The following is a 57,671-nucleotide window of genomic DNA, read 5'->3' as shown; positions in this document are numbered from 1 at the left end:
ACATTTTTATCAGCCAAGACCTATGGCCCGATTGAATTCTTTTTGTCAGCAATGGTGATGGATATGGTGGCTCCACAGTATGGAACTCATAAGCTGGAAGATTATTTTTTAGCCAAAGCTAAAGTGGAATGAGCATAACGCTATCTTTTTAAAATAATAAATTAAACGTGCGCAAAATGAATAACTGGTTTGGTCAAATAACTTTGGATGGAGAAAAAGTATCCCTTTCTCCTCTAAACACAACGCATAGGGAGGCGCTGATGGAAGCTGCTGCCGATGGTAAACTTTGGGAGTTGTGGTTTACTTCAGTGCCATCGGAGGAAGGAGTCGATAACTATATATTGAGTGCACTGAAGGCATGGGAGAATAATAAGGCTCACCCTTTTGTGGTGAAGGACAAGCAATCGGGAAAAGTGATTGGTTCAACAAGATACTGTAATGCAGACCCTGATAATAGAAGGTTGGAGATCGGATTTACTTGGTATGCCCAAAGCTATCAACGAACTGGAGTAAATACAGAGTGCAAATATCTTTTGCTGAAATATGCTTTTGAAGCGTTGGACTGTATCGCTGTAGAATTCAAAACCAATTGGCATAATCATCGCTCAAAGACTGCCATCCAAAGATTGGGAGCCAAACAGGATGGTATTTTGCGTAATCATAGGATCAATGCTGATGGTAGTTTGAGAGATACTGTTATCTACTCCATAACAAGAGAGGAGTGGGTAAATGTCAAAAAGTCGTTGGAGTATGAAATGAAAAAGTATCACTAAGAATAAGGATATAAAAAGAGCGCTTATCATTGAATGTGATAAGCGCTCTTATGTTGGGATAAAGTTTATTGCTTTGAGCCTCCTTTTTTGAGAAGGTCAATCATGGTTTGGTTTTCTTCAAATACAGCATAGTCATGTGGACTTTTGCCACTGTTGTCAGCAAGGTGTGGATTAGCCCCCATATCAATAAGCGCTTCTGCAATGGTGGTGTTACCAAAGTTTACAGCAAATGTCAGGGCTGTAGCACCATCGTTATTTTGCTGATTGATATCGGCTCCAGCTTTAATAAGCTTATCCACCAGATAAACATACCCTCTTAAAGTGGCACCGATCAAGGCTGTATTACCTGAGTTAGCCTTGGTATTTACATCGACTTTTTTACTCAGAAGAAAATCCACAATTTCTGGTCGGTTATTATATACAGCCAAAATAAGTGGCGTATACCCTTTATAGCCGACACTGTTTAGTGTGTCAGGGTCTTTATTATACATGGCTTTCACCTCTGCCAGGTTACCGCTTCTGCATGCTTCAAAAATATCATCACCTTCTTGAGCCATTAAAGAAAAAGAAAAGAACGTAAGTACAATTGTTAGTATTTGTTTCATTCTGGTTTAGTTTATTTGTTACTGTATTAATTCATATAACGTGTATAGTAAACAAACATTTCAGTTGAGGGCTACCTTGAAATAATACAGTTTGTTAAATGCAGGTAGTCATCAAGTTTGTTATTTGGTTAGTCTAGCCTGAACTAGGCTGTTTTGAGAGTCATTGTAGGTAAACTGCTGTAAGGTGCTTTGTGTTTGGCAGAATAGATGTGAAAATTTCCTAAGCTGATGTTGACGCATCCAATTTTCTAGAATCAAGATTTCTGACTCAATAATTTCATGTACACTGGAAGTCGCATTAGTCCTTTCCAAAGAGGTCAGTTCTGATTGTGAATTGAGGTCATCCAAGTTAAAAACCGATACATTTTCCTGCTTGCCAATTAGAGGATTGATATTGGCAGGAAAAGCCAAATCTACCATTACTTTTGACTGCTTACTTTTCTGAACCGTTTTGATCAAGTCCTTACGGTTACTTACTGCTGAAATGACAGCATCAAACTCCGAAAAGTCATTCTTCTTTACGTTATCCCAAGCGTACATCTTAATGCCATATGTGTTTGCTAGCTTTTCTGCTTTTTCCAATGTTCGGTTACTGATGTAAACTTCTGAGAAAGGAAACTTAGGAAGGTATTGAAGCACTTCGGTTGAAATCTGTCCTGCACCAATAATCAAAAGCTTTTGGTTACTTAAATTACTTTTGCCAAGACCTTCTTCAATTAACTTGAGCGCCATATAGGCAGTGGATGTAGAACCGCTGTGAAAACTGGTTTCATTAACGATTCGTTTGTGACTTCTGAATGTTGCCTGCATGGCTCTTTCCAGTACAGAGCCCTGTGTTTTATGCTCCAGAGCAAACCAAAAAGCCTGTTTAACTTGAGAGATGATTTGATTGTCACCCAATACAGCAGATGACAACCCATTGGCTACATATAGCAAGTGTTGGGCAGCATTAATGGTTGAGTCATGTACCTCAAAAAGGTGACGCTGGTTTTCCTGATGGTGGTCAGGGTTAATAAATAAGATAAGGTAGTCGAGCAGTTCATTAGCTGATGTACTAGAAGACTCAAAGTATATCTCGGTTCTGTTGCAGGTTGAAATAATCATTAGACCTGAAACATCATCAAAAGAGCTGAGTATTTTATTATTGAGCGCCATTCTGGTAGAGTCACTCAGTAGATAGGACTCTCTTAGCTCAAGTGATGCGGTTTTGTGTGATATACTGATGCTCCGTAGTTGTTTCATCATTTATTTCAGTTTAAAGAAATGAAGGGAGAAGGTAAATGCTTCTCTCCCAATCAATAGTTTATCAGTGCCCAACTGAGCGCATCTCTGTATGCAAGATGAAAATGAGTCCCTTTATATTTCTTACCGTTAGAGCAAGCTATTGTAGAGTCACTGATAGGCTCTGATCCTATTTATATTTTAGTTATTTGTGGAGAATATATGGATTGCTGTAACAGCAAATATTACCTGCTTATCGCTTTTCCTGTACAAAGGTGACCAAGGAATGATTATATATCAAATCAATAATATTGAAACAGGTATTGATTGAAGTTATATGATGATTTTTTGATACTAATAATTGGCAATAGCGAACGAAAAAGTAGGAGAGTACCTTGTATGTCAATCTTTCAACAGAATAGTAACATTTGTGCATACTTATTGTAGAAGGCTATTTTTTTAATACATTTTCCTCAACCATAAATGCATGAAACGAATACTATTATACTTATCAGCTTGTCTAATCGTCCTGTCTTGTTCGGAAGAACCAGATAGTGGACTAATTGTCAATAATCCGTTGGAATCACCTGAAAATGGACCTGCAGCAGGTAATCCCGATGGCAAGGCTACTATACCTTCCGATGCTGGTTTGGAAGATGTTTCTGAACCTGATCAAATTGTAGGAGATGGAACACCTGAGAGTTGTACAGGGCAGGCATTTATTGATGCTGTGGCAGGAGGAGGAAAAATCGTGTTTGACTGTGGGAATGAACCGATCACTATCACCTTGGAAGAAACTGCCAAGATTTTCAATGATGCCAGCAAGGAAATAGTCATTGATGGAGGTGGATTGGTTACCCTGAGTGGTGGTGGAAAGGTACGAATTCTGTACATGAACACTTGCGATCAGGCTCAGCACTGGACAACGGCAACCTGCCAAAATCAGGATCATCCTAAGCTGACGGTTCAGAATATCACTTTTGCAGATGGAAACGCTTCAGCTGAAACGGAATTTACAGGCGGAGGTGCCATCTGGTCAAGAGGAGGCAGGTTGAAAGTGGTGAACTGCCGCTTTTTCAATAATGTTTGCGCTGTTGATGGACCAGATGTAGGAGGAGGAGCCATCCGTGTGTTTGACCAGTACGAAGACCTACCTGTATATGTGGTGAACAGTACGTTTGGAGGCGAAGAAGGATATGGCAATGTAGGTTCCAATGGTGGTGCGCTGAGTAGCATTGGGGTATCATGGACAATACTGAACAGTGTATTTTCCCATAATAAAGCCATTGGCAATGGTGGAAATCCTGCTACAGAAGGAACACCGGGAGGGGGTAGTGGAGGAGCAATCTACAATGATGGCAACCAGATGACCTTGACAGTCAAAGGCTCATTGATTGAGGAGAACGAAGTGAATGCATTTGGTTCTTCCATCTTTTTTGTTTCCAACAACCATACAGGAAATATCATCATTGATAATTGTGTCATCAGAAACAATATAGGAGGCTCATGGTATCCTGTTTATCCAAGCATCTCTATGCACAGCGATACAAAGATTGAAGTATCGGATTCCACAATTGAGTGATAAAGGCTAACATCAAGAAATTGAAATCCTGCATCTGACTGAAAGGTGCAGGATTTTTTATTGATACTTATTTTCGTTAGGCGTAAAAGAAAAACTTCAGGATACAATGGCGGGCTCAAGCTATATTTATCGAAACAGATTGATCTTTAGCAATTAAGGTATGCAGTTTAAAAAAGAAGGTTAAATTGCTACGAGATGAACTTTTTTAATTCAATAAACGAGCTTGAAATGAACGTCAAAAGAATTGTGCTTGGAGGTTTGTCTGCCTTGTGCTTCACCATGGGAAGTACCGTGGCACAGCAGACAAGATTACCCCATCCAGATCTGGAAAACCCAAATGTAGTACAGCATAACAAGGAGAAGGCAAGAGCTTCCTTTATGGTGTACAGTGACTTGGTCAAGGCAAAGTCCAATGATTACAAGTCCTCAGCCAACTATCTCTCATTGAATGGTATCTGGAAATTCAATATTGCACATAACCCAAAAGAACGTCCGGCTGATTTTTATAAGGACAACTATGATGTAAGTGGATGGGGGGATATCAAGGTACCCGCCAACTGGGAAATCGAAGGGTATGGAATTCCTGTTTATACGAATCACCACTTTGAGTTTGCAGACCCAAGATCCAATGGCTTTACGGAGATGCCAAAACCAAACCCACCATTTGTACCGCAAACGTACAATCCGGTAGGCTCCTACAAACGAACTTTTGAACTACCTGCAGACTGGGATGGAAGGGAAGTGTTCCTGCATATTGGGGCGATCAAGTCTGCTGCCTATATCTGGGTGAATGGAGAGAAGGTTGGTTATACTCAAGGTTCCAAGACACCTTCAGAGTTTGATCTTACACCTTGCCTTAAGAAAGGTCAGAACAGCATTGCTTTTGAGGTTTACCGCTGGTCTGATGCCTCTTACCTGGAAGCGCAGGATTTTTGGAGACTGAGTGGCATTGAACGGGATGTGTACCTGATTGCAGCACCAAAAGTGAGAATCAGGGATTTTGCAGCAATCACGAACCTGACCAACAACTATACTGATGGTACCTTTGATCTGACTGTTGATATCACCAATCACTTAGTCAAAGGGCAGAAAATTGAATTGCAGTACGAGCTGTATGAAGGAAAAGAGGTAACAGCTTCTTCAAGCCCAATCCATAGTGGGAGCAAGGTACTGGAGATAAATGGAGCACAGGAAAGCAGTGTACAATTTACGGCTGATGTAAAAGATGCTAAAGTCTGGTCAGCAGAAACACCAAACCTTTACACTGTTCTTCTGAAACTGAAGGACAAGAAAGGAAAGGAGCTGATGGTCACGTCAACTCGGGTAGGTTTCAGAAGTTCAGAAATCAAGGGCGGACAGTTACTGGTAAACGGCAAGCCAATTCTGATCAAAGGAGTCAACCTGCACGAACATAATCCTGAAACAGGACATGTGGTGACAGAAGAAATCATGCGAAAAGACATTGAACTGATGAAGCAGATGAATGTCAATGCAGTGAGGACTTCCCACTATCCGCAGCAGCGAAGATGGTATGAGCTATGTGATGAATATGGCTTGTATGTATTTGATGAAGCCAATATTGAGTCTCACGGGATGTATTATGGACTGCATAAGGGTGGTACGCTAGGGAATAATCCTGAATGGGAAAAAGCCCATATGGATAGGACTGTCAGCATGTTTGAACGGGATAAGAACCATGCCTGTGTTATTGGCTGGTCATTGGGAAATGAAGCTGGTAACGGTTACAATTTCTATATGACTTACAAGTGGCTGAAGTCGCAGGATAGCCGTCCTGTTTCCTCTGAAAGAGCCTTGAAGGAGTGGAATACGGATATCTATTTTCCGATGTATGAGTCTCCTGCCCAGATTGAGGCTTATGCCAAAAAATATACGGATCGTCCGTTGATTCTGTGTGAGTATGCACATTCAATGGGGAACTCCTCAGGTCACCTGAAAGAATACTGGAATTTGATTGAGCAATACCCGAATCTGCAAGGCGGTTTTATCTGGGACTGGGTGGATCAGGGTTTGCTCAAGAAAGACGAAAATGGCAATGAGTTCTTTGCCTATGGTGGTGACTATGGACCAGACAATGTGCCAACAGATGGTAACTTCCTTTGCAACGGGATTATTACACCTGACCGCAAGTACCACCCGACAGCCTTTGAGATCAAGAAAGCATATCAGAATATCAAGTTTGAGGAAAAAGACCTTTCAAATGGGGTGATCACTATCCGAAATCTGGATTTCTTCAGAGGTGCCGATGGATATATCCTGAAAGCGAGCATCAAAGCAGATGGCAAGATAGTGAAGCAGTTTTCAGATCAGCCATTGAAAATCGAGCCTCAAATGAACGAAGCGTTGCGCTTTGATTTGAAAGATTTGACCATTATGCCAAATACGGAATACTTTCTGGACCTATCAGTGGTAACTGCTGATGCGGCTCCGTTTATTCCCCAAGGTTTTGAAGTGGCAGCAGACCAATTCAGGTTACCAATTTTCAAAAGCGAAGCAGTCAAGCAAAGTGAACTGGCAGCACTGAATGTCTCAGAAAAAGGGAATATCCTGACCATTGGGAATGAGCAGGTAAAATGGGTATTCGATAAGCAGAAAGGAACATTTACTGCATATTCATTCAATGGCGTAGCGTATCTGAAAGAAGAACAGGGATTGAAGCCTCACTTCTGGAGAAGTATGAACGACAACGATTTCGGTAACCGAATGGATAAGGAGAAAATCCAGTGGAAGAAAGCGACCTTGGAACAAACCGTTCAATCCTTCTCTTATAAGGAGCTGGAGCAAGGTAAGGTCAAAGTAACCGTCGTGTTTGCCCTGACGGGAACAGAAACTTCTTTCACTTCAGAATATATTGCGTTTGGGAACGGAACCTTGCAGGTGACTGGTACGCTTCACGGTAAGGAGAACCAGTTGGATATACCGAGAGTGGGCATGAATATGGTCTTGGACAGACAGTTTGAAAACTTCCAGTATTTCGGTAGAGGTCCTTGGGAAAACTACAGTGACCGTAATGATGCTGCAAAGGTAGATCTCTATGCAAGCAAGGCAAGTGACCAGTATGTACCATATATCAGACCACAAGATAATGGGTACAAGACAGACATCCGCTGGATGGCACTGACCAATCAGGATGGAAAGGGCTTGCTAGCTGTTGCGAATAACAAAGCACTGTCAGGAAGTGCACTGCCTTACCTGTGGAGTGACTTTGATGCGGCTAAAGGTTATGAATATCCTGAAGTGAGGTTAGTTAACCAACATACAAATGATATTGTGAAACGCGATCTGGTGGAGTGGTTTATTGATTTCAAGCAAAGGGGAGTAGGAGGTATAGACAGCTGGTATTCCAAAACGTTAGCTGCTTATCAAATAAATGCGGAGCAGGATCTCAGTTACCAGTTTACATTGGTACCAATTCAGTCCAGTACTTCAGATGATATTCTTAAGAAGGTCAAGCAATTGACTTACAATGATATAAATCAATAGAGGAGGAGTTATAGCCCTAGATGACATACAAGATACTTTTTAGCAGTTATTGCCTTAATAAAAATGCTATTTCTTGTATGTCATTTACTATCAGTTAAATATATCGAAATTGTTAACAATGGATAATCGCCGTTTATCATCTGATAAATGTCGTTTAGCGATTAATTGTTGTCGCAGAGCGAATTGAAATGCAATTCCGAAGATTAGCGCCTACCTTATATAAAATAAACTATATTTTTTTAGAATAAAGTGCTACTAACTTTCTAATTATGAAGATGAAATTCCTTATGCTATGCAGCATATTGCTGCTCTCATTGCATGCTTTTGCCCAAGATCCAAATACCTATAAAGGGCAAGTAAATGATGCAACGACCAACGAGCCTTTACCTGGAGTAAATATTAAGGTACAAGGGACAAACACGGGAACAGTTACAGACTTTAATGGTAAGTTCAGCCTGAAAGCAAAAGAAGGTGATATTCTGGTTTTCTCTTATATTGGTTACCTTCAGCAGGAAGTAACGTTGGGAAACCAAACGGCACTTACCATTTCATTTGAGCCTAATGTTCAGGAAATGGAAGAAGTAGTGGTTACCGCTTTTGGTATGGAGAGAAAGACCAAGGCTTTGGGCTACTCTGTTACTGAGGTAAGTGGTGAAGACCTGACCACGATTAAGGAACCCAACATGATGAACTCACTTTCTGGTAAGATTGCCGGTGTGCAGATCAACAGGAGTTCAGGTGGGGCAGGTGGTTCATCTCGTGTGGTGATCAGGGGTAACAACTCACTTTCAGGTTCTAACCAACCATTGTTTATTGTAGATGGTGTGCCAATTGACAACACTTCCAACAGTGTAACAAGCTTGAAAAACGTAGCCATCGATTATGGTGATGGTATTGCTGACCTAAACTCAGATGATATTGAAACCATTTCGGTATTGAAAGGTCCAGCTGCTGCGGCACTTTATGGTACAAGAGCAGCAGGTGGTGTAATCCTGATCAATACCAAAACGGGTGTAAAACGAGAAGGAATTGGTGTGGAAATTAACAGCAACGTCACGTTTGATTTCCCAATGCTGCTTTGGAACCTTCAAAACAGTTATGGTGTAGGTAACGAAGGAAGTATCAATGATGGAACACCAACAACTGTGGTAGGTACTGACTGGAACGCAACATCGAGCTGGGGACCAAAATTTGGAAGTGGCGTTAACAGTTACATTGATTTTGATGGTGAGACAAAGTCTTATCAGGGGTATGAAAACAATGTAAAAGACTTCTTCCAAAACGGTTTGACACTGACAAATGGTGTCGCGCTATCAGGAGGTAATGAAATCTCAGATTTCAGAATTTCTTATACCAACTTACAAAACAATGGTATTACAAAGGGCAGTGAGTTTGACCGAAACATGTTGACTTTCAGAGGTCGTACGAAGTTAAACAAAAAGCTGTCAGCTGATGCAAAGTTAAGTTATATGAGGGTGGAAGGTTATAACCGTCCTGTCAGTGGAGAAAACTATGTAAACCCAATCTACTCTTTGGTGTCAATGCCAAGATCATTGAATGTAAATGACCTGAAGGATCACCAAGGAAATGTAAAATACAAGTTCAACCCTGATCCTTTGACCTTGAACCCTTACTATGCTTTGGATGAAATGCCAAACTTTGATGAGAAGGACCGTTTTCTGGGAATGGCTTCAGTAAAGTATGAGTTTACAGAGTGGTTGAGTGTACAAGGTAGAACAGGTTTGGACTTCTGGTCAGCAGACCGTACTTCTTTAAACTTTAGAGGAGAAGACCTGAATAATGAAATGATCAATGTAAGACAGCAGGTGAAAGAGATGAACTCAGATCTGATGCTGACAGCGGAAAGACAGCTGACAGATGATCTGAATGGTAAATTGATCTTGGGAGCAAACTTGCTGAAGCAGACTTCTACTTCAGACCTGATGAGTGGTGCAATGGCTTATGAAGGAGTTTATACAGTAAACAACCTTAATCAGCCTCAGCATACCCGAACTGAGTTGGAAAAGGAAGTGGTTTCATTTTTTGCGGCTGCCAATTTTGACTACATGAACGTGCTGTTCCTTGACTTGACAGCAAGACAGGATGCTTCTTCGGCACTTCCAGGCAGAACATTCTTTTACCCTTCAGTGACCGGTGCATTTGCATTTAGTGAACTGATGAATATGGACAGCAAGCTCTTCACGTTTGGTAAAGTCAGAGCTTCTTTTGCCAAGGTAGGTAACGATACTCAGCCATATGCTACATCACCAAACCTGATATTCAGCCGTCAGGACAATATTGTAACGGTATCTACACAATCGATCAGACCAAACCCTGATCTTGTTCCAGAAACAACTTCTTCATTTGAAATTGGTACTGACTTGCGCTTCTTCGATGATCGCCTAGGGTTGGATGTAACATATTATAAAGCTACTTCAGAAGATCAGATTTATGCAGCTCAAACTTCGGAAGGTTATAGATGGATCAACGGAGGTGTAATTGAGAATAAAGGTATTGAATTCCAATTGACAGCGACACCAGTTGAGACAACCAATTTCCGTTGGAGCATGACGCTGAATGCGGCTAAAAACACCAATAAAGTATTGGAAATGAAAGATGGCTTGACCAATACATTGGTTAATGATACAGCCACTCCTTTCCAGGTTTCTGTAATCGCAGAAGAAGGTCAGCCTTTCGGGCAGATCAAGGGGAATGGATTTACCTATGATGACGCAGGAAGAATTGTGGTAGATGCCAATGGCGTACCAATTGCGAAATCTGAACAGGTACTGGGTAATATTACACCTGACATGACTGGTGGTTTCACCAATACAATCAATTATAAGAACTTCACTTTGAATGCAGCACTTGGAGCACAGTTTGGTGGAGATGTTTTCTCTGGTACCAATATGACAATGCATAGAAATGGTAACCATGCTGACACAGAAGCTGGCAGAGAAAATGGCATTCAGCAGAATGCAGTAACGGAAGATGGAAATGCTTACACTGAAGCGGTAGATGCGCAGACCTATTGGGTAGGTGTAACTAACAACCGTATTGCGGAGCCATTCGTAACGGATGCATCATTTGTACAGCTAAGAGAAGTAAGCTTGGGGTATGCGCTTCCTGCCTCACTGATGAGTAAGACTCCTTTCCAGAACATTACAGTATCTGTAGTCGGACGAAACCTTGGTTACCTGTACAATGCAGCTGAAGGTGTTGATCCTCAGTCAATGGCAGCTAGAAATATTGTAGGGGTAGAGTACCTGTCCTTACCATCTAGCAGAAGCTTGGGCTTCAACATAAACATCAAACTGTAATCAATTGAAATTGAGTTAACGACAGTCTGTTTTTTAAAATTGAATTGTATTATGAAATTATCATATAAAATAAAAAAAGCGCTTATCGCTCCTGCTTTACTGGCTGCTGCATTGGTAGCCTGTACAGACGACCATGAGGAAATGAATATCAACCCAAATGGTATTGACATTTCAAATGGTCTGACTCCTGAAATGATTGGTGATTTAGTAGCACCACTGTTAAAGACTTCCATTACTTCCATGTCATCTTATGGACATACTTATGTAGGGAGTGGTTTGGTAACAGCAAACCTTGCTAACATTATTTATGGTGTACCTAAACACCAGACATCAGTATATGCAGAGGCAAGGTCAAACCGTCTGCAAACCATGTACTGGAGTAATGCGCTCAGTACTAAAATCAGGGTAATTCAAGAGGCTTCTGACCTGTTGGAAGAGTATGAAGGTGATGAGGCTGACAAAGCAATTTTTGAAGTGATGAAGCTGAACGAGATTCTTCGTTTGGTAGATACCTTTGGTGTAACACCTTTCTCGGAATTGGGACAGTCTCTGACACCTAAATTTGAGACACAGGCAGAAGTGTATCCAGTTCTGATAGAAGAATTGGGGCAGTTGGTGGATATTCTGAAATCAAAGGAAGGAACTAGTGTTTCTTTGGCTTCAGGGGACCTTTTGTATGAAGGGGATTATCAGAAATGGGCAAAGTTTGCGAACTCGCTAAGGTTAAGAGCTGCAGTTAGGTGGCATAAGGTGTCTGATCAGGCATCCGTAATTCAGGAAATCATGAACAATCCTTTGATTGAAGCGACACCAGAAGGTGCCTTTTTTGAGACGGTGGATGATGAAAGTTTGATCTGGACGGAGATTGGAGGTATGAATGCAGCCAATGCCCTTACAAGATGGGGAGATGAAGGAAAGCCAACAGCAGGTATTCTAAATATCATGACATTTGCGGATGAGGAAATGGCGAATGATGATCCACGCTTGAATACGCTTTTCCTGAAAACCACTGTAGTGGAAAATGCAGGTTCTGCTTACTTCAATAACTTTGTTTCTAGTGCAGCCAAAGCGGAAGCATTTTACAAGCAATGGACTGTAACAGAGTTGGAAGCATTTTACAGTGATCTTCTGGAAAATAATGCAGATGAAGCTGGTGCACAAAAGATAACCAACGCAGCATCTGATGCGGCAAAGTGGGCTGATTTCTCAGGACAGTGGAATGGTCCAAGACTGGGAGAGGAATTGTCTGATGCAGAGTATTATGATGATAGAGTGTATGCAAGGCTAAATGGTGTACCAAAGTATGGTGTATGGACAAATGCGACTAAGCAAGGTATCATGCTGGCTTCAGAAGTATGGTTCCTGAAAGCTGAGGTTTATGCCAATGGTATCGTAGCAGGTGATGCAAAGACGGCTTACCTGAACGGTATTCAGTCTAACTTGGATTATTATAGTGTTGCTTCAAATGCTGCATTTGAGGAAGCTGTTTCAGTAGCGTTTGATGATGCTACAGACAAAACACTTCCAATTGTACAGCAGAAGCTGGTGACACTGTTGGATAATGGGTATGAAGCATACGCAGAAGTAAGAAGAGTAGGGTTTACAAAACTGTTTGTTGCAGATCGTGATTACCTGAAAGTGCCGAAAAACTATGTAGACCTGCCTGGTTCAGAGTCAACAAATAACCCTGCTGGATATTCGTCAGCGCAAGATGCGTTGCAAAACCCGTCCAACTTTTTCTGGGACTGATCATTTTCATAGTTTGTTTTATCGAGTAATTGTGGCCCCTGCTATGGACTTTGTCCGTAAGCAGGGGTTTTTATATTGTATAATGTCAATTTGATCAAGAAATAAGGATATTACGATTGATAAGAATTATCTTTGAATGCCCTTTTTTAAATAGTAAATGGGCTAATTATACCAGACTGTGAGATATATCAGTAGCAGAAAGGCTGCTGATATCTTGAACTAAGCATGATATGAAAATGAAAAAAGTATGGTTATGTCTGCTTGGAGCTTTGCTGTTGGCAGACTGTTTTGCCAGTGGTATTGACGACTCAAACAAACTGAACAGAAGAGCAGAGCAGCTTCAGGAATCCAACCCTGACAGTGCCATATACTTGGCGCAACTGGCTCTGACCACTATAGAGCAAGATGACCATCTGGAAAAAGGAAATTCCTATTGGAACCTTGCGCAGGCATACCTTTACAAGCATGATTACCATTCCGCACTGATCTATGGATTAAGGGGCATCGAGCTGTTTCAAGAAACGGATACAACCGCTATTCATCAAGAACTCCTGACAACACTTGCATGGACTTTCTATGATATGGGCAACCCGACACGTGCTTATCCCTACCATAAAAAGGCATTGGTTGTGGCAGAAAAACGAAATGATATTTACAACCAGATCAGGTACACCAATGCATTGGGGCTTGATGCTACGAGTGAGAAGCAACACGAAAAGGCTTTGAAGTACTTTCAGGATGCCAAGACACTCATGCTTCAACATGGAAGTAGGTTTCCGCATCTGGAGGCAACAATCGAAGTCAATATGGGAATTGTGTATGTCGAACTTGGTAAATGGGAATTGGCAGAACAACATTTGTTGCGTGCACTGGAAGTCAGTGAAGGGCGAGTTTCCTTACTGATCGAGTGCTACACTTATATGTCCAAGGTAAAGCTTACTTCGGGCGATACAGAAGCAGCAAGAGACTACCTTTCCAAAGCTGAAACATTGACAAAACAGACCTCCTACAGCTTTGTGCTGCTAGAGTTTTTTAAAACAAAATACCAGTTTGAAGAGCAACAAGGAAACTACGAATTAGCGTTCAAGGCACTGGATGAGTATGAGAAACTTTATGCAAAAGTACACAACCGCAATATTCAGTCTGTAATGAATTACCTGCTTCAGGTACATGAGGAGAAGATCAAGGATAGTAAGCTAATTATTGAAAAAAATAAGGAGTTGAGAAACAAGAGTATCACAATAGGGGTGTTTATTCTAATGCTGTCACTGTTACTTGTTGGAATACTTATTTACAGGAATAAAGTAAAAAATGAGAAGGAGCTATTGAGACAACAGCTGCTGGAAGCGCAATTGGAACAGACCAAACAGGAAAAGGATGAGTTAACCTATGCCTTGGATTATAAAACCAAAAAACTGGAAGAGTTGGCACTAAGTATTTCTGAAAGAAATGAAATCGTGGAGGCTATGCGATCTCAGGTCAAGAATACACAATCTCACGAAATAAAGAAGGGTTGGAAACTATTGATTTCTCTTATTCAGCGATCTGAAGGGACTAAATCATTTTCTGAAGAATTGGTCAATGATTTTATGATCAGATTGAATAAAGCATTTCCAAACCTGACAGATAAAGATACTTCACTTATCATTGACATCAGAAACAACCTGACTTCTAAGGAAATTGCAGATAAGTATCATATTGAAGTAAAGTCTGTAGAGATGAGCCGCTATAGGTTAAGGAAGAAGCTAGGTTTGACCAAAAGCCAGCAACTGAAGGAGTTTATAATGGAAATCTAACCCAAAAACCTGTAGAGTTTCACCTCTACACACTCCAAAATTCAGTCTTTTTAGAAAGTGTTCACATGTTTTTAAGTTGCTGATATTCAATTTTTTATCTGTGTAGTGTTAGCGTGTATAGATCGTGTATAGGTGTGAAACTTTTAATTGTATTGATTACATTTTTTATTTGTGTCAACAAAAGCTAACAAACAACCGGCTAGGACATGAAAATCGTTTCACACATATCATTTATAATATTAAGCTGTCTGATGGTTTTGCAGTCATGTACTGTAGAGAAAGAAGTAAAGTCAGGGGTAGACAGGTACAGTTATAAGAATATATTAAACCTGAAATCGGAACCGGATTCAGCAAATGATTATAGTATTTCGTCATTTTCTGATTTGGGGGCTTGGCATTCATTTGCCTTGCCAAAGGATAAAAACCTGATGGGAGGTTTTGCAGGACCTTTTGTAATGCGTCAGCAGCAAAGTGTCTGGATAAGCCCAAGTCTGGTGCAGCTTAGGTTGATGGATATTTCAAAAAACAAACCTGTTGATTTGTCAGAAGGAGAGGTATTGGAGAATGATTTTTATCCTGGTATACTGAAGCAGACCATTAAGGTAGAGAATCTGATTGTCAAACTTTCACTGATATATGCTGATAACCGTTCAGCCTTGCTGAAAGCTACAATTGAAAATACAGGTGGAGAAAGAAAGTTCCAGTTTGGATGGAAAGGGAATGTATTTGAAGGCAATGGTTTTATGCTTGAAAGAGATGCCAATGGTATAGCCGTACATGTAGCAAAAGATGAATATGTACATGTTCATTTCTCAAACAAAGGAGAGCATATTGTCACAGACAATGATCATTACGAATATTATAGCAATACTAAGTCGCTTGATAAAGGACAGGTTTGGGAAAGTTCAGCGGTGATTAGTTTTACCTTGTCTGAGGATGAGAATGCTAAAATGGCTAAGCAGGCTGTCTCGCATATCCAAAAGACTGATAGCTTGTTTGCAGCAAATCAGGACCGTTGGGAGCATTACCTGACAGTATTGCATCAGGAAAATGGAAAGCAGGCACTGCTGGATATCAAACAGTATGATCACTTGGCAGTCAAATCACTCCTGACGTTGATGCATAACTGGAGAAGTGCAGCAGGAGGTATCTACCATCAGGGCATTGTCCCTTCTTATGCCTCAGTGTATTTTCAGGGGCTTTGGGCTTGGGATTCTTGGAAGCATGCTGTAGCCATTGCCCCATTCGAGGGAGAACTGGCAAAAGATCAGATTAGGGCAATGTATGATTATCAGAATGAGGAAGGCATGATTGCGGACTGTTTCTTCAGGGATTCAGAAATTGAAGGCATCAACTGGAGAAATACCAAAGCACCGCTTTCAGGATGGTCAATTTACAAGGTTTTTGAAGCTACACAGGATACAGAATTCTTAAAAGAAATGTACCCGAAACTGTTGAAATACCATGAATGGTGGTACCAAAACAGGGATCATAACAGCAATGGATTGTGTGAGTACGGCTCAACAGACGGAACACGCATTGCGGCAGCTTGGGAAAGTGGAATGGACAACGCAGTCCGTTTTGACTCGGCTGTGATCATGGAAAACACAGTTGGCGCTTATTCCATCAATCAGGAATCCATTGACTTGAATGCTTACCTGTACAGCGAGAAGCTGTATATCGCTGAGATTGCTAATGTGTTAGGTGAAAATGAGGTAGCCGAAAAGTTTAAGAAGGAAGCAGAAGCGCTAAAGCAGCTGATGCACCAGACGATGTATGATCAGGCGGATGGCTTCTATTATGATATTGTGCTAGAGAATCAGGCACAGGTAAAAGTTCAAGGACCTGAGGGCTGGGCACCGCTCTATAACAACGTAGCCACAGACGAGCAGGCAAAGGGAATTGTCAAGGTGATTTTGGATTCAAACAAGTTCAACACCCTGATGCCTTTTCCGACGCTGAGTGCGGCAGACCCGAAATTCAATCCAGAAAAAGGCTATTGGAGAGGACCTGTTTGGCTGGATCAGGCATACTTTGCCATGAAAGGAATGCAGCAATACGGCTTTGAAAGTGAGGCTCGAATGATGGCTGAAAAGCTGGTCAACTCCGCTGAAGGCTTGACAACGGATGAACCGATTAGAGAAAACTACCATCCGCTGACTGGCAAGGGACTTAACGCTTCACATTTCAGCTGGAGTGCAGCACATCTACTCATGATGTTCTAAATACAAGACAAAAATATTGAACACTTCTTCCGGTGCTATGCTCAAATAGCACCCTGGAAGAGAACTGTCTAAACTTAACCTACAATGATTACAAAAGGTATTCGCATAACAAGGCATATGTTATTGACGGCTTTGTTGATGGTACAGCTTTTCTCTGCAAAAGGGCAGCAGGTTCCCGACTGGGAAAATCCAAATGTGTTTTCCGTTAACATGGAAGCACCAAGGGCGATTTTCTATACTTTCGATTCAAAGGAAGAAGCTTTGAAGAAAGACTGGCAGGAATCTTCCAACTACAAGTCGTTGAATGGCATGTGGAAATTCCATTGGTCAGTAGCGCCTACCAAAAGACCTGTGGCGTTTTATCAGGAGGATTTTGATATCAGTAATTGGGACAGCATAGCGGTTCCATCCAATATTGAGCTTCAGGGTTATAGCGCTCCCATTTACACGGATGTGCCTTACCCGTTTGATCCGAATCCACCTTTTGTACCCGTTGACCATAATCCTGTCGGGTCGTACAGGCATTCGTTTACATTGCCTTCAGGTTGGAAAAATGATCCGATATTTATCCATTTCGGGGCTGTCAATTCAGCGATGTATTTGTGGATCAATGGAGAAAAAGTGGGTTATGGACAAGGCAGTAAAACCCCAATGGTCTTCAATATCTCAAAATACCTGAGAGAAGGAGAAAACAGCATTGCAGTAGAGCTGTACCGTTTTAGTGATGGCTCTTATCTGGAAGATCAGGATATGTGGAAAATGAGCGGCATTGAGCGAGATGTGTACCTTTACAGACGTCCTGCTACCCATATCCATGACTTCTTTGTCCATGCATCATTAGACGAAAACTATCAGAACGGAATACTGGATATTCAAGTAACCCAAAAACACCTTAATGCAAATCCAAATCCAAATCCTTATCAGTTGGAAGCGGAACTGATTGGAGAATCAGGCAATATTCTTTATAGGAAGAATCAAAAAGTAAAGCCGAAAGGAGCGGTTTCTAATGTCAAATTTCATTCAGTCCTGACAGGTGTAAAACCTTGGACTGCTGAAACACCCAACCTGTATGACTTGCGCCTGACCTTGAAAGACAAGACGGGTAAAGTGCTGGAATCAACAGTTCGCAGCATTGGTTTCCGCAAGGTGGAAATCAGGAACAGGCAGCTGCTCGTAAATGGTAACCCCGTTACGATCAGAGGTGTCAACCGTCATGAGCATTCTGCTTACAATGGCAATATCATCACGGAAGCGGAGATGGTCAGGGATATTGAGCTGATGCAGCAATTCAATATCAATGCGGTACGTGCAAGTCACTACCCGAACCATGCGAAATGGTATGAGCTATGTGACCGTTACGGTATGTATGTGGTGGATGAAGCCAATATTGAATCCCACGGAATGGGTTATGGAGAAAAGTCTTTGGCAAAAGATACCACTTGGCTGGCAGCCCATCTGAACCGTACGCAAAGGATGTTGGAGCGCACCAAAAACCATCCTTCCGTGATCATTTGGTCACTAGGAAATGAGGCTGGAGATGGGATCAACTTTGAGAAAACGTCTGAATGGATCAAAAGCAGGGATCAATCAAGACCTGTACAATATGAGCAGGCAAAGTCCCTTCCGCATACTGATATCACAGCACCAATGTATGCGACTATCGATTGGATGAAGGAATACATTTCTGGTGATTATACCAAACCTTATATCCTTTGCGAATATGCCCATGCAATGGGTAATAGTGTCGGAAACTTGCAAGGTTATTGGGATCTGATTGACAGCGAGCCGAGCCTGCAAGGTGGTTTTATCTGGGATTGGGCAGACCAAACCTTTGTACAGGAAAACTATCGAGGCGAAAAATTCTACGCCTATGGCGGAGATTTGGGTTATGTGGGCATCTCAAATGATTCCTCGTTCTGTGCGAATGGACTGGTGACGAGTGACCGAAAGGTGAACCCGCATACTTGGGAAGTGAAGAAAGTCTACCAGCCATTGAAAGTGTTGGCGGATGATCCTGCCAATGGAAAATTCAAGCTTTGGAACAGGTTCAATTTTGCAACATCAGCGCATTATACCCTTAGCTATTCAATTGAGAAAAACGGGAAAACAATCAGTGAGCAGGCTTTGGAAATGCCTTTGGTACAGCCACAGGACACTGTCAACATTACTGTAGAGCTGCCTTCATTACCGGAGACTTTCGGTACTGAGTATATGATCAGGTTCCATATCAAAACGGCAAAGAAAATAGGGCTTTTGCCTGAAGGTTTCGAGATCGGATGGGATCAGTTTGCACTTCAGCAGTTTGCCAAAGAAGTGGTGGAAGCGCCTCAAGGAAAGCTGGAACTGGAAGAACTGGATGAAACGATTGAGGTTAAAGGAGAAAATTTCTCTCTCTCATTTGATAGAAACAGTGGCAATCTCTCCTCATGGACAGTGGCAGGTAAGGAGTTGTTGGAAACTCCGCTTCGCCCTAATTTCTGGAGAGCGCCAACAGAAAACGATTTGGCTTGGGATATGAGAACTAAGCTGGGCATCTGGAAAAATATTGGAAAAGCGACGCAGGCAACGTCTATCGAGACTGTCAGAAAAGACAACAGCATTGAGCTGAATATCCGTCAGCAGCTGGAAGTCGACAGCTCATCAGTTACGACGGTTTACCATATCTATGCCAATGGAGACCTTGAACTGGATGTACATTTTGACCTTGCAAACCTTCCGATTGTACCGAGAGTAGGACTTTCCATGCAGCTGAAAGGAGAATACGATCAGATGCAGTGGTTGGGTAGAGGACCATTGGAAAGCTATGCGGACAGGAAAGATGGAATGGCAATCGGTCATTATACCTCAACCGTATGGGAGCAGTACTTCCCATATGTAAGACCGCAGGAGAATGGTCAGAAAACGGATGTCAGATGGATAAGCCTGCTCAATAAGCAGCAGCAAGGCATATTGATCGTGGCAGATCAGCCACTGTCAGTGACGGCACAGCATTTTGACCCAAAACAGTTGGAGCATGATGGTATGAGAACCATGTCGCATGGTACGGATGTCAAACCCGAGAACCTGATATATGTCAATATTGACCTGATGCAGATGGGACTGGGAGGAGATACAAGCTGGGGTTGGAGAGCGCAGGCACATCCTGAGTTCAGAATTCCTGCCGCAGCTTACCATTACAGTTTCAGGCTAAGCCCGATTACAGGAACGTTCAATCCTGAGCAACAGACGGTTTATTCATACACAACTTCAAAAGAAAAATAATGGAAACACTACTGTTTCTTGGCGCAGGAATCATCATCGGTCGATTGCTTATAGGGAAAGGCATTCAGCTCGGTAAAGTTGAAAAAGCCATTGGCTTTGTGATCTGGGGACTACTTTTTTTCCTCGGGATTGCAGTCGGCAACAATTCGGAAGTGGTTACCAACCTTCACCTGATTGGTGGAAAAGCATTGGTACTGACATTGGGCAGTGTGTTGGGCAGTATCCTGTTCTCCTATTTCGTTTACCTTAAATTTTTCAGATAGCATGAAAGGAACATTCATCACTTTGGGATGCTTTGTGGCAGGTTGCGGACTGACTCTATTAGGACTAATACCGGAATTCTTTCTGGAAAATGACCTCAGCACTTACGCCCTTTACCTGCTGATGGGACTGGTTGGCTTAAGCATTGGTTTGGATACGGAATCATCCAAAATCCTGAAGTCCGCTAACCTTGGGCTGGTACTGGTACCCGTTTCCATTGGGGTAGGGAGCATCATCGGGGCAGGTGTCGCTTACCTACTGATCGGGGAAAGTTTCAGGGAAGGCATGGCTGTCGGTGCAGGCTTTGGTTACTACAGCTTGTCGAGTATCTATATCTCCAATATTTACAGCAATACGTTAGGGGTGATCGCCCTGATGTCCAATATATCACGTGAGCTGCTGACTTTGTTGCTCGCACCTGTGATCGTGAAGATGGCAGGAGGAATGTCTCTCGTTGCTTCGGCAGGTGCTACCTCTATGGATACCACCTTGCCGGTTATTACACAGTACTCAGGAAAGCAATATGTGGTGGTATCGCTGTTCAGTGGTATTGCCCTTACCATAGCCGTACCTTTCCTGATCTCGCTGATTTTATAGAAGCGCTTTAAAGAGGCGACACATTTATTTATCAACACATGCATAATTTTTACTATTTATGAATCAACTGATGTTTTACTCCAGAAATATCGGCTTCGGTCGGTATGTTGCTACTTTCGTAGTGCTCCTGCTGTTCAGTGCCAATACTTGGGCACAGGAAGGCAAAGTCATTCGAGGATCGGTAAAAGATGAAAATGGAATGGGAATTCCTGGTGCGAGTATCCTCGTAAAGGGAACGACCAAAGGAACAGTTTCCGACTATGAAGGAAAATACTCATTGAACATCCCTTCATATAACACCGTATTGACTTTTTCATATATTGGTTACATTTCTCAGGATGTGACCGTTACTGCTAATCAAACTATTTACGATGTTCAGTTGCAGGTAGATGCACAAGAATTGGATGAGATCGTAGTGGTAGGTTATGGTGTACAGAAGAAAAGTGACCTGACAAGTGCTGTTTCGACCGTAAAGGCAGAAGAAGCGAACAAGATTGCAGCAGCGTCACCTGCTCAAATGCTTCAGGGACGTACTTCTGGTGTATCTGTGATCAATGCAGGTTCTCCAGGCTCAGCTCCTTACATCAAGATTCGTGGCTTAAGCTCTTTCGGAGATGTACAGCCTCTTTATGTGATTGACGGTATTCCGGGTGGTGATATTTCCATGATTGCCCCTAACGATATCGCTTCATTTGAAATCCTGAAAGACGGTGCGGCAGCGGCTATTTACGGTTCGTTAGCTGCAAATGGAGTAGTATTGGTAACCACTAAGTCAGGCAAGAAAAATCAGCCTACAAAAGTAGATTTCAGCATGTATGCGGGTGTGCAAAAGGCAGCATCCAAAATGCCGATGGCAAATGCAGAAGAGTGGTATGCGGTGATGAAGCAATCTTATGACAACTCGATTGCAGATGGTTCACTGACTACAGCTCAATTGCCACTTTACCTTCAGCAGGGATCAGGCTTTGACCTGAACAACTTTGCCAATACGGATTGGCAGGATGCAACCTTGCAGACGGGGACTATCCAAAACTATGCAGTAGGTCTGTCAGGTGGTGGTGAATTCGCCAACTATAACCTTTCAATGAACTACTTCAATCAGGAAGGGGTAGTGATGAACACAGGAACGGAGCGTTACAACTTCCGCTACAAGTCAACTATTGAGAAAGGCAAGCTGAAGGTATTGCCAAATATCTTCTACAACCATCAGGAAACGGATAACAATACCATCAATATGGGCAATATGCTTCGCTCAATGTCAATGGTGCCGATCTATGATGAGACAAAGGAATCAGGCTACGGCTACATCAACGAATTCGATATTAGAAGTGGTGCCAACCCGGTAGGACAGTCCAATATCATTGACAGCCAAAGCGAAAAGGATCAGCTTCAGGTAAATATGGGCTTGCACTATCAGGTATTTTCCGACCTGACACTGATCGGTAACATCGGTTATGCAAAGTCATTCTACCAAAGCAGGTACTCGTTCCCGCAATACACATTGGCATCTGATACAAGACGTCAGGATCCTTACTTGCAAGAGTACAGATCAGAATGGGTAGACTTGAACTACGACTTTACTGTCAACTATTCGAAGGAATTTGATAAACACTCAGTATCGGCAATGGCGGGTATCGTAGGTTACAAGTACGACTTCCAGAATGTGGACATGAATGTAACAGGCGGAGCCATGTTTCCTGATTTTGGTGGTCTTACTCCATCTTTTGGCGGTATGCAGGCAGGTGACTTTATTGGTAGCGGAGGCTTCGAGACCGTGACCAGATTTAGTGTGATGAGCCGAATCAACTATAGCTATGCAGACAAATACCTTTTGCAGGCGACAGTGAGAACAGATGGTTCTTCCAAGTTTGGACCTAACAACCGTTGGGGTACATTCCCTTCCGTTTCAGCAGCATGGAAAATCAGTAACGAGGAATTCTTCGGCGGTCTGACGGACATCTTTACAGAACTGAAACTGAGAGGTTCTTACGGCATCTTGGGTAGAGAGACAACATTGGGTGCTTATTCAAAGCAGGCATTGGTAGAAAGCGGTTACTGGTATGTATGGAACAATATGCCGATTGGTGGTATTGCCTCATTCGAGATGGCAAATGCTGACTTGGCTTGGGAAGAATCCAAAACAATGAACATCGGTTTGGATGCAGGTTTGTTTGACGACAGGTTATATGGTACGTTGAACTACTACAGAAATGATTCGGAGTCACTGTTAATGAGAGAGCCAAACACTCCTCCTTCTGCTGGTACAGAACCTCCGATTGTCAACCTTGGTACGATCTCCAACAGCGGTATTGAACTGGAACTAGGTTTCAGAGGTAGCGTAGGTGAATTGAAATATGACCTTTCAGGAAACCTGACTACAATCAAGAATGAAGTGGTTTCATTGGGTAGCAGCGAAGGAATGTTGCCTGGTGATGATATTGCCTATGCAGGTGCACAGACATTCTCGGCTGTAGCAGCACCAGTTTCTCAGTTCTACATGTACAAGACAAACGGTATCTTCCAGTCAGAGGAGCAGGTTAATGGCTACACTGGTCCTGAAGGAGGACTGATTCAGCCGGATGCCAAACCAGGAGATGTTATCTATGTGGATGTAAACGGTGACGGTATCATTGATTCCAACGATATCACAGATGTAGGCTCACCACTGCCAACATTTGAGTATGGTTTCAATGTAGGACTGAACTACAAAGGTTTCGACCTGTCTATGTTCTTCCAAGGAGTTTCAGGAAACAAGATTCTGAATGTGAATGCTTACGAAATGGAAGCACCTAACTCAGGTTTCAATGTTTCTTCAGACCTATTGAATGCATGGACACCAACCAATACAGGTACGGATATCCCAAGAAACGTACAGGTGGATAATAATAACAACTACATGATGTCTGACAGGTTCCTTGAAAACGGTGCTTACTTCAGAATGAAGAACATCCAGATCGGATACGAGCTTCCAAAAGCTACACTGAGCAAGATCAACTTCTCAAAAATGAGAATTTATCTGAATGCGGATAACCTGTTCACGATCACAGATTACAAAGGTTATGACCCTGAAATCGTTCCATCCAATGCCCTGACGCAAGGTATTGATTACGGAAGATACCCGATGTATCAGACATTCACTGCTGGTGTTCAAGTAACCTTCTAAAATTGACAAACCATGAAAAAGCTATATACATATATCGTATCGATGATGCTGGGCTTGACATTGCTAAGCTCATGCGACAACTACTTGGAGCAGGTTTCTCCTGATCAGCCGACTACTGACCAGACTTGGGTAAGCTACGAGGCTGCCGAAAAATATTTGGCAAGTGCTTATTCCTATATGCAGGCAAATGGCTGGAGGTACCATGAGTACTTCTATCTTCCGCAGAACTTCAGGGCAGACGATATCCAGCCGGAAAACGGAACTACTGCTTGGAACTATCTAGCACGTATTGTTGGCTTCAACAATACGGCTTCTGACGGTGTTCCTGCTGTAATGTGGGATTACTGGTACAAGGGACTCAAGCTAACCAATGATGTAATCGCCAATGCGCCTTCCATGGAGATGATCTCTCAGGAAGAAAGGGATGAACTGGTGGCAGAGGCAAAGTTCCTTCGTGCTTGGTACCATTTCAACTTGTTGAAGAACTTCCACAATGTGATTCTTGTAACGAATGTTGCCGAAACTCCTGAGGAATTGCAGTTGCCAGCTGTATCAAGAGCAGAAGTTTACCAGCAGATTGAGGAAGACCTGATGTTTGCAGCAGCAAACCTTCCACTGAAATGGGAGCAGGAATATTGGGGTAGGGCTACAGCCAATGCAGCCAATGCTTATTTGGGAAAAGTCCTGCTTTATCAAGGTAAGTGGCAGGCTTCACTGGATGCCCTGAACAAAGTGGAAGGACATGACTTGGTAAGTGCTTCAGCATTCAGGGGTATGTTTGACGGTACCAGTGAGGTAAATGAGGAAGTGATTTTCTCAAGAGGTTATACAAGTGAGCAACTGGATGCCCTTTCACTTTACCACCAGCTGGGTGTGGCAATGGCACCAGGAGAGTTGAACGGTGGCTGGTACATGGCGTCCATCTCTGAGTACTTTATGGGTGCGCTGGAAGCAGGGGATATCAGAACTGCTGCTACGGTATTGCAGAATGGTGAAACTTTCGATGGAGAAGTGATCAACTTCAACAACCCTGACTTTAAGATGATGATCAAGTATGTGGAATCACTGGATGCCATCACGACCAACAGAAGTACAGTGGACTTGATCTTTATGCGTTATGCAGATGTAATGCTGATGCAGGCAGAGGCAATGTATGAACTGGGTAATGACACAGAGGCACTGGCAAAAGTCAATAGCATCCGTGAAAGGGCAAACCTTGCAGCGCTGACAGGTGTAACAGGTACAGCCTTGCAGGATGAGATCAGAAAGCAAAGAATGATCGAGTTGGTAGGAGAAGGACAAAGATACTACGACTTAGTAAGATGGGGAATTGTAAAAGATCAGCTGAATGCAGCTGGTCAGAAGTATGCTGACAATTTTGAGGATAAGCACGAGTATTTCCCGATTCCATTAGAAGAGGTACAACGTAACCCAAATATAAACCCAACGCCTGGATTCTAGGGCAAGAGTCTAGTCTAATTCAGAGCAATAAGTTAGCTAGCAAGCAATTAGCCACCTCATGTTTGGGGTGGCTATTTTATTTGTGAATCGCTCAGCAGTTCAACACAAAAATGGCAAGAGTTTTTTTTATCCCTTTGGACACCCTACCTGAAAGGGCGGTATAATCCATATTTTAGGTTAGTTATAATTTAAAATTATGGTTTAATGTCTGAAAACAGATATTGTAATCCATAATAAGTGCCAGTCAGGAAAATGCTACCATGTGACTCATTTTCAAAGTTCTGGTATTTCCATTGAAGACCACTTGCCTTATTTTTTTCCAGAATTTCTGTAAAGTCTGCCTGTAGTGCCTTTGCATCCTCATGTGCTACTTTTCTTCTGGAGGCGTGCTTTCCTGCTCTGGCAAAATAGAGTTTTGTTCCTTGCAAACTTAGTTTTGAGATCAGCGTATCCGATTGGGATAAAAGCAATTGATCATCCCACCAGAAGCTTGGATCAAGTGCCAGATAATCTGTAAACAATGCAGGGTGATGCAGTAAGGTATGTACGGTAAGCAAACCACCAAATGAATGTCCGATCAGTACACGTTTCTCACTGGTACGGTAGCGGTTTTCAATCTCAGGAATCAGTTCCTGCTGAAGGAATGCGATAAAGTTTTCCCCACCTCCACTGTTTTCCTTGGTGGCATTGCCACGAACACTAACCGCTTTGGTAGGAGTTAAGTCTCTGGTTCTATTTGTATTGTTAATCCCTACAATGATTACCTCAGGAAAATGTGCTCTTGGACCTCTATCCAGAAAGGCATGGATTCCCACCGTTGTTTTAAAGTTCTGTTCCCCATCCAGCAAATAGATAACAGGGTATTGTTTACTTTCTTCTGAAGTGTAACCTGTAGGAAGGCTGACCCAATAGTCCCGATTCTCATTCAGTATTTTAGAATGCAGCTGTTGTTTTTTACCCAAGACGAGTACACTGTCTGTTGATTGCGCGAAACCAAGGTTAACCGCTCCTATCAATATTAAAGACAAAAAAAGTTTCTTCACGTTTATCAAGTTTACTATTGAATTAAGAAATCCCAAAGAAATAAAAAAAGCCCCGAACGAATCATTCAGGGTTTTCCAATTGAAGGAATTTTCATGAAAAAAGCTTTATTAAAAACTACCTATTACACTATGCACTTTTTTCATTCTGTTCCTGTATTGATATATCACCAAATTTTAGATAAAACACACTTACCTAATTTCGTTGGTAGCCATATTGACTACATACTTTTCAGTTTCTTCATAAAGTCCCGAAAGGCTGGAGCAAATGCTTCAAACAGCGGGTGATTACGGTTTTTAAGCATCACCTCACTAAACAGCTTAAGCCCAATGGTAAACTCTACAGACTGTTGTGGGTTATCAAACAGGTTCTTTTCCTTTGACCTTTCGATAAGCCCAAAAATTTCGTCATGGTTATCAAATTCCAGTTCAATTGCTTTTTCCAGTTCAGGTTTTTCACCATTGGCAAGTGAAACCAGATTCAAATTCATTTTGTACTTGTTTGCTCTTTTGTTCATAGCTTTTTCTGTTGGCTGATTTGAAATATGTTTATCACGGATAATTTTGAATGATGAGGCTTTTACTCTTTCTAATAACAATCTATCCGGATTTGTTGCTTCTTCTGATAGTAGCTTAAGTTATGTCCGTTGTGGTTGAATACAATTTTTTCAAGTGTTTGCATTACTTCCTGTTGCATGGCAATAGAACCGCAAACCATGATTACGCCATTTTCATCAAGTGTCTGGGCAATTAGCTGCTGATCTTTTTCGATCAAATGCTGAACATAATTACGTTCCTTTTCAACTCTGGAATAAGCTGGTGCAAATCGGGTTAAATGACGCTCTTTCAGGTTGTTTTCAATACTGTATCGGTAGAGTGCGTATGATGCTTCATTTCTTCCACCCCAATATAAATGAGTCTCAATCTGCTTGCTGTTTTGGGAAAGCATTCCAAGAAAAGGGGCAATGCCGGTTCCCGTACTGATCATCACCACTTTTGATGCTTTGGTGGGGAAGTGAAAGTCTTTATTGGTTACAATGCTGGCATTGAGCAGTTCGCCGCAACTAAGGTTGTTTAAATAGTTGGAGCAAATACCCTTTTCATGTCGTTTCACACTGAGCAAAATCGTTTGCTCTTTTGTAACTGCCATCGAATACAAGCGTTCGTGTTCATCTTCAGATGGATAAACCGCTAGGAGGTCACCGGAAGTCAAACGCAGTTTCTGCATGGGTTGAAGCTGGATCAGGAATGTATCATCAGGATTTTCAACAGCAGCAGTTTTTTGGATGACCTTGAAAGTGTACTGCTTCTTTTTGGTGGTTTCTATTGGGCTTTTTGCAGGAAAATCCAATGTCAAACCGATACATTTTTCCCATTCTCGCCCCCAATGTCGGTAAGCCTCCCAAGAGCGGTTGTTAATGGTTTGTACCTCCAGTAGTCGTGAACTTAGCGTATCCTTGTAAAGCATTTGGTCTACATCCAAGGCAAACTGGCAGAAGTCAGCGTATGCCAATGAGCCAAACCCAACTACAGAATACGTATAGGGTTGAGTAGGAGGGAACTTACTGAAAAGTGCTACAAACTTGTTGGCATTGGCTGGTGCTTCTCCTTGTCCATATGTGGAAGTGATCACAATCAGGTGTTCCATCTTCCTGAACTCTGAGAATCGGTTCATTTCTGTAATAAATGACTTTTCACCTATCTCCAGCAACTGGTTTTGTAACTGCATGGCGAATGGGAGTGTACTACCAGTTTCTGAACCTACCAGAATAATATATTTACAGTCATCCTTTTTGAAAGTGTTCTTCAGTTTGGTGCTTTTACGTTTGAGCGTAAGGGCAAATCCTGAGTAGATAAAGAACAGGATACCACATGCCGAAAGTCCCAAGATGATTGCCCATCCTACATTTCCTTGACCGGTATGGAGCGTCAGGCTCAGCTCGGAAAGTAACGTTACCAAAGGGTAGCTTTGTTCACTCAGGATCTCTCCTGTCAGTTGGTTTACCAGTAATTCTTTGTTCGTTAGCTGAAGAGTATAGTAATCTTCTACATCTTCTGAGAAAGGAAACTCTAATACTCTTAACGCAGACAGCTTTGTGGTTTTAAATATTGGGAATGCGCTATAGTCAATTTTGGGTGTTTCAGAAATATGCTCAAAATCAATGTTATGTGAAAGGGGGGCTTCTTCTGGAATTATGTCAAAACGCTGTAATGAGAGGTAGGTGCCGCTTAGCGTAATAATCAGGATTGGGATGAGGGATATCCTGCCCAAGTAAATATGGTAGTATTGGTAAAAGCTTTCTTTCTGGATTGTGGCAAAAAAATGCTTGATGCCCTGTTGTCTTTTAAGGATGAGGATAATGCCAGTAACTGTGATCAGTAAAAGCAAGAAAGCAGAAAGCCCGACAAAAAAGCGACCAAGTCCTTTCAGGAACAAAGACCTGTGAAGACTTGTGGCAAACTCAAATAGTGGTGCCTTTTCAACTACTTCGCCTAGCTTTTCACCAGTAAATGGATTGACATAAAAGTCTCCCATATTACCTGCCTGATCAATGGCAGACACTGCTACAAAACCATTGTGATCTACCTTGAGACTCAGTATTTCAGCATAGGTGGACTTGAGATGAATTAAGGTCTCTGCCAAACTCAAATCAGCTGCACCTGCGATACTGTAACCCATCATCTTGTAAGTGATAGGCTCAAAAGATAGGACTATCCCCGTCAGTGCGGCAATCAGTACAAAAAGGAAAGAGGATACAGCCAAAACCAGATGGCTGTATCTCCAGATTGAAATAATCATTTATTTGTCAGTTGGTATGCTATTAGTTCGGTATCATACGGATATAGCGTATATATCCCTTGCCATCAAACTTACCTTTGACGGTTTCAGCAGTGAGTGGAACTTCTACATCGTCCACAAAATACTTTTGATCTTCCACGGCTGTTTCGAACCTAAGTTTATAGCCAGCGTCAATTTTGTCACTGTCCAGTTCGATAACACAAACAGTTCTTTCACCTCCTGAGATGGTAGCCCCACTCATGCCGTCTATATCAGTTCTGTTGTTGTCAAAGAAATGCCACCAGTTAGTCAGGTCAGGATACCATTCCTCATCCTTACCCATCACATAAAGTGTTTTCTCATATTCCCCATCTTGGTCAATCAATGAAATGACCATGTAAGCACCTTCACCTTTGTAGTTGGTTAACTGAACCATACATTTGTAGGAAGTACTTGTGTTAGTCTTTATGGGCATCCAACTGAACAGGAAGATGCTCAACAGTACCCATACGAATTTTTCCTTTAGCATATTCCTTATTTTAAGAAAGTGATATTAACCCCTTTAGCCTGAAGCAACTCATTCTCGTTTGCCAAGTCGTAAACAGTCTCTTCAAAAGCCGTTTTTACCTTTGTATCAGCACCGATCTTGATCAGGTATTTAAGAATGACATCATCGGTAGCTTTCATGGCAGCGATTTGCAAAGGAGTCGTACCTTCGTCATTTGTTTGGTTGACATCCACTCCCAATGCTTGTACTGCTTTCAAAAGATTCAGGTCGTTTATCTCAGCAGCCAAATGGAAAAGGGTATTGCCTTTCGCCTGCTTTGCTTTAGGATCAAAGCCATTTTTTTGAAGGAGTTCGAGTTTTTCATTGAATGCCCCCTTGTTATTTGGGCGGTAAGACTGAATCAGGTAAAAACCTACATTGTTTCCTTCCTTGTCCTTATGGTTGACTTCAGCACCTTTACTGATCAGGTAGCTCACGACTTCTCCCTTGTTGCCTTTAACGGCATTGGTAAGCGCAGTCTCTCCATCCTTGTTGCTGGCATTGATGTCTTTGGACTTTTCCACAATAAAGCTGACAACCTTAAGGTTATTGCGTCCGGCAGCGTTGATCAAGGCTGTATTGCCATCCTTGTCTTGCTTGTTTACATCTACACCTTTGCCAATAAAGTAGCGGATTACATCTGTATCTTTGGCTTTGCCAGCCAACAGGTGCAGTGGTGTCTCGCCTTCTTTGGTTACCACATTGGCTTGAAGGCCTTTTTTCTCCAGATATTCAAATACTGAAAGTGGGTTGGAGCTTCTTCTGGTTCCTTTACTTGCCGCAATCATGGCATTGGAATTCGTGTATTTAACTCCTTTTTCGATCAGGATATCCATCATTTCAGTATTGCCTGTTTTGGCAGCATAATAAAATGCACCATTTCCGTCTTTGTCCTTACTGTCCAAGTCCAAACCTTTTGAAATGAAGTAATCCACCATAGCAAAGTCCTTCAGGTGAGGAATCAGCAACAAAAGGGAATTGGCACCGTCATGGTTGGTTTCAGTGATTTTGGAACCATGTGCCAATAGGTAGTCGTACATCTCAGGGTTTTGTTTGCCGGTAGTTGCTGCAAAATTCAAAACTGAGTAACCGTGGTCGTCTACAAGACCAGTGTTAATATTGTGGTCAACCAGATATTTTACCAGTTCCAGATTGTCTTTGTTGGCAGCCCAGTGTAGATAGTTTCTTCCATCATGGGTGATCGTGTTGATGTCATTTCCTTCCAGGGACAACAGAAATTCAATTGTCTCAGTTGGCATATTGTTCAGAATGGCATAGGTAGTCCCATTGAAGCTGCGGTTGTTAAGCTCTAAAGGATCATAGCCTTCTTCTATACTGTTTTTTACCTCTTCAATTGAGGGCGTTTCACTCCAGTAATTTCTATCCAGAAACACATTCTTGGATTGTGCCTGTAAGAAAAGAGGAGCACATATCAAGGCTGCACAGAAGCCGTATATTGCCTTTTTCATGATCAGATGATTAAATAGTTACTATTATTAAAAATGAGGAATTGGAATTGGGTGGCTCTAGTAAACAGTAGGAATAGTCAGTTGCTACGAATTAGCATAAATAGACAACGACTATTGACCTACTGTATCACCAAATCAATTATTCGAGATCCCTTATTCAGTTTCCATGATGCCAATTGCATTGACTGCAGTAGCTTCTACAGTAATGCCTTTCTCTGCTGTTGCAGTCGCTGGGTCAATTACGTAGATAGCAGGGTACTCACCATCTACAGTAATTGGGAAGTAAAGTTTGCCTTCGTAAGACATTGGTAAACCTGAGTCTGTAATGCTGTCCTTGGAAAGGAATCCTGAGAGCCAGTTGAAGGTCTTATCTTCCATCTTTACAATACCATATTGTGTGGCAGGCGTATTGGTTGTCACTTCCAACTCGTTGTAGAACTCCAACAGGAAGTAGTCTTCTGTGATGTGCCATACCTGTCTGAAGTGGTATCCGTCAGATAGTGCTTCAATATTGAAGTAGTAGCTATCATCAAAATCGGTTGCTCCACTATTGATTCTCAAGGCGCCACAAGGTTTGGTTGCAGTGGTCTCGAATGAGCCTGAAAATACATAAGCATTTCCCTTATCATCTTGATTGATTTGCGAATAGTACTGGGAACGGTAACGACCTGATGCATAGCTCAATTTGTCGGACCTGTAAACTCTCTTGATATTAAGGTCTGCATCAAGTGCAGCTACCCAACAGCTGTCAGGATACAGCACAGAGCCAGAACTTCCACCTCCTTCAGCAGTGGCTTTTGGTGTAGAAGCGACCACACCCGTCAGGAACTCACCATTGCCCATATCAACAATACCTGAGAACGTAACCTGCTGTCCATCTACGATTTTATCCAGCGTCTCAATGGATTTGCTCGACATGGAAAGTTGTCCATTTTCAAAGTTGATGATATTGAAAGTGGCGCCATCCGAACGCTCATTGCCATCGTTATCTAGCAAAGCATTTCCTTGATCGTCTGTCAGAGTCTGACCACCTACACTGGTAATGGCATTACTCTCAAAGAAGCCGTAAGAAGTGAATCGTGAGGTAATTTGGAATGAACCAATACTCTGCATATTGCCATATGCATCAAGCTGATAGCCTAACCCGATGCCTGGCTCTCCTTGTGCATAAACAAGTCCTATGGCTACAGATGGCTCATGGTTGAAAATCCATCTGTAGTTGGTTTGTTCAAGCTCAATCCCTTGTCCGGCTAGAGACAAGTCTCCTGAGTTGATGTCATCAGTAGTTAAAACATATTCTGCGGACTCTCCATTGGCAGAGATAAAAAAGGTTGGTTGTGATTCTGTGATCTCAGGTGTCGGTTCTGAAGTATCCTCTTTATCATCACTGTCACAGGCTACAAGTGAGAAAGCCATATAAGCGGATAGTCCGTAGGCGAATAGTCGTTTTATATCAGTCATTTTAAATGGTTGATTTTGAATTTGTTATTTATTTAATCGTTATGCTTAGTGAAGTAATATCTTAGCTTGGCAGAGAAACTACGCCCCGGCTTTTGCAAGCTGTAGTTATCGTATAGCAGTTCATCAGTAAGGTTCTGTACTTCCAGAGAGATATTGTAGCGACCGTTTTTCAGTATATAGGTAAGCGCTAGGTCGTGTGAGAGCTGTTCGGGAATTACCTTCTTATCCCTTGATCCCCCCTCGCTTTCCCATTGGCGGAAAAACTCATGTACATAATTCAGGAAGTAGCTTACAGTAAGTGAGTTCCCCTGTTTGCCAGTAAATTCATAACTGGTAAAAGCATTGCCGAACAAGTAGGGTAGGTTAGGCATCCTGTCTTTATAGTAGATCAGTTTTTGGCCACTTGGAGAGAACTCTTCCATATTGCGGATATTCTGGTAGCTCATATTACCACCCAAAGAGAATTGGTTATTGTAGTAGTATTTCGCTTCCAAGTCGATGCCTAGGTTAAGTACCTTGCCGTGGTTGGTGTAGTAGGCTCCTCCGTATTTTTGTTCAATCTGCCTTCTGATATAGTCTCTTGTGTCACGGTATATAAAACCGGCATCAAGGTTTATGCTATGTAGTTTTGATTTTCCGAAGGAAGGATTGTAGCTCACATTAAAGTTGACGTTGTTGCTGTTTTCAGCTTTGAGGGTGACAGTACCCACCTCCAAAACCTCGTCTCCAAACAATTCTGTTTCTGATGGCAGACGATAGGTCTTTTCAAAGGATGCTTTTAATAGCAGGTTTGGTGTCAGTTGGTAGTTGGTGACCAGTCCGTAACCTGTTGTATTGAAGCTTCTGGTTTGACGTTCATATTGGGCAGTAGTAGTTGAAGTGGTATCTACAGGGCCTGTTACAGAGACAAAGTAGTTTTTACCAAAAGCAGCAGTATTCCACTTTTTATTTACCTGATAACGATAAGAGATACCCAATACATTTTTGAGGTTCGATCGTTTGATGGAGTCGATGGCAGCACCGGTTTCAGCTGTTGCTTTTTCATCTGTGTTCTTTCTGGCATAGGTGCTGAATACATTATTGAGTGCAAAATGGTGTTTGTCATTTGGCGAGTACGTAAGGTTGGCGGTAGCGACGCCACTGTTGTTGCTATACTTGCCCAACGAATAGTCTCCTTCACCTTTGGATGATTTTATCCTGTATTCACCATTCCAGTTGTACTGTCTTGCTACCGTGTCAATATTCACATTGTTCACTTGGCTGTAATTCGCTGTAAGTGAAAACGTCAGGTCTTTGACAAAGAGGTTGTTTTTGAAATATTCCAGTGAAGGCATAATGGTAGTTGCCTCTCTCTTTCTGCCGCCATATACGATCTTCATGATGTTGGCATGCTGAATATCAGCTTCCATTTGGGAAAGCGTTAACCCCAGTAACAGTCGGTCAGCCCAAGGTTTTTTCTGTACACCTATTTTACCAACAACTGATTCGTTGTGGTAGGTATCATGAAAACGCCTGAACCAATATTCTTCAGTGGAGTAGACACCGTCATTAATACCATCTTCATTGACATCCAGCAACAGGGATTTTACCTTATAGTTATTGTCTGAATAGCTTTGGAAGGCATTGATGCTGAAAGTGAAACCAGACCTTGAAGTGCTACCAAAGTTTATACTGGACTTATGTGTATTGAATGACCCATATGAGTAGGAGGCATCCAAGTAGGTATTTGAAGTCTTTTTAGTGACAATATTGATGGCACCTCCCAAGGCATCTGAACCCAATTCGATAGGTACTACACCTTTATAGATCTCAATTCTGTCGGCTAGGTTGATGGGAATATTGTTGATATTGAAAGCAGGACCAAAGTTATTCATGGGGATACCGTCCATAAATACCTTTACATGTTTGCCCGAAAAACCATTCAGCATAATAGAAGTACGGGAGCCTTGTCCACCAGACCTTCTTATCCGGATGCCGGAAACTTTTTCCATCGCTTGTGACAAGTCCATCGAACTGTTTTTCAGCTTTCCTGCATCAATGGCTACTACGTTATATGCTGATTCGTTGACCTCTTCTACAATGGATTTGCCGGCAACCGTTACTTCATCCAGTATCATGTTCGGGTCAAATGCCAAGGTCAGGCTCAGATTGTTGGTTTGTCCTGTCTGAACGACTATGTCTCTTACCTGATTGATGTACCCAATACTTGTACAGATAACTTTGTAGTCTCCAGCTGGAGCTGCCAAATGGTAGAACCCTTCCTTGTCTGTTGTGGTGTGGTAATTTGTGTTTTTCAAAAAAACATAGGCATCAGCAAGTGGTTTTCCCTCTTCAGATAGCACAGTTCCACTGATCTGACCTTTGGACTGTTGGGCAAACAAGTCTGAGGTGAATACGCAAGCACAAAAAATCGTGCATATGACTAAAAAATTTTTCAGCTGGAATATCATTTTTATTTAAACTAATTCTAAATAACTTTGACAAAAGTATTAGGAGGAGAGGTAATCATAGCTTCGGTATTGGAAATAAAAGTTGCGGTAAAAGTAATATGGTTCTAAAATCAGAATTGGAAAATGAAGGGTTGTCCTTGTTTGAGTTGGACCTCAGGCAGGCTTCAAATGAGCAGGGGATACAGACAAAAAGCATCCAGGTTAATCAAGAGGGAATTAGGATGGAAAGCCAATTGAGTTATACATCTGACCTTTGTATTATTCAGTCAACCTTTTCCAATAAAAAAGACCTTACTGACCTGTTCAGCATAGAAGGGGAGTATATCAAGATTGTATATTCTGCAAGTGGTGGTACTACAATCAATGATACCGATACGAGTTATTCCACAAATCCGGGGCATTTTAAGTTGGGCTATGGCAAAGACACAAAACGAAGCATTTTGATGCCAAAAGGGAATGACACTTCATATACCATTATCCTGATTAAGTATGCATACTTCTTATCCTTGCTTGAAGGAGAAGAGTGGGCATGTAATAGTGCATTTATCAAAGAGATCAAAGCCAACAAGCTGCCATCAGGAGAAATCAATTTTCCTATCTCTTTTCCACTCCACCATATTATCCATGAAATAACAAACGCTAAGTGGAAAGTGAAGGAGCGTATTCATTATTTCAACTTGAAAATAAAGGAGTTACTCCTTTCCCTTTATTGCTTTGAGCAAGAAAGTAAAGAAACAATTGAAGGGGTAAATGCTGAAATGTTAAGGAAAATAGAAGAAGCCCATGATTATATCGAGGCTAATTTCAGAAAGACTCCTACTATCAAGGAACTCTCAAAGCGTGTGTTGCTGAATGAGCTTCAGTTGAAACAGGGCTTCAAAAAAGTATATGGAACCACTATCAGGTCTTATATCATAGATTTAAAAATGCGGGAAGCCATTTTGATGTTGAAAGATTATAAAATCAATGAAATAGCGGAAAGTCTGGGATACAATAGCCTGTCTCACTTTATCACCACCTTTAAAAAATACTACGGTAGTTCTCCCAAAAAATTCAATAAGTAGATTTGTATGTAAATAACACGTTGAATAGTAAAGCCTTATGGAAGGTGACCATAAGGCTTAAAACTAAAGCCAGTGAATAATTACAGGATTTCTAAACTGCAATTTATAACATAACTGTAGGCGTAAGTAATTTGTTTCTAAAGCTTTCACTTTTTAAAAGAAATACAGAAAGAAAGCATTCCAATTTTAATTTGAGATGATCAGTAAGCGCTATTGAAGTGTTTTTATACAAGCATTCAGTCACTATTACTTTGCCTTTAACCTCAATTATTTGACCATTCATCTCAATTTTTTGTTTCTACCTGCCTGATCCATTTTGTTTGTGATCAGAAGCTAATGGTTTCATAATTAAAAACTTGCTTCTTTCAAGGTAAATTAAAAATCGTGATAAACACTTTAAAATTGAATTTGCTAAACACGATAGTATCATAGGTGAAGATAAATAGTAATGCACTGTTTTTTAGCGCTTTGATACTAATGCGTGAGCAACTGCGTGTGTGTTTATTCAAAAACTTCAGGTCTTTCTGTTTATGTGAGTTTAGATAGTGTATCAGTATTTATAGTGTACGCTTGCCAAAGTAATATGACCTATCATGATGAAGCTTTTCCCATACGTTGTGTGGGGTGGTGAGTCCAAGGAATATGGTGGAAATTAAATAACTATACTAGCACTAAAAGCCATGCCTCGGATAAAATTTGGGTGTTGCGACTGCCTGACTTAGCGTAGAGCAGTAAGCAGGCAGGAGCTCATCCCAAAACCGAGTTGTATTGTTTTCCTGTCACTTTGAGTGTGTTTGGAATAAAAAATGTTTTTGCAACATTGTTGCATGTGTTTTATGTTTGTGTACTTTTGTAAATGAGACATAGTCGCAAATATAAAACGCCTAATACATGAAAAACCAAACACACTTTGAAGTAATCATAATAGGAGGAAGCTACTCAGGTCTTTCCGCAGCCATGACATTGGGTAGGGCACTAAGAAGTGTTCTGGTTGTTGATGGAGGAAAACCTTGCAACAGGCAGACGCCATATTCGCACAACTTCCTGACGCAGGATGGGGAAACACCTCAAGCAATTGCAGAAAAGGCAAAAGAACAGGTGCTGAAGTATGACACAGTTAAATTTCATCAGGGATTTGTAACAGGCTGTGAGAAGAAAGAAGACCGTTTTGAAATTGTCTTACAGTCAGGGGAAAGCTTTACATCAAGTAAAATTCTGTTGGCATCAGGCATCAAGGATGAGTTACCCGATATTGAGGGGTTTGCCGCTTGTTGGGGGATTTCAATTATTCATTGTCCTTATTGTCATGGATATGAGGTAAGGCAAAAGAAGACTGGAATATTAGCCAACGGGGAGATCGGGTTTGAAAAAGCAAAGATGATTACCAACTGGACAAGTGACCTGACCTTATATACGAATGGAAAGTCCACTTTGACAAAGGAGCAATCCGATAAGTTGGGAGAGAAAAATATAACTGTAGTAGAAGCAGAAGTAGATATGATCAGCCATGATAATGGTCAGCTTCAGCAAATCGTCTTTAAGGACGGGACAACTGAGTCTCTGGATGCCTTGTATGCTGTCATTGGTTTTTCACAGAGCTCCAATATACCAGAAATATTGGGCTGTAAGTTGACAGAGCAGGGGCATTTGGAAGTAGACAGCTGGCAGAAAACAACTGTAGAAGGGGTGTTTGCTTGCGGAGATAATATAACGCCAATGAGATCAGTCTCCAATGCGGTATATACAGGGTCTTTTGCTGGGGCTGTCATCAACAAAGAGTTGACTGAGGAAAGTTATTAGATTGCACCGTTATACTTTTTCAACTTGTATGTAATATTTGTGTTTAAAACGATGTTTAAAGAGGGGAATTTTTTTCCCCTTTTTTTCTTTTGAAATACCTGTAAGGTCGGTCTCAGTAGAGAAGGGAATTTCCTTTGGAGATGATTTGCTATATTTGATTTTCGCAAATAAGGCTTGAGGAAAGATGAATATAGAAAATAAGTCTCTGGAAGATTTCTACAAGGAAGCAGCAATTTTTACAGGCAAGGATATCGAGAAGTTATTGCCACCGGGTATCAACAAGGAGATCGGGCATTTCAATGTGTTTGACATCGCTGATACGATAAGGGAAGTCAAGCGAAAACAGGAAATGCCTTACAACCGGCGAGCATACTATAAGATCAGTCTAATCAGGGGGAAAAACATGGCTGAGTATGCAGATAAGGTGATTGATGTAAAGAAAAATGCATTGCTTTTTGCCACTCCCAAAGTACCTTATCATTGGGTGCCTCAAGATGATAATCAGTCAGGGTCATTTTGTGTATTTACAGGAGAGTACCTCATGAAGAATAAAAGTGGGGTTGTATTGGATGACCTGCCCATTTTTAAGTCTGGCGGTTACCCAGTCTTTGAGATAACCGATGAAGAGGCAGATGAGATTGCACTTATATTCCGGAAAATGAAAAAGGAAATCGCTTCTGACTATGAGTTCAAATATGACCTGATCCGTAATTATGTATTGGAACTGATCCACTATGGGCAAAAGCTACAACCTGCATCAGTATTGCACTCAAGCCAAAATGCAGCAGTCCGTATCATCACCCTTTTTATTGAGTTGCTGGAGCGTCAGTTTCCAATAGAGTCCCCTAATCAGAAACTGATTTTACGTTCCGCCAAAGATTACGCTGAAAGGCTTGCCGTCCATGTAAACCACCTCAATAAGGTACTGAAGGAAAATACAGGTAAGACAACGACTGAAGTAATTACCAGTCGCATACTTCAGGAAGCGAAGATCCTTCTGAAACAGACTGACTGGAATATCTCTGAAATCGCTTACAGTTTGGGGTTTGAGGAAGTGGCTCACTTTTCAAACTTTTTCAAGAAGCAGACGACAGTAACCCCTTTAGCATACCGTTCATAAATCCACAGGTTTGAATTTTGCAATCAATGATTTGATGTTTGCAAACCACTGCCCTACTTTTTGACTGACCTTTGTTTCAATAAGTTTTAGTAATTGAAAAAGGTTAAAAGATGGCAACGACAAAAAGTAAAATTGCATTGGTTACTGGCGGAAGCCGTGGTTTGGGAGAGAATATGGCTATCAGCCTGGCAAAAAAAGGCATTGATGTAGTACTGACCTATCACAGTAATCAGCAGAAAGCAGAAGCGGTGGTAAAAGAAATTCAGTCACTTGGACAGCAAGCTTATGCTTTTCAGTTGGACACCAGCAATGTAAGTCAGTTTGAGGGCTTTATACAGCAAATGTCTGATAAGCTAAAAGCAGAAACAGGCAGTTCAAATTTTGATTTTTTGATCAACAATGCTGGTACAGCCCTTTATGCTCCTTTTGCAGAAACTACAGAAGAGCAGTTTGACGAAATGGTGAATATACACCTGAAAGGGGTGTTTTTCCTGACACAAAAAGCTTTGCCATTTCTCAATGATGGTGGACGCATTATCAATATCTCATCTGGACTTGCCCGTTTTTCTTTTCCAGGTTCTTCGACATATGCCTCGATGAAAGGGGGAGTGGAAGTATTGACAAGGTATCTTGCCAAAGAGTTGGGTGGTCGTGGTATTGCTGCCAATGTGGTAGCACCTGGCGCTATTGAGACAGACTTTGGGGGAGGTAGAGTAAGAGATAATGAAGGAGTAAATAGTCAGATCGCAAGTGTTACAGCTTTAGGACGTGCGGGTTTGCCTGATGATATTGGTGGTGTAGTCGCTTTCCTGTGTTCGGAAGAGGCTCGTTGGGTGAATGGTCAGCGCATAGAAGTATCAGGAGGGATGATGCTGTAAGCAGGCTGGTATTTATTGAAACTCGGAAGCGATTTGGGTACAACCCAGATCGCTTTTTTTGGTCTATAGCAAGCCGTTTTCAAAGTAGGTCTTCTTCAGACAACTGAATTGAAGCATGTTCTTATCCGTAATTTGTTATCAACCTTCAGGAATTTGTGTTCATAAATAAAGGCACCGTCAAAGACCTTTGTATCAGATGAGATGACATAGTTTAAAAGACTTGAATTCTGAAAAATATATTTCGATAACGGAAGGTAATTGGTAGCTTATTGGACCAAATACCTCTGATAGTTTTAAAAAGGAAAATGAAAATAAACGCCATAGTAACGGGATCTACCGGAATGGTAGGGAAATCGGTTCTGATTGAATGTCTGGAAAGTGAACATGTAGCTTCTGTATTGATCATCAATAGGGAAAGTCTCAATATCCAACACCCCAAACTGAAGGAAATTATCCATAAGGATTTTTCAAATATTAGCTCGATAAGGGAGCAGCTAGAAGGCTATAACGCTTGCTTTTATTGTATGGGTGTATCTGCTCTTGGCATGTCAGAAGATGATTATTTCAGAATTACCTATTCCATGACAGAGGAGTTTGCCACGACATTGCATGAGTTAAATCCTGATATGGTGTTTAACTATGTGTCAGGGACAGGTACAGACAGTTCAGAAAGAGGAGGAACGATGTGGGCTAGGGTTAAAGGTAAAACCGAAAACATGGTTCTACAGCTTGGTTTCAAAGATGCTTACGCTTTCAGGCCTGGCGCGATACTTCCAGAGAAAGGCGTTAAGTCAAAAACAGGCTGGTATAACCTGATGTATACAGTTACAAAACCATTGTTCCCAGTCTTTAAGAAAATGGATTCGGTCATTCAAAGTCCCCAAATCGGTCAAGCGATGATCAACTCTGTTCTGTATCCTCAGCAATTAAAGATTTTGGAAAACAGGGACATTAGGAAATTGGCTAACCAGTCTTAGGCTCCACTTGTTTTATCATAAAAAAGACGGTCTCATCAGACCGTCTTTTTTGTTTAGTCAACTAAAGGTGCTTGCTGGTATTGTTTGGGTGAAACCCCTTTATGTTTCTTGAAACAGCGGCTAAAGTATTTAGCATCTGCAAAACCCACCCGAATCGAAACATCTGTCACTTGGGTTTGTTTGTCCTTCAAGTATTCACAAGCCCTATGAATTCGTATTTTGTTGACGAAATCAGTTGGTCTTTCTCCTGTCACAGCTTTGATCTTCTTGTAAAGCAAGCTTTTGGACATTCCGATCTCACGGGCAAAAAGCTCCTGATTGAACTCAGGGTTGTCGATGTGGTTATAGACAATTTCCTTGGCAGTATTCAGGAACGCTTTATCCAAGTCGTTTTCAGTGAGCTCTGATATCTCTTCAATGTCTTTGCCTTGCAGTACCTTACGCAAGCGTTCTCGCTGTGTCAGCAGGTTGGTAATTCTGGCTTTCAGCAAGTCAGGAACAAATGGTTTGGTTACAAATCCATCAGCCCCTTTTTCCAGTGCTTCCAAACGAGCTAAATCCGATGATTTGGCTGTCAGCAGTATGATTGGGATATGGCAGGTGTTGACATGGCTTTTCAGTTCTGCACAGAGTTCCATGCCATTGACATGAGGCATCATTACATCCGAAATGATGAGGTCTGGCATATTTTCCTGTGCCATGGTGATGCCTTCCTTACCGTCACTTGCCTGCAATATGGTATAGTTTGACTCCAAAATGCTATTGAGGTATTGTCTTACTTCGTGGTTGTCCTCAACAATCAGGAGGGTATGCTGACGCTCCTTGTCTTTTTCTTCAGGAGTATCCTTATCAGGTACAGCTTCTTTTTTATTGGTCACTTCCAGTTCAGGAACGCTTCTGATGTAGGTATTGGAAGGAATGTTCTCAGCGATTTCATCAGTACCCCTAGGAATATGGATGGTGAAAGTCGTTCCTTCCCCTTCTGTACTTTGAAGTGTGATATCCCCGTGATGCAGTTCAATAATCTTTTTGGAAAGGTTTAATCCAATGCCTGCCCCAAACCCATTTCCTGCAATGGAGACATATTTTTGGGAAAAGAATCGGTTAAATACTTTCTCGATATTTTCCTGACTGATGCCCATCCCGTCATCCGAGAATGCTACATAGATTGTATCGTCCTTGTCCTCAACCGTAAGGGTCACATTTGATTGCGCATAACGAATGGCATTGGACAGTAAATTGTAAATCACTTTTCCAAAATGATCCACGTCGATACTGGCAGCGCTGTTCTGAAGTGCTGAAAAGTCTGTAGCCAAAGTGATACTGTGTCCATTGGCATAATCACGGAATCCGTTTACCAAATCATCCAGATAGTCATTTAGTTTGACAGGTGAATAATTAAGGCTGAATTTCCCCTTCTCAAATTTTCTGAAATCAAGAATTTGGTTGGTCAGGTTCAGCAGGTAACGGCTGTTCTTGGACAGTACCGCCATCTGTTTTTGCAGATGAGGGTGTTGCTGTATTTGTTTCTCAATCTCATCAATAGGACCCATGATCAGCGTAAGTGGCGTTCTGAATTCATGGGCAATATCCATAAAGAACTCAATTTTCTCTTCATGGATTTCCTTCAGGTTGTTGTTCAGCTGGATCAGTTCATCCCTTTGCGATGATATTTGCTCCTTTTGTGTTTCGATAAATGCAGTTCTCTTGGCAATGATGGCTTCCAGTTTTTCATTTTCCAGTTTGGCAGCCCTGATACGCCATTCATAAAGTGCATATAATAGGACAACAGCAAAGCTGACGACAACGCCCCAAAACCAGAACATCTGATAGAAAGCAGGATGAATCGTGACACCTACTTTTTTAATCTGATTACCCCATTGTCCTTCTTGGTAGCCCGTCTTGACCCATAATTCATATTGTCCAGGCTTTACATGAGAGTAGGTGATGGTTTTATTGTCAGCACCCGTTTCATGCCAAGTCTGGTCAACCCCTTCCAGTTTATAGAGAAAACGGGTTTTGTGGGCATTGATAAAATTGAGCCCTGAAAGCTGAAATGTAAATGACTTTTCCTGTGGCCTGAGTTCTAGGTCGTGGGCATATTGAATGATTTCTTTTCCGTCAAAAGCCTTACTGTAAATTGAATCGTTGATAACGACTAAATCTGTTATGTATGTTGGAATAGGAGCGTGTTCTTTGTCAGCCTTGGAAGGGTCGAAATGGAATAACCCTTGTGTGGTTCCAAAAAACAAGGCACGGTTGTTTTGCTTGTAGGATGCATTCCAGTAAAACTGGTTGGAAGGCAAGCCATCTGACTTGTCGTAGTTCCTGTAGGAACTATCCTGAGGGGAATAGCAGGTAAGCCCTTTATTTGTTCCGATCCACAGTCGCTGTTTTTGGTCACTTAGGATTGAGTAAACAGAGTTGTTGTTCAATTCTCTTTTCTCATCCAGCAGAATCTTTGAGGAAAGTTTGCTAGAGACTGTACCTACCCCTTTGTCAATGGTACCAAAGTAAATCTGCTCTTTGAGAGGACTCTCGATTAAGGTTGTAATATATTCGTTGTTGATTTTGTGTACCTTATCCTTTTTGACGTCCCACATGTGCAAGCCTTTGGTTGTCCCGATCCATAGATTGTGCTGATGGTCTTCAAGCAAAATCCCAACATCTCTTATGTTGCTGATCTTACTGTTTTTATGGAATGCAAAGTTATGCCCATTGCTTTGCTTGGCGTTGGTTACATAAATGCCTTCAGGCGTAGATACATAGATGGAGTCTGAAGAGGCATGCAGGATGTAGGAAACATACAGGCCAACACCTGTTATGTTTTTGACTGGAACAAACTGTGGGTTAGGTTTGGAAAAATCCATCATAAAAACGCCTTGACCCCAAGTGCCGATCAGTAACTTGTTCTCATTCAGAGGTGTAAGTGCCGAAATAAAGTTGCCAATTGGGGAGTTACTCGCATCAAAGACCCTGTTAGCTTCTTTATTGTCTGGTGAAATCATGTTGAGTCCACCTCCGGAAGTGCCTATAAACCAGTGTTTATCCGTAACGTAGATGGCATTGACTAACTCAGAGGAGAGAGATGTCCTATCGCCGGGAATTGGTTTCAGGCTCTTAAAAATAGGAGGGGTTAGGTTCATGTAGCTGATACCTGCTTGGTCAGTACCAGACCACAATAACAAGTCTTTGTCTATGTACAGGCACTTTACATAATTGGAGCTGAGGCTGTTTTTGTTGGTAGCAGAATGTGTATATCTGGTAAAGGTCTGGTTTTCCAAAGAATACTTTGCAATTCCACCTAAGGTAGCTACCCAAATATTTTGCTGATGATCTTCCGTTACGTCATCGATGGTGCTGTGTGGCAGAGTCTTAGGGTTGCCATCTTCATGGAAGAAGATATGTTTCATATTGCCGACATGATTCAAGTGGTATAGCCCATAGAGGGTACCTATCCAGAAATCACCTCTAGTGTCTTCATGAATACTGGTGATGTGGGTTTCTGAAAACAGTTCTGTAACCCTGTCCAGTTTCGTAAGTTGTTGGCTGCTGTCGTTGAATTGGTATGCTCCTTCGGCAGTTCCTACCCATAGCATTCCATTTGTGTCCAGATGAATTGTGGTTATATTATTGGTTTTGAGAGAAGAATTTTCAGTATCCAGTATTTCAATACGCTTAACGATAAAGTCAGATGAAAAAGTAATTTTATAAAGTCCTTGGTTGGATGCCGCCCAAAGTACACGCTTATTTTTACCTATCTGAAAATCATTGATTTCTCCTTTTATCTTATCAGTGATGGTTTTGATTTGGTGTGTCTTCTTGTCTATGACGTTGATGCCTCCTGAGCGGGTGCCGAAGTAAATAAAGCCATTCACCTTGTCCTCTTTCATGCAGAGTACAACATCATCCTGTAGGCCTGAATTGAGTTTGTTGAACTTCTTTACCTCTCGGCTATCAAACCGACATACACCACTCCAGGTTCCGAACCACATAAAACCTTCTTTGTCTTTCAAAATACTGGTTACTGTATTGTGTGGTAAGCCCTGATCTATTGTGATATGCTGAAAGTTATCTTGACTGAATGCAGGTGTTGCCAAGAGCAACAGCAGACAAGACAGTATTTGAAATAATACCTTCATTTAGTGTGTATGTTAGTTTATTGAGGAACTGATATTCCTGATAATTGGTCAATGATTATTAATAAGCAGTGTAATTTACGGTTTATAATGATTCAATGCATCCAAACGGTTATGTTTTAGCAAATGGCGTGTATAGTGTGTTGTTAAAGTACTGCTTTACAGAAATGTATTTTTGTTAATAGTCGTCCTAGTCCCTCTAATAAATAGTGTGTTTTTTTATGAGATTCTCAATTCCTCTTCATGGATTGAAAGCATGTCTGAAAGTTTTTCCAAAGCACGGTAAATGGTGGTACGCACAGACTTAACCTTTTCAAAACCCATTGTTTCAGCAATTTCCTTGTAGCTCATTTCTTCAAAAAAGTAAAGGCTCAAAGCTTCTCTCTGTCTGACAGGAAGCTTATTGCAGGCACTCCTGATCAGCTTGTGTTGCTGATGTGAAAACAGGTTATTGATGGTCATCATTTCAGGTTTTAGGTCAAACATAAAACCTTGGCTGTCGCTAATCTGGTCAGTGAGTACCATGCGGCTGTTTTGCTGTATCTTTTTCAGGATCATTCTTCTGAAGCTTACATACAAATATCCACGAACAGATGCTACTTTGCTCAGGTTTTCACGACTATGGATAAGGGTAACGAACACATCCTGAATACAGTCCATTACCAAATCATGGCTTGATGTGAGCTGCTTACCGTAGTTGTAAAGCTTTTTGGCAAACAACTCGTAAAGTTGTGTAATGGCATTTTCATCTCCATTCAAAAAATCCAACCAGACTTTTGCTTCCTGCTGACGGGCAATTTCCTGTACATCAGTAGAGGTAGCCATGCTTTGAGTAGATGTAGAATTTGTTGATTGCATCTTTCCAAGTTTCATATTTATCAAGAGAGGGAATATGTGAAAGTCATTGGGTATTGGAGTGGTCCCTCAAGAATTTGGATGTTAGCACTTTTGGTGCTGATGTAGTCAAGTTTCCTCCCCATGCCAATGGGGAGGAAACATGGTTTTAGCTTTTACAGCTTTTGCTCTCCTTGCAATTGCACAAGCAAAACTGATTTGGATGGAACCGTGAATTTCACTTTTCCGTTTTTAGGCTTGCTCACCTTGAATGGTTTGGTTACTACTTCTGTCGATTTGTCAAAGTCATTGTAGTCAGTGATGTTCTTACTGGTCAGGAGCTGTCCTGAAGCCATTGTATATTCATCTCCTGTCACTTCGTATTCTACCTCGATATCTTTATCAGGATTCAGGTTACACAGTGTCATACTTAACACCCCGTCTTTTACAGAAGCGGAAGCATTTAGAGCATCCAGTGTTCTGCCGTTCATCTCATATTTCTCAGAGGCTAGGTGCATTGGTACCAGTTGAGCATCCTGGTGAACGCTGTACATCTTGAAAACGTGGTAAGTAGGAGTCAGTAACATTTGATCACCTTTGGTCAGGATTACCGCCTGCAATACATTCACCATCTGAGCGATGTTGGCCATTTTCACTCTTTCTGAGTGGTTGTTCAGGATATTCAGACCTACACCTGCAACCAGTGCATCTCTTAGTGTATTTTGCTGATGCAGGAAGCCTGGGTTTGTACCTTCCATAGATTTGAACCAAGTACCCCACTCATCGACGATTAGTCCTACACGCTTGTTAGGATCGTAAGTGTCCATGATATTGGAGTGTTTTGTAATCAGCTCATCCATGCGCAGTACTTCGTACATGGTGTCGTGCCAGTCCTGCTTGCCAAAATCGGTTGCTGAACGGCTTGGAGGCCATCCGCCAGGCATAGTGTAGTAGTGAAGAGATAAGCCGTTGATCAGGTGAGGAACGTTTTTGGTTTCTCTCATCAGTACATCAGTCCAGTGGTAGTCATCTACATTGGCACCACCTGCAATACGGTATTGAGCACCGTAGCAGTAAGTTGAGAAGCGGCGGAACAGGTTAGCGTAATATTCAGGTGTCATATTACCTCCACAACCCCAGTTTTCGTTACCAATACCAAAGTATTTAACATCCCAAGGCTCTTCACGACCATTTTGCTTTCTCAAGTCAGTCATAGGGCTTTGGTTGTTTGAAGTGATATACTCTACCCACTCAGCAGCCTCCTGTACCGTACCTGAACCTACATTCAGGTTGATGTAAGGCTCTGCACCGATTACCTGACAGAAGTCAAGGAACTCGTGTGTACCGAAACTGTTGTCTTCTGTTACGCCACCCCAGTGTACATTGACGATAGAGGGACGTTTTGACTTGTCTCCGATACCATCTTTCCAGTGGTAAGTATCACCGAAACAACCACCTGGCCAACGCAGTACAGGTACTTTCATATCCTTCAGTGCATCGACAATATCTTTTCTGAAACCTCTGATATTAGGAATCTCAGAACCTTCACCTACATAAAGCCCATCATAAATGCAACGACCCAAATGTTCAGCGAAATGACCATATATCTCACGGTTGATTTTAGTGTCAGCCTCGTCTGTATGAAGTGTGATTTTATTTTGTGCTTGTACCCCCAGCACCATTACCAGCAGAAAAGCGATTGTACAATTTAATGCCTTCATCATCAATTATATTTTTATGGTTTAGTTTAGTTATAGGTTCTACTATTGATCATTGTACTTGAGGAAGTAATCCGAATTCCAGTACAGTGAAAGAATGATAAGTTTCTCCAGCCTTCAGCAAAGTTGAAGGGAAGCTTTCGTTGTTTGGTGAGTCAGGGAAGTGCTGTGTCTCAAGGCAAAGTCCCGAATACTGCTCAAATTGACGTACTTCATTTGCCAAGCTACCATCCAAGAAGTTTCCTGAGTAGAATTGAATGCCTGGTTCTGTAGTGGAAATCTGCAACGTACGCCCGCTTTGCGCATCAGATAAAACAGCAGCCTCTTTTAATACATTGTTTTCACCATCAAGCACGAAGTTGTGGTCGTATCCTCCTTCAACCTGTCCAATTCTTTCGCCAATTGTATGAGGAGTTGCAAAGTCGAAAGGAGTGCCTGTAACATCGATAATTTCTCCTGTTGGAATCAGCTCACTGTCTACAGGTGTATAAGAAGATGCGGAAAGTTGTAATGTGTGATCCAGAATGGTACCCTTGCCAGCCAGATTGAAGTAAGCGTGGTTGGTTAGGTTCACATGTGTATCCTTGTCGGTAGTAGCTTCATAGGCAATCGAAAGTTTCTTGCCCTCAAGCGTAAAGGTAACCGCTACATTCAGGTTCCCAGGGTAACCTTCTTCCATATCAGGGCTCAGGTAAGTAAGTTTAAGAGAGGCTTTGTTTCCTTCCACATTAGAAGAGCCAGTCCAAAGCACCTTGTCAAACCCTTTTTTACCACCGTGTAGATGGTTATTCCCATCGTTAGTAGCCAATTGGTAAGTGTTTTCCCCAATAGAGAATTGTCCCTTGGCAATACGGTTTCCGTAACGCCCGATCGTAGCACCAAAATATGGGAGCGGTTGCAGATAACCCGAAAGGTTATCAAACCCAAGTGTGATATTCTCAAGTTTGTTGTGCTTGTCAGGAGTCTTGATAGCCGTTATAATGCCGCCAAGCTCTGAGATGGATACCTGAATTCCTTCAGTTGAAGTAAGGTGGTAAAGTCCCACGTTTTCACCGGAAGGTAATTTGCCCCAGTTTTCTTTCACTACTGTTGCCTCCAATTGCTCTTTCTCTGCCTTTTGTTGGCAGGCTGTAAAGAGGGAGGTCAGCGCCACTATATATAATAGGTGTGTAATGCTTTTTTTCATTTTCATACTCTAATTGATTTACTCGATTTGTCTCGTTTTCTCACAAGTGTTGCTTCCTCGAATACTGTTGTTTTGTCTTGTTGTATTGCAGTCACAAGGTCTTTAAAGTGTATGAAAGACAAGTTTAATATTTCGTATTTATGGTGGACTATTTCGGTTTTTGCAGGTGGATTATTTCACTTTTGATGGTTTTAGCATTTTTATGGAATTGGAGATAGATGTAGTTATCACTTTTTGGGTTTTTGGCTGTGATGGTTTGATTTTAATCTATGATTGGTTGGATATCAATTGTGTGAAAAGAGATGATTTTGTGGGGGAGAATTTAGTAAATGGCTTCAATCAGGTTTTTATCGTACGAATTTCCTCTAGGTTTTCGTTACGGCTACACTTTGCTAAAATCGTCAATCAGACACTGATTTTCAGGTGGACTAAAACGTATTTTTTACGCTAAAAGAATTTCCGTATTGAATAATGCACGTATCATACGACTCTGTCCACTCCTGTAGAAACTTTAATACTGACCTTAGTGGTGTTCTAAAACTGAGGCAGTTCCTTTCCGAATACTGACTGTTTTAACTGGCGTTTCCAAAACGGCTGAAGTTTTAGGGCACAGCAATCGACTATGGTAATCCATATTACTGTATCCGACTTTTCAGAACTTTTATGAAGCAATGATGAAACGACTTTTGAATACACTAAATGTACTGCTGTTGTCAGCGGCGGTAATGTCGTGCCAAACAAGGGGAGAACAACGAGCTGTTTCAGTCAAAACATCAGCCGAAGATTACGACCCGAAAATTGAAGACAACTATGAGCATTTGGCATCGATCAGCCAATACAAGCAATGGGGTGTTTACAATGTACATGACCCATCTTGTCTGAAGGTTGGAGACTGGTACTATGTGTACTCAACAGATGCCTATTATAAAGACGGTCTCAAAAAGGAAGGAATCACCCCACCTGAGGAGGAAGGTTTTATCCAGATCCGTCGCTCAAAGGATTTAATCAATTGGGAGTTTGTAGGTTGGGCTTTTGACGAAATTCCACAGGAAGCGGTTGAGCATGTCCATAACGCCAATAATGGTGAAGGAGCCGGTAATGTCTGGGCACCTTACATATTTGAGCATAACGGAGAGCTGCGCCTTTATTATTCTGTGAGTGCCTTTGGTAAGCAGACCTCTTATATAGGTATGGCAACAAGTAAAGACCCTGCAAACGGATGGAAACATAAGGATGTAGTGGTCAAAACGGTAAATGGTGACCGCATGAATGCCATTGACCCCACCATTTCTGTTGATCAGAAAACAGGACAGCAGTATATGATTTACGGTTCTTACTTCGGAGGACTGTATTGCATTGCGCTGGATGAGCGAAGTGGCTTGCCTAAGCAACTGGGAGATCAGGGTAAATGTGTAGCCAGAAGAGCTGCAGGCAAGGACAACGTGATTGAGGCTCCTGAGATTATCTACAACCCTGAGTTTGACAAGTACTACCTTTTTGTGTCTTACGATCCCCTGATGGTTACCTATAATGTAAGGGTAGGACGTTCGGACAATCCTGATGGGCCATTTCTGGATTTCTTCGGAAATGACATGGCGGATACGACCAACAACTATCCAAGGTTGACAGGTGCTTACCAATTCAATAACCATAGCGGTTGGGCAGGTAACGCACACTGTGGAGTCATCAGGGAAGAAGATAAGTTCTTTATGCTGCACCAGTCGAGGTTATCTCCTGAGAACCTTCAGATGGTGATGCATGTACAAGAAATGCTTTGGACAGCAGATGGTTGGCCAGTGCTTTCGCCAGAACGCTACACAGGTATGCCGCAGGATGAAGTGAAGGAAGGTGAAGTGGTTGGAAACTGGGAAGTGATTCGTTTCAACAGAGGCATTTCTGACCGAAAGCTATGGCAAGGACAGGTGCTTTGGGGTGAAGGTCAGCTCAGGGATGATGAAATCCATACTTCAGATGTATGGAAGCTGACACAAGACAATACGATTTCAGATGGCGGAACTTGGCAATATGGTAAAACCAAGCTCACCCTCACATTAGGGGAGGAAACCCTGACTCCATTGCTGGCAAGGGGATGGGACTGGGAGAACAAGTGTCCGACAATTCTTTTAACAGGACTTGACAGTAACGGCTGTGCTTTTTGGGCCAAGCGAATCGACTCAAAAATCAGTAAGCGGTAATTAGTTCAATACTTATCCAAACTAAACATCAACATTATGAAATTCTTTATCGATACAGCAAGCCTTCAGGAAATCCAACATGCTTATGATATGGGTATTCTGGATGGCGTTACAACCAACCCAAGCCTCATGGCCAAAGAAGGCATTAGTGGTAAAGCTAATGTAATGGCACATTATAAAGCTATCTGTGACATTGTTGAGGACAACGTAAGTGCAGAAGTGATAGCAACCACTTATGAGGAAATGATTGCAGAAGGGCTTGAGCTGGCAGCTATTGATCCCAAGATCGTCGTGAAGATTCCGATGATTGAAGATGGAGTGAAGGCAATCAAGTACCTGAGTGGTAAAGGTATCCGTACCAACTGTACACTGATTTTCTCAGCAGGTCAAGCTTTGTTGGCAGCTAAGGCAGGCGCTACTTATGTTTCTCCATTTATCGGAAGGTTGGATGACATTTCATTCAATGGTTTGGAACTGATCAGCGAGATCAAAACCATTTTTGAGAACTATAACCTTGGTACAGAAATTCTTTGTGCATCTGTTCGTCATACCATTCACTTGCTGGAATGTGCCAAGATCGGTGCTGATGTAGCGACTTGTCCACTGAAGGTGTTCACTTCTCTGAAAAACCACCCATTGACGGACAAAGGATTGGCTCAGTTCCTAGAAGACCACCGCAAGGCGGAAGAGCTGCAAGCTGTTCAGGCATAGATTGATAGTAACGTAAATTATGGATTTGTAATGCTGGCTGAATTTGGATATACCGAATCGATGGGATTCATCCCATCGCTAATATATTTAGTCCCTTCGGGACATTTGCCCTGAAAGGTCAAGATATAATAGCGATGGATTTTAATCCATCGTGAAAAGTTCGACAAGAATTACATTTTCATTCATATCACGTTACTTACTGTTCAACAAGCAGGCAGTAGGTGCTACTGCCTCACAACAATCGCTAAACCAATGATACTGGAAGTAAATATTGAAAATGAATTGGCGAACAAAGCCGCTAACAATATTCGTATCCTTTCGGCTGCTATGGTCGAAAAAGCCAAATCAGGTCACCCTGGTGGAGCCATGGGAGGAGCGGACTTTATAAATATCCTATTTACAGAATTTCTTCGATTTGACCCTGAAAACCCACAGTGGATCAATCGTGACAGGTTCTTCCTTGATCCTGGACATATGTCTCCAATGTTGTATTCAGTATTGGCAATGTGTGGCAAGTACAGCATGGAAGAGCTGGCGCAGTTCAGACAGTGGGATAGCCCAACTTCTGGACACCCTGAGGTGGATGTCATGCGAATGGTGGAAAACACTTCAGGTCCATTGGGGCAAGGACATGCCTTTGGATTGGGTGCTGCCATTGCAGAGCGCTTTCTAGCTGAACGCTTTGGAGAGTGGATGTCACACAAGACTTACATCTACATCTCGGATGGGGGCATTCAGGAAGAGATTTCACAAGGTGTCGGAAGAATTGCAGGCTTCTTGGGACTGAACAATCTGATCATGTTCTATGATGCCAACGATATTCAGCTTTCCACAACTGTAGCGGAAGTGACGGCTGAAGATACAGCTGCCAAGTACAAGGCTTGGGGTTGGAATGTGAAAACCATTGCAGGTAACAACGCAGAAGCAATCCGTGAAGCACTGAGAGAGGCGCAGGATGAGCAGGAGAGACCAACGCTGATCATCGGTAAAACCGTGATGGGTAAAGGTGCAGTAAGTGAGCAGGGAGATAGCTTTGAAAGCAAATGTTCTACACACGGTCAGCCATTGTCCAATGCTGGTGCATCATTTAATAAAACGGTAGAAAATCTAGGAGGAAACCCTGAGAACCCTTTTGAGATTTTCCCTGAAGTAGCTGAATACTACGCTAAGATACTGGCAGATAAAAAGGCGTATGCTAATGACCGTTATGCAGAACAACAAAAATGGGCAGAAGCAAGCCCTGAGCTAGCTGCAAAACTGGAGCAATTCTTCAGCAAGGAGGTTGCTTTTGATATGAGTTTGGTAGAACAACAGCAAGGAGTAGCCACGCGTGCAGCCTCTGCCAACGTACTTAAGCAATTCGGGAAGCAGGTAGAAAATATGATTGTCGCTTCAGCTGACTTGGCTGATTCAGACAAGACAGAAGCTTTCCTGAAAGGAACTACTGCTTTTGTAAAAGGAGATTTCTCCGGCAGATTCCTGCAGGCAGGTGTGTCAGAGCTGACAATGGCAGCGATTGCAGTAGGTATGGGATTACACGGTGGTGTGGTACCTGTATGTGCAACCTTCTTTGTCTTCTCAGACTATATGAAACCTGTACTGCGTATGGCTGCATTGATGAAAGTACCAGTCAAGTTTATGTGGACGCACGACTCTTTCCGTGTAGGAGAGGATGGACCAACGCATCAGCCAATTGAGCAGGAAGCACAATTAAGATTACTCGAACATTTATATAACCATTCAGGCAAGCGCAGTTTGTTGGCACTTCGTCCTGCGGATGCAGATGAGACAACAGTAGCTTGGGATATGATGATGAAGGAGAACAACAGACCTTCAGGTTTGATTCTTTCCCGTCAGAATATCGAAAGCCTGCCACTTAAGGATGGACAGTCGTTGGCTGAAGAAGCAAGAAAAGGTGCTTATACAGTAGTGGAAAATGAGAACCCTGAAGTGGTGCTGGTGGCATCAGGTTCTGAAGTATCTACCCTTGTACAGGCAGTAAGACTGCTGGAAGGTAAGGTGAACTGCAATGTGGTATCTGTTATTTCTGAAGGCTTGTTCCGTGATCAGTCATCTGACTATCAGGAAAATGTATTGCCATCAGGTCTGCCAAAAATGGGCTTGACAGCAGGTTTGCCTGTGACGCTTCAAGGGCTTGTAGCAAACGGTAAAGTAATCGGACTGAACCACTTCGGTTACTCAGCACCTGCATCAGTACTGGACAATAAGTTCGGGTTTACACCTGAAAAGGTAGCAGATGAGATACTTAATTTCTTAAACAAATAACCTGTAAATCAGATGACGGAAGTGAAAAACTATGTAATCGGCATCGATTACGGATCAGACTCTTGCCGTGCATTATTGGTTGATGCAGCCAACGGCAAAGAAATCACATCGGCGGTGTATTACTATCGCCGTTGGAAAGACCTTTTGTATTGTCAGGCTGACAAGAATCAGTTCAGACAGCACCCTTTGGATTATCTAGAAGGGGTGGAAACGACCATCACCAAAGTACTTGCGCAAGCACCAGAAGTAGACAGCAAGCAGGTTAAAGCCATCTCAGTAGATACAACTGGTTCAACACCAGTGGCTGTAAATAAAGAAGGCAAACCTTTGTCTTTGACAGCAGGATTTGAGGAAAATCCAAATGCGATGTTCTTGCTTTGGAAAGACCACACGGCTGTAGAGGAAGCAGAGGAAATCAATCACCTGGCTAAAAGCTGGGGAGGTGAGGACTTCACCAAATTTGAAGGCGGTGTTTATTCTTCAGAATGGTTCTGGGCAAAAATCCTGCATGTAATCCGTGAGGACAAGGAAGTGGCAGCAGCAGCTTACTCTTGGATGGAACACTGCGATTGGGTCACTTATGTACTGACAGGTGAGCAAGGATTGGAAGGTTTCAAGAGAAGCCGTTGTGCAGCAGGACATAAAGCCATGTGGCATGAGTCATGGGGAGGGCTTCCTCCAAAAGAGTTCCTGACACTGCTTGACCCTGAGTTGGCAAGCCTGAGAGACCGTCTGTATGATAAAACTTATACAGCAGATCAGGTAGCAGGTACACTATCACCTGAGTGGGCAGAGAAGCTGGGACTTTCTACAGAAGTGAAGATTGCGGTCGGCACTTTTGATGCACACGCAGGCGCAGTAGGAGGAGAGATCACACCAAATACATTGGTAAAAGTAATGGGTACTTCTACTTGTGATATGCTGGTAGGTTCAGAAGAGGAGATTGGTGACAACCTAGTAAAAGGTATTTGCGGACAAGTAGATGGCTCAATTATCCCTGGTATGGTTGGTCTGGAAGCAGGACAGTCAGGTTTTGGTGATGTATTGGCTTGGTTCAAGAACCTTTTGATCTGGCCTGCCAAGGAACTGGCTCCACAGGAATTGCAAAATATTTCAGATGACTTGATTCCTGCGCTTTCAAAAGCGGCAGAAAGAATTCCGGTTACGGAATCATCAGTGGTAGCCCTTGACTGGATCAATGGTAGACGTACACCGGATGCGAATCAGTTACTGAAAGGTGCTATCAAGGGATTGAATATGGGAGTAGATGCACCAAGAATTTTCAAGGCATTGGTAGAAGCAATCTGTTTCGGTTCAAAAGCTATCGTAGATCGCTTTGAGCAGGAAGGTGTTCCGATTCATGCTGTAGTAGCGATGGGCGGTGTAGCCAAGAAATCAAGACTGGTGATGCAAACCCTTTCCGATGTACTGAACAAGCCAATCAAGGTAGTGAAATCAGAACAGGCTCCTGCATTGGGAGCAGCCATTTACGCAAGTGTGGTAGCAGGTATTTACCCAACTGTACTGGATGCCATGCAAAATATGTCAGGTGGGTTTGAGCAGGTATATGTGCCAATTGCTGAGCACGTGGCGCATTATCAGTCGCTGTACGAATCGTACGCACAACTAGGTCAATTTGTAGAACAAGAAACTGTAAAAAATGAGCAAGTACATAGAGTTGAAGAGGGAGTGCTATGAGGCAAATATGCGCCTTCCTGAATTGGATTTGGTGATCTTTACTTTTGGTAATGTCAGTGCAGTTGACCGCTCTGAGGGTGTTTTTGCCATCAAGCCGAGTGGAGTGCCTTACGATGTACTGAAGCCAGAGGATATCGTGATTGTTGATTTTGATAACAACATTGTAGAAGGAACCATGAGACCTTCTTCTGATACAAAGACACATGCGCTGCTTTACAAGACTTGGAAAGATCTAGGAGGTATTTGCCATACACATTCCACTTATGCAGTGGCTTGGGCACAGGCAGGAAGAGATGTGCCGATTTTCGGAACAACGCATGCCGACCACCTGACACAGAATATTCCTTGTACAGAAATACTGCCTGACCATATGATTCAGGGAGACTACGAGCATGAGACAGGTAACCTGATCATCAATACTTTTATGGAGAGAGGTTTTGAGCCAAGTGAGGTAGAGATGGTATTGGTGAAGAACCACGGACCATTTGCTTGGGGCAAAAATGCTGAAAAGTCTGTGTACAACAGTGCCGTACTGGAAGCGCTTTGCAAGATGGCGCAATTGACCTTGGACATCAACCCTGATGCTCCTGAACTGAAGCAATCTTTGAAAGAGAAACACTATTACCGCAAGCACGGTAAAGGGGCTTATTACGGACAATAAAATGTCTAGGGGTATACCCAATGTTGTCAACTTAACAAATCAAACCCCTGTAGGATCCTGCCTGCGGAGTGGTCGATCGTATCACGGGACGGGTACGTGTTTCACAAGAACAGGGTGTAGCCCTGATCCTATAATTTTTTTTACGTTGACAGCATTGTGGGCTTCCCTACGTGAGTTCCCTTGATCAGGTATCAGACAGTAAACAACAACACATTTTAAATAGCATAATGATGAAATTAGATATAAAAAATCCAGAAATATGGTTTGTTACAGGTAGCCAACACCTGTATGGGGAAGAGACTTTACGTCAAGTAGCCGATCACTCGCAGCAGATTGCAGCAGGCTTGGCTGAAAGCAACCAAATCTCTGTTCCAGTGGTGTACAAGCCAACTGTAAAAACTCCTGAGGAAATTTATGCGATCTGCAAGCAGGCAAATGACGATGAGAACTGTATCGGTATCATTACATGGATGCACACCTTCTCTCCTGCCAAAATGTGGATTTCGGGACTGAAAGCTTTGCAGAAGCCAATGTTGCACCTGCATACACAGTTCAACCGTGATATTCCTTGGGACAAGATTGACATGGATTTCATGAACCTGAACCAGTCAGCACACGGTGACCGTGAGTTCGGTTTTATCAATACACGTCTGCGCCTGAACCGCAAGGTGGTAACAGGTTTCTGGCAAGACAGCAAGGTACACCAACAGATTGATGTTTGGGCTAGAGTAGCACTGACAAAAGCTGACTTGCAAGGTGCACGTTTTGCTCGTATCGGTGATAATATGCGTAATGTAGCCGTAACGGAAGGAGATAAGGTTTCGGCTGAAATCAAATTCGGTTTTGCGGTCAATGGTTACGGAATCAGCGATCTGACTGAGCATATCAGTGCGGTGAAAGACAGCGATATATTGGCATTGGTGGAAGAATACGAAAGTGCTTACAACCTGATGGAAAGCCTGAAAATGGGCGGAGCAAAACGTCAGTCCCTGTTTGATGCAGCACAGATCGAATTGGGTCTGCGTAGCTTCCTGACAGAAGGAAACTTCAAAGGTTTCACAGATACATTCGAAGACCTGACAGGCATGAAGCAGTTGCCGGGTATTGCTGTGCAACGTCTGATGGCTGACGGTTACGGATTCG

37 protein-coding genes (2 of these 37 cut by a window edge) are annotated in these 57,671 nt (G+C 42.2%); 24 read left to right on the top strand and 13 right to left on the bottom strand.

Going from position 1 to position 57,671, the window contains the following annotated elements:
* Positions 1-132, top strand: partial view of an SDR family oxidoreductase gene (locus tag V6R21_RS05240; protein ID WP_334241521.1) — the end only. 726 nt of this gene lie to the left of the window's left edge; the window shows 132 of its 858 coding nt (coding positions 727-858); its start codon lies beyond the left edge, outside the window; the stop codon is at positions 130-132.
* 44 nt (positions 133-176) lie between these two features.
* On the top strand, positions 177-773 hold the full coding sequence (locus V6R21_RS05235) for a GNAT family N-acetyltransferase (RefSeq protein WP_334241519.1): 597 nt from the start codon (positions 177-179) through the stop codon (positions 771-773).
* Between the two features lie 65 nt (positions 774-838).
* Here V6R21_RS05235 and V6R21_RS05230 read toward each other — a convergent pair whose 3' ends face one another.
* Both V6R21_RS05230 and hemA read right to left on the bottom strand, forming a co-directional pair.
* A complete protein-coding gene (locus tag V6R21_RS05230; protein WP_334241517.1) occupies positions 839-1,378 on the bottom strand; it encodes an ankyrin repeat domain-containing protein in 540 nt (179 codons plus the stop codon).
* A gap of 120 nt (positions 1,379-1,498) precedes the next feature.
* On the bottom strand, positions 1,499-2,623 hold the full coding sequence (gene hemA / locus V6R21_RS05225; protein ID WP_334241515.1) for a glutamyl-tRNA reductase: 1,125 nt from the start codon (positions 2,621-2,623) through the stop codon (positions 1,499-1,501).
* A gap of 463 nt (positions 2,624-3,086) precedes the next feature.
* Here hemA and V6R21_RS05220 point away from each other — a divergent pair, with 463 nt between their 5' ends.
* From V6R21_RS05220 to V6R21_RS05170, 11 genes are all read left to right on the top strand, one after another.
* The gene (locus tag V6R21_RS05220; protein ID WP_334241513.1) at positions 3,087-4,181 is read left to right on the top strand and encodes a hypothetical protein; all 1,095 of its coding nucleotides are present in this window, start codon (positions 3,087-3,089) and stop codon (positions 4,179-4,181) included.
* A 228-nt stretch (positions 4,182-4,409) separates the two neighbouring features.
* The gene (locus tag V6R21_RS05215) at positions 4,410-7,682 is read left to right on the top strand and encodes a glycoside hydrolase family 2 TIM barrel-domain containing protein (RefSeq protein ID WP_334241511.1); all 3,273 of its coding nucleotides are present in this window, start codon (positions 4,410-4,412) and stop codon (positions 7,680-7,682) included.
* Between the two features lie 269 nt (positions 7,683-7,951).
* A complete protein-coding gene (locus V6R21_RS05210; protein ID WP_334241509.1) occupies positions 7,952-11,002 on the top strand; it encodes a SusC/RagA family TonB-linked outer membrane protein in 3,051 nt (1,016 codons plus the stop codon).
* A gap of 51 nt (positions 11,003-11,053) precedes the next feature.
* Complete coding sequence (locus V6R21_RS05205) at positions 11,054-12,751, top strand: SusD/RagB family nutrient-binding outer membrane lipoprotein (protein WP_334241507.1); 1,698 nt, start codon at positions 11,054-11,056, stop codon at positions 12,749-12,751.
* 230 nt (positions 12,752-12,981) lie between these two features.
* The gene (locus V6R21_RS05200) at positions 12,982-14,547 is read left to right on the top strand and encodes a tetratricopeptide repeat protein (RefSeq protein WP_334241505.1); all 1,566 of its coding nucleotides are present in this window, start codon (positions 12,982-12,984) and stop codon (positions 14,545-14,547) included.
* A gap of 206 nt (positions 14,548-14,753) precedes the next feature.
* Positions 14,754-16,772 (top strand): MGH1-like glycoside hydrolase domain-containing protein, encoded by a 2,019-nt coding sequence (locus V6R21_RS05195; RefSeq protein ID WP_334241503.1) that lies wholly within the window; start codon positions 14,754-14,756, stop codon positions 16,770-16,772.
* 84 nt (positions 16,773-16,856) lie between these two features.
* Positions 16,857-20,033 carry a glycoside hydrolase family 2 TIM barrel-domain containing protein gene (locus tag V6R21_RS05190; protein ID WP_334241501.1) on the top strand — a complete coding sequence of 1,059 codons (3,177 nt, stop codon included), beginning with the start codon at positions 16,857-16,859 and terminating at the stop codon, positions 20,031-20,033.
* Positions 20,033-20,296, top strand: a complete 264-nt coding sequence (locus V6R21_RS05185; RefSeq protein WP_334241499.1) for a LysO family transporter — start codon at positions 20,033-20,035, stop codon at positions 20,294-20,296. Before V6R21_RS05190 ends, V6R21_RS05185 begins: the two co-directional genes overlap by 1 nt.
* Before the next feature lies 1 nt (position 20,297).
* Positions 20,298-20,891 (top strand): lysine exporter LysO family protein, encoded by a 594-nt coding sequence (locus tag V6R21_RS05180; protein ID WP_334241498.1) that lies wholly within the window; start codon positions 20,298-20,300, stop codon positions 20,889-20,891.
* Positions 20,892-20,949: 58 nt separating this feature from the next.
* Complete coding sequence (locus V6R21_RS05175; RefSeq protein WP_334241497.1) at positions 20,950-24,054, top strand: SusC/RagA family TonB-linked outer membrane protein; 3,105 nt, start codon at positions 20,950-20,952, stop codon at positions 24,052-24,054.
* A 12-nt stretch (positions 24,055-24,066) separates the two neighbouring features.
* Complete coding sequence (locus V6R21_RS05170) at positions 24,067-25,515, top strand: RagB/SusD family nutrient uptake outer membrane protein (RefSeq protein ID WP_334241495.1); 1,449 nt, start codon at positions 24,067-24,069, stop codon at positions 25,513-25,515.
* A 194-nt stretch (positions 25,516-25,709) separates the two neighbouring features.
* Here the strand turns inward: V6R21_RS05170 and V6R21_RS05165 are convergent, their stop codons facing one another.
* From V6R21_RS05165 to V6R21_RS05135, 7 genes are all read right to left on the bottom strand, one after another.
* A complete protein-coding gene (locus tag V6R21_RS05165; protein ID WP_334241493.1) occupies positions 25,710-26,558 on the bottom strand; it encodes an alpha/beta hydrolase in 849 nt (282 codons plus the stop codon).
* Positions 26,559-26,776: 218 nt separating this feature from the next.
* Positions 26,777-27,073 (bottom strand): DUF3861 domain-containing protein, encoded by a 297-nt coding sequence (locus V6R21_RS05160; RefSeq protein ID WP_334241491.1) that lies wholly within the window; start codon positions 27,071-27,073, stop codon positions 26,777-26,779.
* Between the two features lie 71 nt (positions 27,074-27,144).
* Positions 27,145-29,355, bottom strand: coding sequence for a PepSY domain-containing protein (locus V6R21_RS05155; protein WP_334241489.1), 2,211 nt, complete (start codon positions 29,353-29,355; stop codon positions 27,145-27,147).
* A gap of 22 nt (positions 29,356-29,377) precedes the next feature.
* Complete coding sequence (locus tag V6R21_RS05150; RefSeq protein ID WP_334241487.1) at positions 29,378-29,863, bottom strand: DUF2271 domain-containing protein; 486 nt, start codon at positions 29,861-29,863, stop codon at positions 29,378-29,380.
* A gap of 5 nt (positions 29,864-29,868) precedes the next feature.
* Positions 29,869-31,350 carry an ankyrin repeat domain-containing protein gene (locus V6R21_RS05145; protein WP_334241485.1) on the bottom strand — a complete coding sequence of 494 codons (1,482 nt, stop codon included), beginning with the start codon at positions 31,348-31,350 and terminating at the stop codon, positions 29,869-29,871.
* Between the two features lie 153 nt (positions 31,351-31,503).
* Positions 31,504-32,811: a DUF4374 domain-containing protein gene (locus tag V6R21_RS05140; protein ID WP_334241483.1), complete on the bottom strand. Its 1,308-nt coding sequence runs from the start codon at positions 32,809-32,811 to the stop codon at positions 31,504-31,506.
* Positions 32,812-32,843: 32 nt separating this feature from the next.
* Entirely contained in the window at positions 32,844-35,261 is a 2,418-nt protein-coding gene (locus V6R21_RS05135) for a TonB-dependent receptor (protein ID WP_334241480.1), read from the bottom strand.
* Between the two features lie 98 nt (positions 35,262-35,359).
* Here V6R21_RS05135 and V6R21_RS05130 point away from each other — a divergent pair, with 98 nt between their 5' ends.
* The 5 genes from V6R21_RS05130 (at position 35,360) to V6R21_RS05110 (ending at position 41,100) form a co-directional block, all read left to right on the top strand.
* On the top strand, positions 35,360-36,325 hold the full coding sequence (locus tag V6R21_RS05130; protein WP_334241478.1) for an AraC family transcriptional regulator: 966 nt from the start codon (positions 35,360-35,362) through the stop codon (positions 36,323-36,325).
* A gap of 891 nt (positions 36,326-37,216) precedes the next feature.
* Complete coding sequence (locus V6R21_RS05125; protein WP_334241477.1) at positions 37,217-38,125, top strand: NAD(P)/FAD-dependent oxidoreductase; 909 nt, start codon at positions 37,217-37,219, stop codon at positions 38,123-38,125.
* Between the two features lie 190 nt (positions 38,126-38,315).
* A complete protein-coding gene (locus tag V6R21_RS05120) occupies positions 38,316-39,245 on the top strand; it encodes a helix-turn-helix domain-containing protein (RefSeq protein WP_408612973.1) in 930 nt (309 codons plus the stop codon).
* A 110-nt stretch (positions 39,246-39,355) separates the two neighbouring features.
* Entirely contained in the window at positions 39,356-40,123 is a 768-nt protein-coding gene (locus tag V6R21_RS05115; RefSeq protein ID WP_334241473.1) for an SDR family NAD(P)-dependent oxidoreductase, read from the top strand.
* 305 nt (positions 40,124-40,428) lie between these two features.
* Entirely contained in the window at positions 40,429-41,100 is a 672-nt protein-coding gene (locus V6R21_RS05110; protein WP_334241471.1) for an NAD-dependent epimerase/dehydratase family protein, read from the top strand.
* A gap of 53 nt (positions 41,101-41,153) precedes the next feature.
* On the opposite strand, the gene V6R21_RS05105 is transcribed toward V6R21_RS05110, so the two are convergent.
* From V6R21_RS05105 to V6R21_RS05090, 4 genes are all read right to left on the bottom strand, one after another.
* Complete coding sequence (locus V6R21_RS05105; protein WP_334241469.1) at positions 41,154-45,242, bottom strand: hybrid sensor histidine kinase/response regulator transcription factor; 4,089 nt, start codon at positions 45,240-45,242, stop codon at positions 41,154-41,156.
* 216 nt (positions 45,243-45,458) lie between these two features.
* Positions 45,459-46,112 (bottom strand): RNA polymerase sigma factor, encoded by a 654-nt coding sequence (locus V6R21_RS05100; protein ID WP_334241467.1) that lies wholly within the window; start codon positions 46,110-46,112, stop codon positions 45,459-45,461.
* Positions 46,113-46,249: 137 nt separating this feature from the next.
* On the bottom strand, positions 46,250-47,797 hold the full coding sequence (locus V6R21_RS05095; protein WP_334241466.1) for an alpha-N-arabinofuranosidase: 1,548 nt from the start codon (positions 47,795-47,797) through the stop codon (positions 46,250-46,252).
* 46 nt (positions 47,798-47,843) lie between these two features.
* Positions 47,844-48,983, bottom strand: coding sequence for an aldose epimerase family protein (locus tag V6R21_RS05090; RefSeq protein ID WP_334241464.1), 1,140 nt, complete (start codon positions 48,981-48,983; stop codon positions 47,844-47,846).
* A 665-nt stretch (positions 48,984-49,648) separates the two neighbouring features.
* Between V6R21_RS05090 and V6R21_RS05085 the strand changes: the two genes are divergently transcribed.
* The 6 genes from V6R21_RS05085 to araA all read left to right on the top strand — a co-directional run.
* A complete protein-coding gene (locus tag V6R21_RS05085) occupies positions 49,649-51,172 on the top strand; it encodes an arabinan endo-1,5-alpha-L-arabinosidase (protein ID WP_334241462.1) in 1,524 nt (507 codons plus the stop codon).
* Positions 51,173-51,208: 36 nt separating this feature from the next.
* Positions 51,209-51,883: a fructose-6-phosphate aldolase gene (gene fsa / locus V6R21_RS05080; RefSeq protein WP_334241459.1), complete on the top strand. Its 675-nt coding sequence runs from the start codon at positions 51,209-51,211 to the stop codon at positions 51,881-51,883.
* 252 nt (positions 51,884-52,135) lie between these two features.
* The gene (locus tag V6R21_RS05075) at positions 52,136-54,169 is read left to right on the top strand and encodes a transketolase family protein (protein ID WP_334241457.1); all 2,034 of its coding nucleotides are present in this window, start codon (positions 52,136-52,138) and stop codon (positions 54,167-54,169) included.
* A gap of 12 nt (positions 54,170-54,181) precedes the next feature.
* Positions 54,182-55,867, top strand: coding sequence for a ribulokinase (locus tag V6R21_RS05070; protein ID WP_334241455.1), 1,686 nt, complete (start codon positions 54,182-54,184; stop codon positions 55,865-55,867).
* Positions 55,830-56,528, top strand: a complete 699-nt coding sequence (locus V6R21_RS05065) for an L-ribulose-5-phosphate 4-epimerase (RefSeq protein ID WP_334241452.1) — start codon at positions 55,830-55,832, stop codon at positions 56,526-56,528. Before V6R21_RS05070 ends, V6R21_RS05065 begins: the two co-directional genes overlap by 38 nt.
* A gap of 230 nt (positions 56,529-56,758) precedes the next feature.
* On the top strand, positions 56,759-57,671 hold the 5' portion of the coding sequence (gene araA, locus V6R21_RS05060; RefSeq protein ID WP_334241450.1) for an L-arabinose isomerase. Its footprint extends 596 nt past the window's final position; only the first 913 of its 1,509 coding nucleotides appear in the window; the start codon lies at positions 56,759-56,761; the stop codon falls past the right edge of the window.

This window comes from Limibacter armeniacum (assembly GCF_036880985.1).
Taxonomy (GTDB): Bacteria; Bacteroidota; Bacteroidia; order Cytophagales; family Flammeovirgaceae; genus Limibacter; species Limibacter armeniacum.
This window is presented reverse-complemented; position numbering and strand designations above follow the sequence as displayed.

Excerpts from the sequence above, each read along its gene's own strand:
- V6R21_RS05130 (WP_334241478.1), top strand. The coding sequence starts at position 35,360 with ATGGTTCTAAAATCAGAATTGGAAAATGAAGGGTTGTCCTTGTTTGAG.
- V6R21_RS05210 (WP_334241509.1), top strand. The coding sequence starts at position 7,952 with ATGAAGATGAAATTCCTTATGCTATGCAGCATATTGCTGCTCTCATTG.
- V6R21_RS05105 (WP_334241469.1), bottom strand. The coding sequence starts at position 45,242 with ATGAAGGTATTATTTCAAATACTGTCTTGTCTGCTGTTGCTCTTGGCA.
- V6R21_RS05125 (WP_334241477.1), top strand. The coding sequence starts at position 37,217 with ATGAAAAACCAAACACACTTTGAAGTAATCATAATAGGAGGAAGCTAC.
- V6R21_RS05085 (WP_334241462.1), top strand. The coding sequence starts at position 49,649 with ATGATGAAACGACTTTTGAATACACTAAATGTACTGCTGTTGTCAGCG.
- V6R21_RS05170 (WP_334241495.1), top strand. The coding sequence starts at position 24,067 with ATGAAAAAGCTATATACATATATCGTATCGATGATGCTGGGCTTGACA.
- V6R21_RS05090 (WP_334241464.1), bottom strand. The coding sequence starts at position 48,983 with ATGAAAATGAAAAAAAGCATTACACACCTATTATATATAGTGGCGCTG.
- V6R21_RS05135 (WP_334241480.1), bottom strand. The coding sequence starts at position 35,261 with ATGATATTCCAGCTGAAAAATTTTTTAGTCATATGCACGATTTTTTGT.
- V6R21_RS05150 (WP_334241487.1), bottom strand. The coding sequence starts at position 29,863 with ATGCTAAAGGAAAAATTCGTATGGGTACTGTTGAGCATCTTCCTGTTC.
- V6R21_RS05175 (WP_334241497.1), top strand. The coding sequence starts at position 20,950 with ATGAATCAACTGATGTTTTACTCCAGAAATATCGGCTTCGGTCGGTAT.
- V6R21_RS05200 (WP_334241505.1), top strand. The coding sequence starts at position 12,982 with ATGAAAATGAAAAAAGTATGGTTATGTCTGCTTGGAGCTTTGCTGTTG.
- V6R21_RS05230 (WP_334241517.1), bottom strand. The coding sequence starts at position 1,378 with ATGAAACAAATACTAACAATTGTACTTACGTTCTTTTCTTTTTCTTTA.
- V6R21_RS05205 (WP_334241507.1), top strand. The coding sequence starts at position 11,054 with ATGAAATTATCATATAAAATAAAAAAAGCGCTTATCGCTCCTGCTTTA.
- V6R21_RS05220 (WP_334241513.1), top strand. The coding sequence starts at position 3,087 with ATGAAACGAATACTATTATACTTATCAGCTTGTCTAATCGTCCTGTCT.
- V6R21_RS05115 (WP_334241473.1), top strand. The coding sequence starts at position 39,356 with ATGGCAACGACAAAAAGTAAAATTGCATTGGTTACTGGCGGAAGCCGT.
- V6R21_RS05235 (WP_334241519.1), top strand. The coding sequence starts at position 177 with ATGAATAACTGGTTTGGTCAAATAACTTTGGATGGAGAAAAAGTATCC.
- V6R21_RS05110 (WP_334241471.1), top strand. The coding sequence starts at position 40,429 with ATGAAAATAAACGCCATAGTAACGGGATCTACCGGAATGGTAGGGAAA.
- V6R21_RS05160 (WP_334241491.1), bottom strand. The coding sequence starts at position 27,073 with ATGAACAAAAGAGCAAACAAGTACAAAATGAATTTGAATCTGGTTTCA.
- V6R21_RS05075 (WP_334241457.1), top strand. The coding sequence starts at position 52,136 with ATGATACTGGAAGTAAATATTGAAAATGAATTGGCGAACAAAGCCGCT.
- V6R21_RS05100 (WP_334241467.1), bottom strand. The coding sequence starts at position 46,112 with ATGAAACTTGGAAAGATGCAATCAACAAATTCTACATCTACTCAAAGC.
- V6R21_RS05185 (WP_334241499.1), top strand. The coding sequence starts at position 20,033 with ATGGAAACACTACTGTTTCTTGGCGCAGGAATCATCATCGGTCGATTG.
- hemA (WP_334241515.1), bottom strand. The coding sequence starts at position 2,623 with ATGATGAAACAACTACGGAGCATCAGTATATCACACAAAACCGCATCA.
- V6R21_RS05155 (WP_334241489.1), bottom strand. The coding sequence starts at position 29,355 with ATGATTATTTCAATCTGGAGATACAGCCATCTGGTTTTGGCTGTATCC.
- V6R21_RS05095 (WP_334241466.1), bottom strand. The coding sequence starts at position 47,797 with ATGATGAAGGCATTAAATTGTACAATCGCTTTTCTGCTGGTAATGGTG.
- V6R21_RS05145 (WP_334241485.1), bottom strand. The coding sequence starts at position 31,350 with ATGAAAAAGGCAATATACGGCTTCTGTGCAGCCTTGATATGTGCTCCT.
- fsa (WP_334241459.1), top strand. The coding sequence starts at position 51,209 with ATGAAATTCTTTATCGATACAGCAAGCCTTCAGGAAATCCAACATGCT.
- V6R21_RS05065 (WP_334241452.1), top strand. The coding sequence starts at position 55,830 with ATGAGCAAGTACATAGAGTTGAAGAGGGAGTGCTATGAGGCAAATATG.
- V6R21_RS05190 (WP_334241501.1), top strand. The coding sequence starts at position 16,857 with ATGATTACAAAAGGTATTCGCATAACAAGGCATATGTTATTGACGGCT.
- V6R21_RS05215 (WP_334241511.1), top strand. The coding sequence starts at position 4,410 with ATGAACGTCAAAAGAATTGTGCTTGGAGGTTTGTCTGCCTTGTGCTTC.
- V6R21_RS05070 (WP_334241455.1), top strand. The coding sequence starts at position 54,182 with ATGACGGAAGTGAAAAACTATGTAATCGGCATCGATTACGGATCAGAC.
- V6R21_RS05180 (WP_334241498.1), top strand. The coding sequence starts at position 20,298 with ATGAAAGGAACATTCATCACTTTGGGATGCTTTGTGGCAGGTTGCGGA.
- V6R21_RS05195 (WP_334241503.1), top strand. The coding sequence starts at position 14,754 with ATGAAAATCGTTTCACACATATCATTTATAATATTAAGCTGTCTGATG.
- V6R21_RS05140 (WP_334241483.1), bottom strand. The coding sequence starts at position 32,811 with ATGACTGATATAAAACGACTATTCGCCTACGGACTATCCGCTTATATG.